The following is a 57,671-nucleotide window of genomic DNA, read 5'->3' on the forward strand; positions in this document are numbered from 1 at the left end:
GCAGTTGCCGAAAAGGCGAGCGCCTTTTCGCCTGTTCCCGGCGGTATCGGTGTTGTCAGCAATATGATGGTAATGGAGTGTCTGACACGTCATATCTGATTTTGCTGCAGATACAATAATTAAGTGGGGAGCTTTATGAAATATTTATGGGTTTTTCTCACTGCCTGTCTTGTGGGCATTATCTATTATAATTCGTCGCTGCCCTTGAAGCAGTCTTCCGAGATTAGCAGCTGGTTTGCTGCGCTGACGCAGCTTTTGGCGCAGCATCTGGATATTCATCTGGCGGGCGATGTTGAGCATCACATCCGCAAAATGGCGCATTTCTGCGAATTTGCGCTGCTGGGACTGCTGCTGTGTCGCAGCTTCAGTGCCTGGGGCGTGCCTAAGCTTACGGCAACCGGTTATATTCTCTTTTTAGCGCTTTTGGTAGCTGTAATAGATGAATATATCCAAGCCTTTTCGCCGGGACGTGCCAGCAGGGTGAAGGACGTACTGCTGGATTTCAGCGGTGGCTTCTGTGCTTGGCTGGAATATCGCATCTTGGAGTGGAGCGCACGAAAATAATTAAAAATTGCAGGCTGCAGCTTGGTGCCGACAGGCGTCCGGCTGCAGCTTTTTGCTGTTTCAGAGTATCTGCGCAGAGAAAATAATTGCTTTTATCGGCATTTTGCCGCTTCTTCTGCTTGCACTCATCGTTATCCTGTGCTATAATTTTGGTTAACAAATGGTGAACGTTAAAACGGTAAAGGTTAACATAGCACTTATTTTTTTACAGTATAAGCCTACCGATTAAATAGGTTACAAAAGGAAAAGAGAATATGAACCCGCAAGCATTAGCACAAGAAATTATTGATGGCAGAAGACTGACTCGTCAGGACGATTTAAAGGCATTTCTGACCTGCGATTTGCAGGCCTTATGTGAAGGCGCAGATAAAATCCGCAAGCATTTTGTCGGTGAGCGCGTGGATTTGTGCTCCATCATCAACGGACGCAGCGGCCGCTGTCCGGAAAACTGCAAATTCTGTGCTCAGTCCGCGCATAACCATACCGATTGCGAGGTTTACAGCTTCCTGCCGGAGAAGGATATCGTAAAGCTGGCACGTCTGAACCAGGAGGAGGGCGTGCACCGCTTTTCCATTGTAACCGCAGGCAAGGCGCTGACCGGCGAAGAATTCGACAAGGCAATTCATGCGTATGAAACTATGCATCGTGATTTGAAGATTGATTTGTGCGCTTCCATGGGGTTCCTTTCCCGTGAGCAGCTGCATCGTCTGCATGAGGCAGGTGTCACCAGCTATCACCACAACATCGAAACCTCTAAGCGCAACTTCCCCAACATCTGCACCACGCATACCTATGATATGAAAATCAACACGCTGAAAATGGTTAAGGAGGAGGGCATGTGCGCCTGCTCCGGCGGTATTATCGGTATGGGCGAAACATGGGAGGACCGTCTTGATATGGCTATCAGCCTTGCTGAGCTTGGCATTGATTCTATTCCGCTGAATGCGCTGATGCCGATTCCCGGTACGCCGTTGGAGCATCTGCCGCGTCTGAGCGAGGATGATATCCTGCGTACTGTGGCCTTCTTCCGTTACATCAATCCTTTGGCTAATATCCGCTTGGGTGCAGGTCGTGCTTTGCTGACCAATGACGGCGAAACAGCGTTTAAGGCTGGCGCCTCCGCAACTATTACCGGCAATATGCTGACTACTGTGGCCTGCGCTACGATTCGCAGCGACAGAAAGATGCTGAACCATATGGGACGTGACATTAAGCCGGAATATATGACAGATGAAGAAGCTGCTGCTATTGATGCCAGAGCGGAACAGGCATGATTATAGCTTAAAATGAATTTTGCTGCCTGCGGAGGGACGAGGTCCTTTTGCAGGCAGCTTTTTGTATACTGCTTTAACGGTGCGTTTTGCACCAGTTGCACCGGTTGAACCACTTTTTTCAGCCTTTTTGCTGAAAAATCAGTGGCTCGTAATTTTTAATATAATATAAATAAAAAGCCTTATTTTAGCTGTAAATAGCATAAAATAAAGCTTTAAAACCCTTACGAAGACTTTACTTACAGGGATATATATTAGGGGTTGTGGCGCAGTTTTTATGTTTGCACCAAAAGTAGTGGTGCAAGTGGTGCAAGTGGAGCAGCGGGAAGTAAATTTTCATTTTACGTAAAGATTCTTGTATGTTATACTAATAGCAGTTGCATGGTAGCTCTATCTTTAGGAGAGGTCATGCCTGACTGTGGGAGTCAGTGGCATCTGTCGAGCTTGGCAGGTGCCTTTTTTTGTTAAGTGATGATGAGGTGATGGATATGGCGAAATATGAATTTGATGATGGAAATCCTAAATCAATAGAAGAATATGCAAAACAGCTGTTAGGTAAAAGCTTTTATGATGTTATAGGATGGAAGATAGAACGGGATTGCAATCAGGTTACTGCGGAACAGGTTGACAGTTATGCTAACAAGCATCGTAAGGGTGGGCTAGGCAATTTATTGGAGAATGTCTACTTTAATTATAAATCTAATAGTGATCCACATGCAGACTTTGTTAAGGCTGGTGTGGAGCTGAAAGTAACTCCTTATGAAAAGAATAAGAAAGGAGAGCTTCGTGCAGGCGAAAGATTGGTTTTGACTATGATAAGTTACAATTCGCCAGTAGAAGAAGACTTTTTTAAATCACATTTATGGGAGAAATGCAGATTACTTTTATTGGTATATTATCTGAGAGATAAGACTTTAAAAAGTAATCTGATGTATTCTATTGATTATGTTACATTGTTTACTCCGCCTGCGAAAGACTTGGAGATTATTCGTCAGGACTATCGAAAAATCATTGAGAAGATTAAGGCTGGCAAGGCGGAAGAGCTTTCAGAAGGCGATACAATTTATCTTGGTGCATGCACAAAGGGTGCTACTGCAGCTAAAAGTATTGTGCCTCAGTTTTATCCGCCATATACATTAGCCAAAAAGAGGGCTTTTTGCTACAAAAACTCATATATGACGTATGTTTTGAACCAATATATAGTTAATGATGTCAATACGTATGAGGAAATTATAACTGATCCTGCAGAACTGGAAAAGAAGAGCTTTGAAGAAATCATTACGAATAAAATAAATCAGTACATTGGTACGTCTGATGAGATGTTATGTGCTATCTTCAATAGAGAATATAACAACAATAAAGCGCAATGGATTGAGTTGGCTTATCGAATGCTTGGTATAAAATCGAATAGAGCAGAAGAATTTGCGAAAGCAAATATTGTTCCTAAAGCTATTAGGTTAGATGAAAAAGGTTCATTGAGAGAAAATAGTCCTTTGCCACAATTTAGTTTTATAGATTTAGTTAATGAGGAATGGGAAGACTCTATTCTTTATGAGTATTTGAGCGAAACGAAATTTCTTTTTGTTATCTATCAAAAGCATAATAGTAATTATATCTTAAAGGGCTGCATGTTATGGAATATGCCTGCTAAGGATTTAGAAAAAGTTAAGAGCGAATGGGAAGCGATTAGAGATGTTGCGAGGACAGGTATTGAGTTTCAAATAACTTCTAGTGCAAATGGACCGATAGTAAAGAACAACTTGCCAAAGAAATCAGATGCTGAAATTATACATATACGTCCACATACACAAAAGCGATATTATCAGTTTGCCGATGGAAGTATTATAGGGAATGGTACATTGAGTGATAGTGATTTACTGCCAAATGGTGAACGTATGCCTAAACAGAGCTTTTGGCTTAACAATACATATATTGTTGATTTGATTAATCAACGAATGACGGAAAATTAAAACTTGATCAAATTACTAGGATATGGTATAATATATGTATATCATATAAGAAAGGCGTGGAATGATGGAGAAAACAGTTTGCGAGCTCTTCGCGGGGGTAGGAGGGTTCCGCCTCGGCTTGGAGCGTGCTTCCAGAGATTTTCATACAGTGTGGTTTTCCCAATGGGAACCTGGAAAAACAAAACAATGGGCTCACGACTGTTATGTCCAACATTGGGGCGATATTGACGAATTTACTGGTGTAGATATTTCTGTTGTAGATAAGCATAATATACCTGACCATAATTTGCTTGTAGGTGGTTTTCCTTGTCAGGATTACTCTGTTGCCAGACCGTTGCCTGGCTCTGCTGGTTTAGAAGGCAAAAAAGGTGTGCTTTGGTGGCAGATACGTGATACGTTGGAAGCCAAGCAAGCTCCTTTTGTATTGCTGGAGAATGTAGATAGATTATTGAAATCACCTGCATCTCAGCGAGGACGTGATTTTGGTGTAATTCTTGCTTGTTTAGCTGCTTTGGGATACGCTGTAGAATGGCGTGTGGTTAATGCAGCGGAATATGGTGCTGCGCAACGCCGGCGCAGAACATTTATTTTTGCGTATTCTGCAAATACCCGTTATGCTGAAAGAATGAATAGGCATAATCCTGCGCATATAATAAGTTCTATTGGTTTTTTTGCAAGAAGTTTTCCAGTCGAGCAGAATTTTGTTGTGAATGAGGAAATGCTTAATTTTCAAGATATCCCTACAGTATCGGAAAGTTTTAGCTTTGAGTTTAAAAATGCAGGTTATATGCTAAACGGACAGATTTATACTGCTAATGTTAAACCTATAGAGGAAGAACCGACTTTGTTGCGTGATATCCTTGCAAAGAATGTAGCTGAAGATTATTATCTAGGTGAGAAGCTGGAAAAATGGGAATATCTTAAGGGAGCTAAGAAGATAGAACGTACTTCTAAAACAGGTCATAGCTATATCTTCAGCGAAGGGGCGATTGCGTTCCCTGATTCTATTGATGCTCCGGCACGTACAATGCTTACATCAGAGTCGAGTTTGAATCGTAGTACACATGTAATCCGTGATCCGGAAACTAATAGGCTGAGATTATTGACACAGTTGGAGGCAGAGCGAATCCAGGGATTTGACGATAACTGGACTGATACAGGGATGCCACAGAAGTTTAGATATTTTTGTATGGGTAATGCCTTGGTTGTGTCTATGGTTACACGTATGGGAAGGACATTAAGCACCATAATGGAAGGCGAACCATAATATTATTACTGCGTTTTTGTTGGTGGTGTTTGCAAATGGCTGCAAAAAATGCAATAGTGTCGAAAACTATGAGCAGAATAAAAGGCAAGGATACTAAAATAGAGGTGTTGTTGCGTAAAGCTCTTTGGCATGAAGGCATTCGATACAGAAAATACTATCGTATATATGACTGTCATCCTGATATAGTGATTACTAAATACAAGATAGTGATTTTTTGTGATGGTGTGTTTTGGCATGGGAAAAATTTTCATGAGCACCAGATTAAGCATAATAGTGTGTATTGGGATAATAAAATCAGACGCAATATAGAACGAGATTTGGAGAATACTATTATGCTTAGGGATAATGGCTGGATTGTTATCAGGTTTTGGGAGGATGAGATTTTGCGAGATTTGCAAGGTTGTGTGGAGAAAGTGAAGAATACTATACAATCGATACAGATTGGAGGATATGCCAGAACGCAACAAGCATATATATAAATAAATACCTAATTAGCCGCCTGCAGAGGAAACTCCTATATTTGCAGGCGGCTTTTTGACGTGTGCACTTGTAGAGATGTGTTCGGTGTTATATAATAAAATATGTATACATGAAATATGCACTTGTTTGTTGACAGTGGCTCAATGGAGGGCTTATGGACTTTAAATTTTTTAGGAACAGAATAAAGGTATCTCTATACAGCATAGGCATCTTCGCCTTCTTCCTGCTTGTTTCTCTGGTGAGCCTGTATGTTGTGCGCGAAAAAATATTAGATAATTCGCATATTATGGGGCAGCAGATGGCGGCTCGCTTTGCCACCAGGGAAACAGGACGCATAAAAGCTCAGGAAATGCTGCTGCGCAGTGCCGCGCAGAATCTGGCGCATATGCTGGAGATGAAGCCTGATATGTCGGATGCGGAGCTGGAGGAGGCTTTGACGCATTTTACCGACTACATGGAAAAAAATGCGGATGTAGGCCGTTTTGACATGTGCGCTGTTGTTCACGGACATCTTATCGGCAAGCGTCTGGAGGGACAGCCGGCGGATGTTGCTTCGCTGAAATGGTATCAGACGGCACTGAATAGTAATGGCAGCGTGGCTTATACCAATTTATATACCTACGGTAAAAATAATGAACGCCTGTTGACTATGGCAGTGCGCTTCGGCGATGGCAATGTACTGGCGCTGAATCTTTATCCGGAGCGCTTGAACGGTTTGCTTGCCGAAAACCAGATGCCTAAGCACAGCTATTATTATCTTTGCGATCCGTCGGGTAATATTATGTTTACCATCAATGACCGCAATCTGTCGATAGAAGAACAGCAGCCTTATGTAGATAAAATTTTTAAGGAAATCCGCAATTCCGGCAGTGATGTATCTTATATCACCGATTACGAGGGCAATAAGCGCGGTGTTTACTACAAGGTTTCGGAAAAGGGCTGGATATCTATCGTAACTATTCCCTATGATTTCCTGCTGGGTGATTATGAGGATTTGATGCAGTGGTTCAGCCTGACGCTGGCCATTTTCCTGCTGCTGGCTGCCGGTTTGGCGCTGCGCGAGCATATGCTGAACAAACAGTTGCAAAGCATCAATGAGGTTATCCGCGTTATGAGCAAGTCCTTCCTGGCTGTGTTCAGGGTGAATTATGTTACCGGACGCTATTATATGCTGAAAAGCACCAGTCCGGGGCCGCAGGAGCCGGAGGGAGATTATGATGAGCTACTGCAGGAGCTGATAAAGAATGTGGAGCCGGAGGCTGCCGATGAGTTTGCAGCCAGCTTTTCACGTGAGCATATCAAAGAGCTGGTGGAGCGGCATATCAATGACTTCGGCGGTGAGTTCCGCCATCGCTTCGGCAAGGAATACAGATGGCTTAATGTACGCCTGATGCGTGATGATTTGCTGAATAAGGACGAAGCGGTTTTCTTCTTCCGTGAGGTGGATGCCGAAAAGCTGAAAGAGCTGGAGCATCTGCAGCTGACGGAGCAGGCGCTGAGGGTAGCACGCGAAAATGCCAAGTCCAGAAACATGTTCTTTTCCGCGCTGTCGCACGATATGCGTGCGCCTCTCAACGGCATTATCGGCATGGCGGAGCTGGCAGACCTGCATAAGGATGACTGCGGACAGGTGAAGGAATATATCCGCAAAATCCGCACCGCAGGCCAGCAGCTGCTGACCTTGATTAATGATATCCTGGAAATGGCGCGTCTGGACAACGGTAAGGTGGAGCATGTGCAGGAAACCTTTATGATTGCCAAGGTAGCGCAGGATACAAGCGATATTTTTGCGGCGCAGGCCGAGCTGGAGCAGAAGTTCTTTGACTCTCAGCTTATGCTGCAAGAAGATGAAATGGTGAGCGGCGATTTACAGGGCTTGCAGCAGATTTTGAATAATATTTTGTCGAATGCTATTAAATATACCAAAGCACATGGCAAAATCAGCTTTTTGGCGCGTCGTGAGCCGAGCAATGAGCGCAACCGTGTGCATTATACCTTTGTCATCAAGGATACCGGCTGCGGTATGTCGGCCAAATTCCTGGAGAAGATTTATAAGCCGTTTGAACGCGACAGCCGTTTTGGTGTGCCGCGCGTTACCGGCACCGGTCTGGGCATGACGATTGTCAAAAGCCTGGTAGAGCGTATGGATGGCAGCATTCATATCAGCAGCCGTGTTGATGAAGGCACCTGCGTAATTATTTCCCTGCCGTTCAACATTGTGAAAAAGGTGGAAAGCAAGCCACAGGATAGCATGCCGAAGCTGAAGGATTTTGCTGGCTGCAGAATTCTGGTAGCTGAGGACAACAATATCAATATGGAGATTATCAGCGAGCTGCTGACAATGAACGGTCTGGAGGTATTGCTGGCAAGCAACGGCAAGGATGCCGTGAACCTGTTTGAGTCTTCGGAGGAAGGCAGCATCAGCATGGTGCTGATGGATATGCAGATGCCGGAAATGGATGGCTGTGAGGCTGCCGAGGCTATCAGAGCATTGCCGCGTGAGGATGCGCGTAAGGTGCCTATTCTGGCGCTGACAGGCAACAGCGGCAGTGATGACGTGGAACGCGCAATGGCTGCCGGCATGAATGATTTTATGGTGAAACCGGTGCAGATGAAGCTGCTGGCGCAGATGATGAGTGCGTATCTGCAGCATTGAGAGCAGAAAGGGGTGCGAAACTGTGCATTTACAGGAACTGCCGCAGTATGTGGCGATTGATATTCAGGAGGCGCTGGAGGAGCGCTTTATGGAAAGTGAAGCTATGTATGTGCGTTTTTTGCGCAAGCTGCTGACAAGCGATGATTATCAATTGATGGAGGAGGCTGCGGAGGCAGGCAACCTGCAGGAGGTGCTGCGCTATGCGCACAACCTGAAGGGCGTGTGCGCAACGTTGGGGCTGACAGGCTTGCAGGCGCAGTTTGCCGATATTGTAAGCCTGCTGCGCAGCGGGGACTATACTTTGCCGCAGCTGCAGGCGAAGCTGGCTGCGGTGAAGAATGACTGGCAGCGCACGCTGCAATATATTGAACAGTTGGAGAGTGCATGATGGAAATAATCAGTGTAGCTGTCGGCGGTGCCTTGGGCGCAGTGTGCCGTTATCTGCTGGGTAATTTTATCAGCAGAGCGAGCGGCAGCACTCTTCCATGGGGAACCTTCGCCATAAATATCATAGGCTGCTTTTGCATGGGCCTTTTGATGACGCTGATTGTGGAGCGCGGTATGCTGCCTGCGGCTTGGCGTCTGTTCTTGTGCGTAGGCTTGTTGGGTGGCTTTACCACCTTTTCCTCGTTCGGTTATGAAAGCCTGATGCTGCTGACGGAGGGTAATATCGCCGCGGCGGCAGCGTACAGCGGCGGCAGCCTGCTTTTGGGACTGCTGGCTGCGGGAACAGGCGTGCTGGCAGGTAAAGGGGTATAGGTTGGAGAATTTCAGAAATAAATAACGCTTAACTTAAAGCATGACATAGATTGGCAAACAGAAAGGGGGAGAATAATATGGGATTATTGTTAAATACTCTCTCTCCGGCAATATTATACGAGGAGATGGCAGAAAGTAAATATTTTGTTGATAAAACTGCCTTTATAGGCCAAATGCTGCAGCGTATAGGTACCAATGGCAAGTATGTGTGCATCACACGTCCGCGCCGTTTTGGCAAAACTGTTATGGCTAATATGCTGGGAGCATTTCTGACTAAGAGCGCTGCTACGAAAAAGCTTTTTGCACAGTTAAATATAGGCCGTGATGCTGAGGCTATGCAGCATATTAATCAATACAATGTTATTTATATTGATTTCAGCAGGATCAGCAGCAATGATTACCAAAGCTATATAGATAATATTGCTGAGGCCTTGAAGAACGATCTGCATAAGGCGTATCCCGATGTTGATTATCGTGCGGCAGGCGGCGTAGCCGAGGATTTGGAAAGAATTACTGCAGCGACGGGCGAAAGGTTTATTTTCATTTTTGACGAATGGGATGCAATCTTTCATGCTGCCTTTATTTCCGAGGATGACAGAAAAAAATACCTGCTGTTCTTAAAGGATTTGCTTAAGGACAGAGTATATGTTCAACTGGCGTATATGACTGGCGTACTGCCGATATCAAAATATACCAGCGGCTCGGAATTAAATACCTTTGCGGAATATAATATGGCTACGATGTCATTATATAGTGATGTTTTTGGCTTTAATGATACGGAAGTAGATGCGCTGTTTGCAAAGTATCAAGCTTTGACGGCTCAACCGCAGGTTACACGTGAAGGCTTAAAAATATGGTATGACGGCTATCACACTGCTGCCGGCAATTTACTGTATAATCCGCGTTCTGTGGTTATGGCTTTGCAGAATAACCAGCTTTATAATTATTGGACCAGCTCTGGTCCCTATGATGAATTGTTTTACTATATCCGTAACAATGTGACGGCGGTGCGTGATGATTTGGCGCTGATGGCTGCCGGTGAACGCATACCCTTGAAAATACAGGAATATGCGGCCATGCTGCTGGAGCTTAATACAAAGCAACAGATTTTTTCGGCGATGGTTGTTTATGGCCTGCTGACATATGAAAACGGCAAAGTGTTTATCCCTAATAAAGAATTGATGGATAAATTTAATGAGCTGCTCCTGAATAAGGATTCCTTGGGCTACGTACATCAGCTGGCGGTAAAATCGGAAGCGATGCTGCAGGCTACGCTGAAAGGCGATACCGCTACAATGAGCAGGGTTTTGGAATTTGCGCACAATACGGAAACACCGCTGTTGGCGTATAACAATGAGACCGAACTGGCTGCTATTGTTAATCTCATATATCTGGCAGCACGTGACAGATATAATGTCCAAAGGGAGGATAAGGCCGGGACAGGCTATGTTGACTTTATCTTCTATCCCTATCAGGAAAACGATGATTGTCTTATATTGGAGCTGAAGGTGGATCACACACCGGAGGAAGCGATTGAGCAGATTAAACGCAGGCAGTATGCACTTAAGTTTGCCGGAACTCTGGGAGATGGCAGAAAGCGTTATCAAGGACGGATTTTGGCTGTCGGGATAGGCTATTCCAAGAAAACAAAGCAGCACCAATGTAAGGTAGAGGTGCTGCAGGAGTAGTTGGCTGTATAAAACGAAAAAGCAATTTGCAACTGTAATTTGACAGATGCAAATTGCTTTTTATATTGGTATTATTTTTACGCTTTCCTGATATTCAGCACGGCAATCGCCGCAAATATCAGTCCCATGCCGATGATTTTCACCGGCGTCAGTGCTTCCGCAAAGAAAATAACACCGACAGCGGCAGCCACAAAGGGCTCAATCGTCGCAAGAATGGAGGCCTGTCCTGCCTCAATCTGTTCTAACCCTTTGGTGTAGAGCAGATAAGGAAGCACGGCGCAGAGCAGGCCCAAACCTAAAGTGCTACCGATTGCCTGCAGGTTGATAGCTGCAAGACGCTGATAATCAAAATCCGCCAACGGCCATGAAGCTGCGAGTGCCAGATAAAAGGTGTAGGCGGTGATGGTGAGTGACGAATATTTGCGCACAGCATACTTGCCGAAAATGCTGTACAGTGCATAGCCGAAGCCGCTGCCTAAGCCATAGAGCAGGCCGCTTAGCGTGAGCGTCAGGCTGCTGCCGAAAACGCCGGTGACGCAGGCACAGCCGCTGAAGGTGAGCAGCAGAGCGAGTGCTTTTGTGCGCGTGAAGGCTTCTCCGAAGCACAGCAGCGACATGAGCATAACAAAGACAGGGGCGGTGTAGAGCAGCAGCGCTGCTACCGCCAGACTTGTCTGCTGCATAGCGTTGAAGTAGCAGTAGTTGAAGAACACCAGGCTGCAGATACCGGTGCCGACGAAAAGCCAGAGATCACGCAGTCTGATGCGCAGGGCAGCACTCCCTGACTGCAGCAGCGGCAGTGTGACGCAGATTGCCGCTGCCAGCGAACGCAGGGCAACAATTTGCATGGAGCTGAAGCCTTGTGCTGCCAGCGTTCTGACGAAGAGTCCGATTAAACCCCAGCAGACAGCAGCGGAGATGATATAAAGATAGGCCTTTGTTTTCATTGCTCAGCCTGCTTCCTGCCGCGTCCCCAGAAGGTGTGGAACTTCTGCAGCAGCTCCTTGCCGGGCTTGGGCGGCCACAGCTCCTGCCTGTCGCTGTCACGCATGGCCGCCGCCAGATGCTCATAAATTTCCGGATACTGCGCATCGAGCGCTGCGATATGCTCCTTGATGTCCTGACGCATGGTGTGACCGTCATAAGGACAGGGGTTTTTGATAGGCTTCAGGCCAAGTTTTGCCACCAACTCGCGGATTTCCTGCTCGCGGTAGTAGAGCAGCGGGCGCAGTACCGTGATGCCGGAGCGCGATAGCGGCGTTACCGGCAGAAAGGTGCGCAGCTGACCGCTGGTCACCAGATTCATGAAGAAGGTTTCTACGGCATCGTCATTGTGGTGCGCCAACGCCACCTTGTTGAAGCCGAGTTCCTGTGCGCGGCGGTTGGTAGCGGCGCGGCGGAAGTAGGCGCAGGTGAAGCAGGGACTGCCGCCTTTTTTTTCATGTGCCGCCATTACGTCAACATCGTCGCTGTAGTGTGTAAGGCCGAACTGCGCGCAGAAGGCTTCCAACTCCGCCTTGGGAAAGTTGGGTGCGAACATGCCGTTGACGGTGTAGCAGGCAAGGTCGAATGGTATCGGCGAATATTTTTTGATTTCCGCCAGCATGGCTGTCAGAAGCATGCTGTCCTTGCCGCCGCTGAGGCCGACTAGAATGCGGTCGCCCGGCTGCAGCATATCGAATTCTATAATAGCCCGCCACAGCTTGCTTAAATCCTTGGCGGGAACGAAGGTGCTTTTCTTAGTCATTTATACAATCTCCTTTTGCATTACATAGCATTATTTTAACACAATGCAGCTGCTTTTCCTAGTATATCTCTAGGCTAAAGCGGCTGCTTTTCTTCGCCTAAGCGACGCGTTTTGTGATATAATATTTAAGTCAAAAATATTTTTACCCAAGAAGAGGATGCAGGTGCATCCGTGAAATATTATGGAGGCTAACGACTGATGACCGATACAATGCAAGGACTCAATAAAGAGCAGCTTGATGCAGTACAGACTATTAACGGACCGATGCTGATTCTGGCAGGCGCAGGCAGCGGCAAGACGAAGGTGCTTACCTGCCGTATTGCGCATCTGCTGCAGCAGGGCGTGCGTCCCTATCGCATTTTGGCGATTACCTTTACCAATAAAGCCGCCGCGGAAATGCGCGAGCGTGTAGACCGTATGGCAGGCGCTGCGGCCAGAGATGTGTGGCTGTTTACCTTCCATGCCTTCTGCGCTCGTCTTTTGCGCTATGAGCTGGAAAATCTCAACGGCTATGCCAATAATTTTGCAATTTACGATACAAGCGACAGCAAAAACCTGATTAAGCAGGTGCTGAAGGAAATGAATCTGGATGAAAAGCGTTTCCCGCTGCCGGCGATTATCAGCCATATCAGCAACGCGAAAAATGCCTTGCTGCTGCCCGATGCCTACGCTCGCGAGGCCTCTGGCTACTATGAGCAGCAGGTGGCAAAAATTTATGATGCTTATCAAAAAAAGCTGCAGGCCAACAATGCCGTAGACTTTGACGATTTACTGCTGCTGGCTTTGCGTCTGCTGCAGGAAAATCCTGCTGTAAGAGAAAAATACCAGCGCAAGTTTGATTATCTGATGGTTGACGAATATCAGGATACCAACCATGCGCAGTATCTGCTGACGAAGCTGTTGGCCGCAGGCCACAGAAACATCTGCGTAGTAGGCGATGCCGACCAGAGCATTTATGGCTGGCGCGGTGCCGATATCCAGAATATCCTTGATTTTGAAAAGGATTACCCCGATGCCAAGCTGGTGAAACTGGAGCAGAACTACCGCAGCACGCAGGTTATTCTGGACGCTGCCAATGCCGTTATCGACAACAACAGCGGACGCAAGCCGAAAAATTTGTGGACTGCCAACGGCAACGGTTCGGAAATCGTTTACTATCAGGCGAACGATGAAAGAGATGAAGCACGCTATGTGATTGAAAATATGCAGAAGCTGCAGCTGAATGAAGGTGCTAAGCTGGGCGATATGGCAGTGCTGTACCGCACTAACGCGCAGTCGCGTGTATTCGAGGAAATGCTGATTAAGAGCGGTATCGCCTATACGATGGTCGGCGGTACGAAGTTCTATGAGCGCAAGGAAATCAAGGATGCGCTGGCATATCTGCGCTTGCTTTATAATCCGCATGACAGCCTGAGCCTGCTGCGTATTATCAATGTTCCGCGCCGCGGTATCGGTGATGCGACTATGGCACGTCTGCAGGAATATGCCAATGCCAGCGGCCAGTCTCTGTTCGAGGTAGTGACCAATGCAGCGGATGTTCCCGGTCTTGCCAGACGTTTTGCCAACAAGCTGGACGAGCTGAGCGGTCTGCTCTTTGAGCTGATGGGCGAGGCTGCCGATGTGCCGGTAAAACAGCTTTTGGATGATGTGCTGCTGAAAACAGGTTATCTGGAGGAGCTGCAGAACAGCAAGGACCCGCAGGACGAAAGCCGTGTGGAGAACCTGAAGGAAATGCTGAGCGTAACCGAGGAATTTGCAGTAAAATGCGAGCGCAACGGTGAAGAGCCGACGCTGGAAAACTTCCTGGCTGATGTAGCGCTGGTTGCCGATATTGATGATGCGGAGCTGGGTGAGGAAGCAGTTACTCTGATGACGCTGCATTCCGCCAAGGGCCTGGAATTCCCCAATGTCTTTTTGGTAGGTATGGAGGAAGGAATTTTCCCGCATTCCCGTACTCTGATGGACGAAAACGAGATTGAAGAGGAGCGCCGCCTGTGCTACGTAGGCATTACGCGTGCGGAAAAGCATTTGTTCCTGAGCAACGCCAGAACACGCACTATCTACGGCCGCACGCAGTATTACACACCGTCTCGCTTCCTGCAGGAGGTGCCGCGTAACCTGGTGCATGTAATCAAACGTCCGGTAGTGCAGCGTCCGGCGATGACGCAGCAGGTACACAAGCCTACTGCTAAGGAAAACGCCAACTGGTTCGAGCAGCATAAGGCCAGCTTCTTCCCGAGGGAAAGCAGTGCGGCGGCAGGCTGCAGCTTCCGTGTCGGCGATAAGGTTATGCATAAAAAGTGGGGCGCAGGCACGATTGTTACCGCTAAGGCTGCGGATGACGGCCAGGAGGTTACGGTTGCTTTTGCCGGCGGCGGTATCCGCAGCCTGCTGACGAAGTATGCTAAGCTGGAAAAGCTGTAAGCAGCGGCTTTCCGGATAAAAATTTTGGAGGATAAAGCAATGGCAGAAATGGATTTATTTGCTGATGAGCGTGCAGCGGATTTGGCTGAGGCCGATAAGCTGCGCCGCGAAATCCGTCATAACGAATATTTATATTATGTATTGGATGCGCCGGAGATTACGGACGCTGAATATGACCGCATGATGGTGCGCCTGCGTGAGCTGGAGGCGCGCTATCCTGACAGCATTCCGGCCGATTCGCCTACGCAGCGCGTCGGCGGTCGTGCTTCCTCGCAGTTTACCGAGGTGCGTCACCTGGAGCCGCTGCTGAGCCTGGGCAATGTATTTTCCGCCGAGGAGCTGCGCGCCTTTGATGAACGTGTTCGCAGCGGTCTGCCTGCAGGCAGCAAGGTGGAATACGTTATGGAGCCGAAGATTGACGGCCTTGCCTGCAGCCTGATTTACGAAAACGGTAAGCTGGTGCGCGCTGCTACCCGCGGTGACGGTGTAGTAGGCGAAAATGTTACGGCCAACGTGCGCACCATCCGCAGCATTCCGCTGACGCTGAAGGTGCCGGATGGTGAAACAGTGCCGGAGCTTCTTGATGTGCGCGGTGAGGTCTATATGCCGCGGCAGGCATTTATGCGTTTGAACGAGCAGCGCGCTGAGCGCGGCGAGAGCGAGTTTGCCAATCCGCGTAATGCGGCGGCAGGCAGCCTGCGCCAGCTGGACCCGCAGGTAACGGCAAGCCGCAGCCTGAGCTTTTTTGCCTATTATCTGGTAGGCGAGGGCGCACAGCCCAAGCACAGCGAATCACTGGCTTTGCTGGCGCACTATGGCTTTAAGGTGAGCGAGAATTATAAGGTTGTCGAAAATATCGACGAGGCGATTAAATATATCGGCGATTTCAACGAGCTGCGTCAAGGCCTGTCCTATGATACCGACGGAGCTGTTATTAAGGTCAATGATGTTTACCAGCAGCGTATTTTGGGCGCTACAGGCAAGGATCCGCGTTGGGCGACTGCCTATAAATATCCGCCGGAGCAGGCTGAAACTACGTTGGAGGATATCGACTGGCGTGTAGGACGCACAGGCGTACTGACACCGACGGCAGTGCTGACACCGGTAAAATTAAGCGGCAGCGTTATCAGCCGTGCAACACTGCATAACGAGGATTTTATCCGTGCCAAGGATATCCGCATCGGTGACAGGGTTGTTATCAACAAGGCCGGTGAAATTATTCCCGAGGTACTGCGCGTAGTAGTTGAAAAGCGTACCGGTGACGAAAAAGAGGTAGCAATCCCCAGCGTCTGCCCGGAATGCGGCTGGCGCGTAGAGCGTCAGGGTGAGGAGGCAGCTATCCGCTGTACCAATCCGCACTGTCCGGCGTTGGGACGCGAGGGCCTCATTCACTTTGTCAGCCGTGATGCGATGAATATAGACGGCTGCGGTCCTTCTGTTATCAATGCGCTGCTTGATGCAGGCCTGGTGCGCGATGCTGCGGATTTGTACAGCCTGCGCAAGGATGATTTGCTGAAGCTGGAGCGTATGGGCGAAAAGTCGGCGGATAATCTGCTGGCGGCTTTGGCCGAGAGCAAGAAGAACGAGCTGGACAAGCTGCTCTTTGCTTTGGGTATCCGTCATGTGGGTGCCAAGGTGGCGCGTATTCTGGCAACTGAATTCGGCAGCATGGAAAAGCTGCAGCAGGCACAGCCGGAAGAGCTGGCACAGATTCGTGATATTGGTGATAAGATTGCGGAAAGTGTCGTTACCTGGCTGAATGTACCGGCGAATATTGACCTGGTGGAGCGCTTGGCGGCAGCAGGATTGACGATGACGTTTACACCGCCTGCCAGTCAGGAGGATAATCCCTTCTTCGGCAAAACGCTTGTCTTTACGGGCACTATGCCTACGTTAGGACGCGCCGAGGCGAAGACGATGGCGCAGGATGTGGGCGCGAAGGTCAGCGGCAGCGTCAGCAAAAAGACGGATTACGTCATTGCGGGTGCGGAGGCCGGCAGTAAGCTGGAAAAGGCACAGCAATTAGGCGTAACGGTTATTGATGAAGCAGAGTTCTTGCGTCTACTTAAAGGTGAATAAGGCATAAAAATAGCGTGGCTGCGAGCAGCGGCCACGCTTAATTTTTTTAGTGATGATATTCGTTTTTGTGTTCCTTGGCCAAAGCGTCCCAAACAGGCAACTGCAGCCCGGCGATTTCGGAGGTGAACGGAGTACCGTCGTTCTTTTCGAAATGCTTCCAGGCACGCAATACATATTTAAAGCCGATATATTGCAGCGGTAAGTTGCAGTATACCATGAGGATGTTGGCGAAGTCGCTCAATTCCCAGAGCGCGCCTAAATCCATACCGGCGATGTTGGTGATAACGCCGAAGGAAATAACGATGAGGCACAGCACGCGGATAGCGTTGATGAAGGAAGCCTTGCTGGAAATGCGGTTAGCACACATTTCGGTGAAGGACATGAAGCCCAATAGGCAGGTGAAGGCAAACAGGCCGAAGCAAACGCTTACGAGCAGCGTAACAACGCTGTAAAGCATGTCATTGCCGCCGGTCAGAGCGCCGCAGGAGGCGAGGAATTTATCCAGCTTGCCCATCTCAAACCAGGCATTGGCATCTGCCGTGAGCCACATGCTGCCCATGATAACGACAAAGCCGGTCAGAGTGCAGATAACGATGGTATCAAGAAATACGCCCAAAGCCTGCACACAGCCCTGCTCACAGGGGTGGGAAACCTCTGCTGCCGCAGCCGGCATGGTAATAGTACCCTGGCCTGCTTCGTTGGACATCAGGCCGCGCTTAATACCCTGGCTGAGCGCCAGACCGAAGGCGCCGCCGAAAACAGCATCAGGCGCAAAGGCCTGCGTGAAAACGGAGCTGAAGAACAGTGGAATGCGGTCGATGTTGCCGACGGTCAAAGCGATGACGGTGAGTACATAAATAACTGCCATAACGGGAACGATGCGGTCGGTAACCTTCGTAACCTTTTTGATGCCGCCGAAGCTGATAACAGCGGTGATAACGATAAGCACCGCAAAGGAAATCCAGTAGAGCGAAGAGTTGGTGGGAATGTTCACGCCGGAGATTTTGCCGGCGATGGCACCAACAGCGGAAATAGTGTTGAAGCCCTGTGCTGGGAAGCACAGCAGCGCATAAACAATGTACAGCATGCTGAGCGCAACGCCGGCAGCGGCAGAATCATTCAACAATTTGCGTGCGTAAAAGGGCAGGCCGCCGACATATTCGTTATCGCGCTTTTCCTTGCAAATCTGCGAAAGCGTGGATTCTGCAAAGGACGTTGCCATGCCGAAGAAGGCGGAAACCCACATCCAGAACAGCGCGCCCGGGCCGCCGATGGAAATCGCACCGGTTACACCCAAGATATTGCCGGGACCGACACGCATAGCGGTGGAAAGCAAAAAGGCTGTGAGTGAGGAAATACCGTTGCGCGTATGGTTGCGCTGCATCAGCACCTTCACAGCGAAGATAAAGTTGTGTACCTGTACAAAGTGCAGGCGGAAGGTGAAGTAAATACCTGTACCGACTAATAAAATAATTGCCAGACTAAAATTTCCCAGAATGGGGATAGAACCGTACCAGTCGAGATTGCAGGGGAAATCCCAGAACCAGTTGGAAACAATCTGGATTTTGGCGCAGATTGCGTTAACTGCATCAAATAAAGCTTGCATAAGACCTCTCTCCTATAGCTGTAAATTTATTTTGCCCTTGCGTTAAGGCGCGGCAAAGGCAGCTTCATTATCTATATCTTAACCTTTTTTATATTGCTTGGCAATGGGTGCTGGGAAGTATACAATATATAGCGAAACCTATTTTCTCTGCAAGAAAAACTTTTTATGTTGATTTCTCATACATAATTTACAGACAAACAGCGCGATTTGTAATATAATATAAAGTTAGATAAGTAACATCTGCTGTCTTTCGCACAGATGTCTATATGTAATTTAGAAATGAGGGAATATGATGAAAGAGTATAATTCCGTATCGGAACCGTTTTTAGCGGATGTGCGCGCCGTAGTAGGTGACGCCAATGTTTTTACCGAGCCTGAAAAGCTGGAGCAATATAAAACCGACGAGGAATATGATCCGCGCCGTTTCCGTGTGCCTGAGGCTGTTGTGCGTCCTGCCAATGCCGAAGAAATTGCCGCAGTTGTGAAGCTGTGCAATAAGTACAATGTGCCGCTGACTGTCCGCAGCGGCGGTACCAGCCTTGCCGATGGCGCGATTGCTGTCTGCGGCGGTATTGTACTGCTCATGGAGCGCTTGAATAAAATTATCGAGATGAATACCGAAGCGATGTACGTTGTCGCCGAAGCCGGCGTGCGTACAGTTGATATTCAGAAGATGGCCAACGAAGCAGGCTATCTTTACGCAGGTGACCCCTGCAGTGCCGAAAGCTGCCTGATCGGCGGCAATCTGGCAACAAATGCCGGCGGCAGCAAGGCTGTACGCTATGGCGTTACCCGTAATCAGGTTTACAGCCTGGAGATGGTTACACCGACCGGCGAAATCGTGGAGGTTGGCAGCCGTTTGAAAAAATGCAGCACAGGCTATTGCATGGAGCAGCTGGTAATGGGCAGTGAAGGTACCTTGGGCATTATCACCAAGGTAACTTTGAAGCTGCAGCCGATGCCTCCGTATCGATTTGACCTGCTGGCAGTTTTTGATGACCCGTTCAAGGCTCTTGACGTAGTGCCGAAGATTATGCAGGCTGGTCTGAACCCGACGAGCATGGAATATATGGATAATTCCTATGTGCGTGCCTGCGCCGATTATATTGAATTTAAGGGCGCACCGCATTATGAGGACGGTATTTACGTTATCATTACGGTAGAAACCTTCAGCGAGGATGAGCTGGACATGAAGATGGAGCAGCTTGACGAGCTGTGCGAGGCAGCAGGTGCCGTTGAAGTTCTGGAAGCGGATGACCGTATCTGGGCAATGCGCCGCAACTGCCAGGAATCTATCAGCCTTGTAAGCAAGGTTTCCCTGACCGACGATGTTGTTGTGCCTGTAGACCGCATTGCGCCGACCATTAAAGAAATTATGCATATCGGCAGCAAGTATCCCTTCCCAATTCCGGTAAAAATCAACGCGCATATCGGTGACGGTAATCTGCATATCGTTCTCTGCAAATGCGATTTGGATGATGCAACCTGGGAAAAAATCGTGCATGACTTCCACGAAGAGGTTTATGCCTATGCTTACGCTCAGGGAGGCCGCTTAGCCGGTGAGCACGGTATCGGTGCCAAGAAGCTGGCTTATATGGAAGAGTTTACGCCTGCCGGTGAGCTGGAGCTGATGCGCAGGATTAAGCTGGCTTGGGATCCGAATTTGATTTTGAATCCTGGTAAGGTATTTAACGCATAAGCAAGAGCGCATATAAAGCACCATCTGCGTCGGGATGGCTCCTAGGAGTACGTGGAAGTACGCCGTCGTCGCCCTCCCTCGCATCTGATACTTTCTCTGCACTCTTTATGAAAATTAGAAAAAGAGATATATTATGAGCAATTACAATTCTGTAACTCCTGAATTTATTGATGAATTAAAAACGCTGTTGGGCGAAAAATATGTCAAAACCGATGCTGACACGCTCGACCGCTATAAGACGGACGAGGAGGCGGACGAACGCTGCTTCCATCTGCCGGATGTAGTGGTAATTCCGGCAAACGCCGAAGAAATTGCCGGCGTAGTGAAGCTGTGCAACAAGTATCTCATCCCGCTGACCGTGCGTGGCGGCGGTACAGGCATCGTTGACGGCGCTATTGCCGACAAGGGCGGCGTAGTGCTTTTAATGGAACGCCTAAACAAAATTATCGAGCTGAATAAGGAAGGCTTGTACATGGTAGCACAGGCCGGTGTGCGTACGCTGGATATCCAGGCAGCGGCGAAGGCGGAGAATCTGCTTTATGCAGGTGACCCGTCGAGCAGCGACAGCTGCCAGATTGGCGGTAACCTGGCGACGAATGCCGGCGGCATCAAGGCTGTGCGCTACGGTGTAACGCGCAATCAGGTCTACGCTGTGCAGATTGTTACGCCCTACGGCGACATTGTTGACCTGGGCTCGCCGCTGAAAAAGTGCAGTACAGGCTACTGCATGGAACAGCTTGTTATCGGCAGCGAGGGTACGCTGGGTATTATTACACAGGTGACGCTGAAGCTGCAGCCCTTGCCTCCGTATAAAATAGATATGCTGGCGATTTTCCATGACCAGATGGCGGCAATCGGCGTTGTACCGCAGCTTGTGAAAGCAGGTATTGACCCGACAAGCATCGAATATATGGATAACCCTAATGTGCGGACAACATCGGAATATCTTGAGTTCCCCGGTGCGCCGCATATTGAAGACGGTATTTACGTTATCATTACGATAGAAACCTTCAATGAAGATGAGCTGGACATGAAAATGGAGCAGGCCAGCGATATCTGCGAGGCAGCAGGCGCTGTGGATGTTCTGGAGGCTGATGAGCGTATCTGGTCGATGCGCCGCAACTGTCTGGAATCTGTGAGCCTTATCAGCAAGGTGTGCACAACGGATGACGTTGTTGTGCCGGTTGATGAAATGAGCGATATGATTCAGTACATCATTAAAACTGTGGCAAAATATCCCTTCCCGTTGCGTATCAACGCGCATATCGGTGACGGCAACCTGCATATCGTGCTGTGTAAGCTGGATTTGTCCGATGAGGAGTGGGAATCTGAATTAAGCCGCTTTACGGAAGAGGTTTATACATATGCTTATGCGCATGGCGGACGTCTTTCCGGTGAGCATGGCATTGGCAGCAAGAAGGCACACTTCCTGGAGCGCTTTACTCCTGGCGGTGAGCTGGAGCTGATGAGAAAAATTAAAAAAGCCTGGGATCCCAATAATATCCTGAATCCAGGCAAGGTTTTTAATTTATAAGACTATCTCAATGGTCTGCTGTAAAACTAAAATATGTAGCATTGTAGCTAAGTAGCAAAGGAGAGATTTTAGTATGACAAATTACAAACCCGTAACAGAAGAAGTTCTGGAGGAGCTGCGTAAAGCAGTCGGCGCAGAGCATGTAAAAAATGATGCCGAAACTCTGGAGCGTTACAAAACCGACGAAGAGCCGGACGCTCATTACCACCATCTGCCGGAGGTAGTTGTAGCACCGGGCAGCACCGAAGAGGTAGCTGCTGTTATGAAAATCGCCAATAAATATCTTGTACCTGTAACTCCGCGCAGTGCAGGTACAAGCGTATCCTGCGGTGCGATTCCTGTTTTCGGCGGCATTGTATTGCTGATGGAGCGCATGAATAAAATTATTAAGCTCGATACCGATGCTATGTATATGGAGGTTGAAGCAGGTGCGCTGACCTCCGATATTCAGGCTAAGGCTAACGAAGCAGGTCTGCTGTATGCCGGTGACCCCTGCAGTGCAGACAGCTGCATGATCGGCGGCAACATTGCAACCAACGCCGGCGGCAACAAGGCTGTACGCTACGGTACCACCCGTCATCAGGTTTATTCTATCGAGGTTGTTACTCCGACCGGCGAAATCGCTGAGTTGGGCAACCGCCTGAAAAAATGCAGCACCGGCTACTGCCTCGACCAATTGGTAATGGGCAGCGAGGGTACTCTGGGTATCATCACCAAAGCAACTCTGAAGCTGCTGCCGCTGGCTCCGTATCGTCTGGATATCCTTGCAGTTTTCACTGAGGTACAGAAGGCTGTCGACCTGGTGCCTGCGCTGGTTAAGGCCGGCTTGAATCCGACAAGTGTTGAATTTATGGACAACGGCTTTGTACGTGCTGCCAGCGATTATGCAGAACAGCGTCTGCCGCATTACGAGGATGGCAGCTACGTTATTGTTACCGTGGAAACCTTTAACGAGGACGAGCTGGATATGAAGATGGAGCAGCTTGACGAAATCTGTACTGCCTGCGGTGCAACCGACGTTGTTGAAGCAGACGAGCGCGTATGGAAGGTACGCCGCAGCTGTCTGGAAGGCTCCAAGGCTTTGAGCAAGGTTTCTACCTCTGATGACCTTGTTGTACCTATCGACAAAATCGCTGTTTGCCTGAACCACCTGATGGAGGTTTCCAAACAATTTGATTTCGAATGCATGTGCCTGGCTCACGCCGGTGACGGCAATCTGCATTTCAACTGCCTGAAGATGGATATGACCGACGAAGAATGGGAAAAACAGCTCGCAGAGTTCCACAAAATCTGCTACGCATATGTTTACAGTCTGGGCGGCCGTCTTTCCGGCGAGCATGGCATCGGTGCGAAAAAGATTGACGCACTGGCAGCTTATTGCGATCCGGTAGAAATGTCTATCATGAAGACTATTAAACGCGCTATGGACCCGAACAATATCCTGAATCCTGGCAAGCTTATCCGTGCCTGATTCTTTTTGAGCACTGCTGAATAATTTTAATATATCTTCCGACGTACTCTTATATGCAAGAGTGCGTCGCTTTTTTTATTTACAATATTCTTCGCCTACATTATAAATGTTGCCAACTTGATAGAGGCAGAGTTAAATAAATTGCGGAAAATTAAAAAACTATTGCTTGTAAAATACGCATATGTTATAATGCTGTCTATATAAATTTAATTAGGAATAATGAATATATATTAGGAAAAGAGGACAATGATGATGAATATGACAGAGGAATACAATCGCCTGATAGGCAAGCGTGTAAAAATGCAGCGCATTTCCGCTAAGGTATCTCAGACAGAATTGGCGAAAGAGTTGGGGGTAACTCAGACGCATTTAAGCAACATCGAAAACGGACGCGCGGGTTTGACAATCCCCAATCTGATTAAGCTGCATCAAATTTTGGAATGTCCTATCAGTTCTTTTTTTGTGGATATCGAAGGGGAAAAGGAAGCTGATAACAGCAGTGATATAACTTTGGAAAATGTTATGGAGCTGGCAAGACTCCTGAAAAAGGCGCGTGACTGAAACAAAAAGCAAAGTCATTTAAGGGCTTTGCTTTTTACTTTTGCTGCGGCAGTATTTTTAGGCAGGCTGTTTTTACTCAGGCAGGAATTTCGGGATTCATGGCGAACTATCCATATATTACATATTTTTTAAAGGAGCAATTAGATGAGTACATTCACCAAGGTCCTGTTGGCCACAGATCTGTCCCCGCAGGCTGATAAATTGACCGAGTGTCTGTTTTGCTTATGCCCCGATACGGAAACGGAAGTGGTTTTGGCTCACGTCTTTGATGATGACGATGATGCCGACCCTGACGGTAGCAGCTTTAAAAAAGCACGCAGCCGATTGGATGGGTATAAAAATGATATAGAGCAGGCAGGCTATGAAGAAATTTCCATTGTAACCCCGGCAGGCGAGCCATGTGAAACCTTAAGCAGGCTGGCGGAAGAAAACGACGCTGACCTGATGCTGGTAGCATCTCACCGCAAGGGCTTTTTGAAGCGTGCGCTGATGGGCAGCACTACCTATGAGCTGGCACGGGCTACAATGATTCCCCTGCTGATTAATAAGGATGAAGAAGATGAGGTTACAGAAAATCTGCTGGATACTGTGCTGATACCGACCGATTTTTCCCGTAAATCCTTAGAAGCGCTGAACGTTATCCGCAGCCTGCGTGAATATGTAGGTAAGGTATTGTTTGTGCATGTTGTTGAGCATAGCAGAAACAAGCATGATTACAAAGAAAAATACGGCAGTGCCAAAATGTTTTTGCAAGAGCTGGTAGACGAAATGAAAATTTTCGGTATTGAAGCCGATTATCGTATTGCACATGGCGTAGCCTCCAAAAAAATTGCCGCTATCTGTGAGCGCGACAATGTCAGTCTTATTATGATGACTAAAACCGGTGCCGATATGACTAACGGCGATGACTTGGGCAGCACCTCGGAAAACGTGGTCCTGAATTCTGATTGTGCGGTAATGCTGCTGCCGGCTGAAGACAGTGATGAGGAGAATACCTTCTCCTAAACTGCCGCAGAAGAATTTTTTTGATGATTTTATAAAAATTTTTACAAAAAACGCTTGACTTTCATTAAAAATGCCAGTATAATACTACTTGCAGTTATGTTGACTGCGGGTACGTATTGTGCTGGCAAATTGAAAATAGTTTAAAGTTTTCAACCTTGGAGAGATGACCGAGTGGTTGAAGGTGCACGCCTGGAAAGCGTGTGTACGGGAAACCGTACCGAGGGTTCGAATCCCTCTCTCTCCGCCACTTAAAAATCTGCCGCACTGAGCGGCTTTTTTAATAAAATCATATAGCTTGTTTCTCTGTAGGATCGTAGAGCCGGGTCCTGCGCAATGGGAGCCTGTGAACCAGGTCAGGTCCGGAAGGAAGCAGCCTTAAGCGGATACTTTCATGTGCCGTGGGGAAGCCCGTCTTTGCGGTCCTACAGGGAAATAAACGAAGAAAATCCGTCGCATGTGCGACGGATTTTTTTTTGTGCTGCGCTTATTTGCTGAGCAGCTCGATTTTTTTCATATAGGGAGCAATGATAGTGGCGATGGCTTGAGGATTTGCTGCCTGCCAGGCGGCAAAGTCCAGACCGCTTTGGGCGATATGCTTGCCGATTTCCAAAAGCACGAAGGGGATATCTTCGGCGAGCAGTGTGCCTGCTTCTTCTCCTAGGTGTTCGCTGCCCTGGAGTGAGCAGCCGTTGATGTACATAGTGAAGGCTGGGTGTGCTGTACCCTTGATGACCTTAACTGTACCGCGGAAGCCGAGTTCGCCTATTTGGTGGGTGCCGCAGCTGGAAGGACAGCCGGAAATATAAATCTGCGGCAGAGCATCACTGGCGGCGTACTGCGTAGCCATTTCTTCGAAGCAGCTTGTCAGCAGGCTTTGGGAATCTCCCATGCCCATCTGGCAGACGGTGGAGCCGATGCAGGCCACGCTGCTTGTGAAGGCATTATAGGCTGTGTCAGGCGTGAGCGACATTACCTTTGCTGCTTCGGGAGCAGTGAGGTTGATAATATAGATGCTTTGGTCGGGTGCAAGACGCAGCTCGGCGGCTTTAACGTTCTGCAGATAATCCGCCAGAGCGAGGAAGCTTTCAATTTTGGGCAGTCCTGCCTGTGGATGATAATTTACGGCGTAAAGACCGGGCTGCTTCTGTGAGGTAATGCGGAAGCCGGTGATGAGCTTGAAGTTGCGCTTGGTGATTTTTGTTGCCTCAGGCCGCAAATCAAGACCGCCTTCCTGCAGTGCCTGCAGGAGGCGTTCGCTGTAGGCTGCTTTGTAAGCGGCTTTGCCTCCCAAAAGCTCAGGCAGATAACGGGTGCGTGATTTGGATCTTTTCGTATAGGTGCCGCATTCGCGGAAGGTGGCGAGCATTGCTTTGATATGATACAAGATTTTTTCGGGAGCAACAGCCTCGGCCATTTTTATACCGATGCAGGGAGCAGGTCCCAGACCGCCGGCGCTGTAGACATCGAAGCGACCGTCGGGACGGGCGGCGAAGCCTAAATCGCGCATGGTAGCGTGCGTAAGATTTTGCGGGGAATTGGAAAAGCCGGTTTTAAATTTGCGTGGCAGCTTGCCGTCGGGAATGGCAGCGACAAGATATTGCGCTGCTGCTTCGGCATAAGGCAGTACGTCGAAATATTCCTCGCGCTCCACACCGCTTAAGGGTGAGCAGAGCACGTTACCGGGATAGTCACCGCCACAGCCGAAGGGAATAATGTCCGCATCCAGGCATTGCTCCAAAATTTCAGCGGCAGCCTCGGCGCTGAGATCATGCAGCTGTATAGTCTGCCCGGTTGTGAAGTGAATGCGGCTGATGTTATATTTGCGGATCATCTCGGCTATGAAGGCCAGCTTTTCCGCAGTGATGCGCCCGGCGCTGCAGCGCAGGCGCAGCATATTGCTTTTGCCGTCGCGCTGGGCGAAGCTGCCGAAGTAACCGGAAAATTCCTTGTAGGCAATTTTGCCGATTTTTTCATTATGGTAGTCAGCAGTCTGCCTGGCAAAGTCAGGTAACTGCTTGCGTAAAAAGTCCTTGTCAATTTCGGGTATGGTCATTGCTGTAGCCTCCTTTTGATTAGCTGATGATATTATATAATACTTCAGTGCATTAGTAAAATATTTATTTCAACGGGATTTTGGGACTACAAAACTTCAATTTACATTTCAGGCTATTTTGAGTATAATAGTTATGTATGTAATAAATTCCGGGGAGGTGGTAGCGATGGCTTATTTAGCTTTATATCGCCAATGGCGACCGCAGGACTTTGACGCTCTTGTGGGACAAAAGGCTGTAAAAACAACCTTGAAAAATGCTTTGGCAAGCGGCAAAATAGCCCACGCTTATTTGTTTTCCGGTCCTCGCGGCACCGGTAAAACCAGTATGGCGCGTATTCTGGCCAAGGCTTTGAACTGCGAGCAGGGGCCTACTGCTGAGCCCTGTGGTCAGTGCAGCAATTGTCAGCGCATTGTGCAGGGAACCTCTCTGGATGTAATTGAAATTGACGCTGCATCCAACACCAGTGTAGATAATATCCGTGACCTGCGCGAGCAGGTAGCCTTCACGCCGGCGGAAAGCCGCTACAAGGTTTATATTATCGACGAGGTGCATATGCTGTCTACGGGCGCTTTTAATGCCTTGCTGAAGACACTGGAGGAGCCACCGGCACATGCCGTGTTTATTCTGGCGACGACGGACCCGCAGAAGGTGCCTGCAACGATTCAGTCGCGCTGTCAGCGCTTTGAATTCCGCAGGGTAACGGTAGACGAGATTGCGGAGCATCTGGCAATGGTAGCAGCAGGCAGTGGCATTGAGGCAGATGCAGATGCACTTCGCTTAATAGCAATTCAGGCTGAAGGCGGTATGCGTGATGCTCTGAGCCTGTTGGACCAGTGCGGTGTCATGGCCAAGCGTGTTACGGTGGCAACCGTGCGCGAGGTACTGGGCATCGTAGGGCGTGAAGCGCTGCACGAGTTGACGGAAGCAATAGGCCGCAGGCAGCTGCCGCAGGCGCTGGCTACGTTGAATCTGCTGCTGGAACAAGGTAAGGATGTCAAGCAGGTGCTTACAGAGCTTATTGAGTATTTGCGGGCATTGGTGCTTTATCTGGCAGTTCCTGACTATGAGGAAATTTATCTGACGGATGCTAAAGAAGCGTTGGCTGAGCTGGCACCGTTATTCGGACGTGATCGTCTGCTGGCGGCGGAGGAAAGACTGCACAGCGCTATTCAGGAGCTGCGCGGTTCTATGCGTCCGCGCATTACGGCAGAGTTGTGCCTGCTTGATTTGTGCCGTGTAGAGGGCAGCACTTTGGCTGCTTTATCGGCAAGAATTGAACAGCTGGAGCGTCAGATGGCAGGCGGTGTGATGCCTGTTTATCAACAGACTCCGGTTAACGCTCAGTCTGCGCCTGCTGTGGCAGTGCAGCAGCCAATCGTACAGGAATATGCCGCACCGGCAGCACAGCAGCCGATTGCACAGCAAGCTCCTGCGGCAGAACAGGTGCAGGCAGCAAAAGCTGCTCCGGCTAAGAAGCCTGCAGTTAAAGCGCAACCGCAGCCTGCTGCCGATACTCTTGCTGCGGCGGTGAACGCCGCACCTAAGCCTAAAAGTGCCAGAGTGCAGCAGACAGAGGAATATGCCGGTGATTTTGCAGCCGGTGAGGATTTCTGGAAGCAGGCTTTGGAGATTATGAAGGCCGAAAAGAAGAATTCTATGGTATCCTGCGCTAAGAACGGCAGAGTCTTCAGCTTTGCCAACAACATTCTGCAGGTTGCCTTCAAGGCACCGTTCCTTGCGGACAGGATGAACAAGGATGATTATCGCAAAGCCTTCGAGGAGATCCTGCTGCGTCTGGCAAGACGTGAAATCAGGCTGGAGGCTGTGATTGAGGGCAAGGCTAAGCTGCCGCAAAAGCCTGTAAAGCAGCAGGAGGTGCAGCAATCGCCCGAAAGCGAAACGCAAAATCTGCAGGCAGCGCAGCTGCCGGAAAATCTGCGCAAGGCCTTTAATGCTTTGGGCGGCAGCGTAACAGATATATCTGACCAATGAAACTAAATTGAGACTAGCAGGTCTTGGCTTATGTTTCTGAGAATATATAATATCAATATATGTAAATATCAAGGAGGATTTTAATTATGTTTCCAGGTGGCATGGGTAATATGCAGGCAATGATGAAAAAGGTACAGAAAATGCAGGCTGATATGGCGAAAATGCAGGAGGATCTGAAAAGCCGTACTGTAGAAACGTCTGTCGGCGGCGGTGCCGTAACCGTTGTTGTCAGCGGTAAAAAAGAACTGAAATCCATCAAAATCAATCCGACCGCTGTAGATCCCGAGGATGTAGAAATGCTGGAGGATATGATTCTGACCGCTGTCAATGACGCTATGAAGCAGATTGACGAGCTTACCGAAAAAGAAATGGCTAAGGTTACCGGCGGCATGAAGCTGCCTGGCATGTTCTAAGCTGATGGCAAGAATGATCAGGCCGCTGGCTAATTTATATGAGCAGCTCAGGCGTTTGCCGGGCATCGGCTCAAAAACAGCTATGCGACTGGCCTATCATGTGATTGACATGCCTGCGGAGGATGTGAAACAGCTGGCGGCGGCCTTGAGCGGTGCTAAGGAGCAGATTCACTACTGCAGCCGCTGCTTTAATCTTACTGACAGCGATGTATGTGAGATTTGCCGTGACAGCTCGCGCGACAGCTTTACTATCTGTGTAGTGGAGCAGCCGCAGGATATTGCGGCGATGGAGCGCAGTCATGGCTATCACGGACTGTATCACGTGCTGCACGGTGTGCTTTCGCCGCTTGACGGTATCGGTCCGGAAAAGCTGCGCATCAGAGAGCTTCTCTTGCGACTGCAGCAGGAATCGGTCAGTGAAATTATTATTGCGACCAACTCGGATGTAGAGGGTGAAGCGACTGCTACCTATCTGGCACAGCTGCTGAAGCCTGTAGGAATAACCGTCAGCCGTATTGCTCATGGTCTGCCGATGGGCGGCGATTTGGAGTATGCTGACGAAATAACCTTGTCTAAAGCGCTGGAAAACAGGCGCACAATGTAGAAAGGACCGGCGTTATTTAATATGGAATTTAATGCTATTTTGTCACCGCTTGGTGCCTTCGGACCGATGATTGGCGGCGTACTGCTGCTTTTACTGGTAGTAAAGCTGCTGTCAATGCCGTTTAAGCTGGTGTGGAATGGTCTCTGCGGCGCACTGCTGCTGTGGTTCATCAATCTGGTAGGCTTGTTGGCGGGCTTTACCATGAAGATTACGGTTATCAAGGCTTTGATTGCCGGCTTCTTCGGTGTTCCCGGTGCTCTTGCCGTAGTGCTGTATGAGCTTTTAGTTAAATAAGATAATTTGCCTTTGCCCCTGCACGTTGCTGCAGGGGTATTTTTATGCGCTTCGACAGGATAGTCGTAAATAATATTGTATACAAACCAATAATACTGTATACAATCGGACTTTTCCATGATAAGTTGCTATAATTATCTTAACAGTTTTTTTATTTAAATATCTGGGGGTTGTAAAAATGAACTTATCTACAAAAATTTTAATCGGCCTTGCGCTTGGTATTATTGCAGGCCTGGAGCTGGGTGCTGAAGGTGCCGGCTTCGCCAAGACCTGGATTGGTCCTCTGGGAACAATTTTCATGAACATGATCAAAATGGTTATCGTACCGTTGGTATTCTCTAGCCTGGTAATCGGTGTTACCAGCTTGGGCGATATCAAAAAGGTAGGCCGTATCGGTGTTAAAACCGTAGCGTACTATCTGGTAACCACTGCTTTTGCTATTGTTATCGGTTTGGCAATCGGTACTATCATGCAACCGGGCGTTGGTCTGCATATGGCTGTTGATACCGCTAAGGTTGCTGCTAAGGCTGCACCGCCTATTTCCAAGGTTATCATTGACATTTTCCCGACTAACCCGTTGGAAGCTATGGTTAAAGCCAACATGCTGCAAATCATCGTTTTCTCTCTCTTCGTTGGCACCGGTATTACTGTTGTCGGTGAAAAAGCTAACGCTCTGAAACACACCATCGATGGTCTGGCTGAGGTTTCCTACAAAATCGTCGGAATGATCATGGCTGTTGCTCCGATTGGTGTTTTCGGTTTGATTACTCCGGTAGTTGCATCTAACGGTCCAGCTGTTCTGCTGCCGCTGCTGAAGGTTGTTATCGCTGTATATCTGGCTTGCCTCCTGCATGCAGTTCTCGTTTATGGCTCTATGATCAAATTCATTGCAGGCATGGGCTTCATCCAATTCATTAAGGGTATTGCTCCGGCGTCCCTGATGGCTTTCAGCTCCTGCTCCTCCGGTGGTACTCTGCCGCTGACCATGAGCTGTGCTCAAAAAATGGGCGCTTCTAAAGAAGTTTCCAGCTTCGTTCTGCCATTGGGCGCAACCATCAACATGGATGGTACTGCTGCTTATCAGGGTGTATGCGCACTGTTCATTGCTCAACTGTACGGCATTGACCTCACTGCTTCCCAATACATGACCATTATCGTTACCGGTACTTTGGCTTCTATCGGTACTGCAGGTGTTCCGGGCGCAGGCTTCATCATGTTGACCATGATTCTGACCAGCCTTGGTCTGCCGCTGGAAGGCTCTGCTCTTATCGCAGGTATCGACCGTATCCTGGATATGCCGCGTACCTCTGTTAACATCACAGGCGATGCTGCTGTAACTCTGCTGGTTGACAAGAGCGAAAAAAAGCATGCAGAAGCTGAAGCTCCTCTGTACTAATTAAATCTGTCTTTCCCTTGGCGTCAGCTGCGTTAGCGGCTGGCGCTTTCCTTTTGCCGTAAACAGTGTAAATAATGTATTTTTTAAGGATTGTTACCTGAATTTTACAGCTTAGTTACATTTGGCGGCAGGAAAACACCTGTCTCACGCAGAAATTTATAAATACTATTTTCATTTGCTGGCGAAGGTGTTAAAATAAGGTGTTATTATGAATGAGATGGAAAAATTACAGTATGTATTGTTTGAACGTCTGCATCGCCGTGCTCCTGGCATTGATAAGCTGGACCGCTTGTGGGATGCTGCTGTGCTGCTGCCCTTAGTGCGTACTCCCGAAGGCATCAGTGTGCTGTTTGAGGAAAGGGCACATACGCTGCGCAGTCAGCCGGGTGAGGTGTGTTTCCCCGGCGGCAAGTACGAATGTGAGGATAACAGCTTTCGCAATACCGCAGTGCGCGAAACCTGCGAGGAGCTTGGCCTGAAGCCGGAGAATATCACCATCTGCGGTGAACTGGATTGTCTGGTGACGCATAACGGACCGATTATCCACCCCTTTGTTGGTCTGATTGATGATATCAGCAAGATTACGTACAGCAAAAGCGAGGTAGAGCGCATCTTTACTGTACCCCTAAAGATGCTTTTGGAGCAAAAGCCAAGGCGTGGCTCCGTGCAGCTGGCAGACCATCCCGGTGATGATTTTCCGTTTGACCTGGTGCCGCAGCGCAAGCGTGGCTGGCGCATGAATAAGTCCTATTATGTGTATTTTTACCTGTATGAGGATAAGGTTATCTGGGGCCTGACCGCACGCATGCTGTATGCTTTCCTGTACCGTAGCCGCAAGGAGCTGACGGAATATCTGGCAGAAGAAATTGATTGAGAGGTTATATAAGGATGAAAAGCATTCTCCAGACAAAAATTTTAATGATTGTAACAGCTATCTGTGTAGTAGGCTATATTGCCTTCGGTTATTTCTTTCCGGAAACGGGATTGGATAATCTTGCGCCGACAGACAGGCTGAATCTGAAAAAGAATATTGTTGTTATGGGTGTTGACGAACGCTCCGATGATGTGGGCCGCAGTGATACACTTTTTGTCGTAATGTTCGACAGCAGCAACAAAAGCGCTTCCCTGCTTTCGGTACCGCGTGATACACGTGTACGCATTGACGGTCACGGCTGGGATAAGATTAACCATGCCTATGCTTACGGCGGACGTGAGCTGACACAGAAAACTGTAGAAGAGCTGCTGGGTATCAAAATCAACAATTACGTAATGGTTGATTTTAAAGGCTTTACCGGTCTTGTTGATGCTATCGGCGGTATTGATATCGATGTTGAAAAGGATATGTATTATCATGATACCTGGGACGGCTTTACCGTTGACCTGAAAAAGGGCCGTCAGCATCTGGACGGCAAAACAGCAATCCAGTATGTACGCTTCCGCGATGAAGAAGGCGATATCGGCCGTATCCGCCGCCAACAGCATTTCCTGATGGCAGTTTACGACAAGATTACCTCTGCCGATATGCTGCTGCATATCCCCGGCCTGGCTAAGCAGCTGACCTCTATGGTAAAGACTGATATGCCTCTTGGTGATATGATAGATTTGGGCAGAGCGCTGCATTCCATGGTTAAGGAAAAGGGCCTGTCTATGGCGATGGTTCCTGGTACTCCGAAGTATATCGATGGCATCAGCTACTGGCTGCCGGATATTACCGACCTGCGTGAGCTGATGGTTAAGATGCAGGGTGCAACCATGACGGAGCACTACAAATCTGCAGCTGAGCTGATGGAGAAGGAATACAACAACGCTGTGGAAAAGGTAGAAAAGGGCGATGACAGCGAAGAAAATAAGGAAGCTATCAAGGAAGAAAAGGAACTGAAGGCTAAGAAAGAAGAAAAAGCAAAGGAAGAAAAGAAGAAGCAGGCTGATAAAGACAAGGATGCAGGTAAAAATACTGCTTCCCAAGAAGCTTCCTCCGACAGCCGCGGAGTTGTACGTCTTGTTAACTGCAGCGGCAGCAAGACAGCAGGCGCGGAGGCTGCCGCACGCTTGCGCAATGCCGGCTTTGAGGTTATCAGCGGCGGCAGCGGCGAAATAATTGCCAATACTGTTGTTGTTTCTACAACTAATAACGGTGCTGTTGTCAATCGTCTTTCCAACGTTCCCTTTGCGCATCAGATGCGTATCAGCCGTGACGGTGCTGCAGACTGCGATGGTGTAATTATGCTGGGCTCAGACTTCAAATAAGCTGTAAGCGGCCGCAGATTTGATACTGCGGGCTATGATAATCAATAATGTAATTGTCCACGAATCAGAAGACTTGCCTGAGGTTCGTGGACAATTTAGTCAGCTAACGTAAAAAAATTTACAAAAAACTCTTGCATTTTGTATACAAAGATGGTATACTAAGAACATCAAAACAGCCCCTCATTTGGCCCTTCTTCGTAAGGGCTTTTTTTTTTGCCATTTTTAGAAATTTAGTATTTAATTTTGGAAATATTGTCAGTTAGCCATAGTCAATGTAGCAATAGTTTTCAGAATATGGTACAATATAATATAATATGGGAGAAGAACGGATATAACTTATATAGAGAATATTCATAATTAACAGGAGGCTTATATGCACGATGAAATACATGTTGTCGTAGATAGTCTTTCGGCAGCAGACGAAACAGCTTTGAAAGATGATCCCCGTTGTCACATTCTGCGTTTGATTATCCGTCATGGAGATTTGGAATGGCAGGACGGTGACCGTTCCCTGGCAGAATTATTTGGTATGGTAGAAGCAACCGGCAAGCTTCCTATTACTTCTCAGCCGCCTATTGGTGTTGTAATTGAGCTTTTTACCAAGCTTGCTCAGGAAGGCAAAAAAGTTATTATGCTGACAGTAGACAGCGTACTCAGCGGTACCTATCAGACCGCCTGCGTTGCTGCGCGTCAGGTAATGGATGATATAAAGGGCGCGGATATCCGTGTAATCGACAGCAAGACTGCTGCCTGCCCTATCAGTGGTATTGCGCTGGAAGTACTGAAGCATACAGCTGCAGGCATGGATATCGACGAGGCCGAAAAAATGGCGCGTGAGATGGTTGCGCGTACAGAAACATTTTTCAGTGTAAATACATTAGACTATTTGCAAAAGGGTGGACGCATTGGCGCAGTTGGCGCTTTGATAGGAAGTATTTTTGGTATTCGCCCTATTGTGCACTTAGATAAAGAGGGCAGACTGGAAGTTGCGGACAAGTGCCGTACCCGTAAAAAGGTTATGAAGCGCATGGTTGAGATGGCTGCTGAAAAGGCACCCGTTGAAGCAATTTTCGTCGCTCATGCAGAGGCTTTGGCAGATGCAGAGGATTTGAAACAGCAGTTGCAGGGATTGTTCCCGAATGTACCGACTATGCTTACAGGTATCGGCACCGTTTTGGCTGCTCATCTCGGACCCGGTGCTATCGGTGTATTTGTCCGTCGCAAAGCCTGAAAGGAAAGGTGTGGGGTTTAGATGAATAACAGCAAGGTAATTACCGGCAAGCAGCTGAAGGATATGCTGCTGGGTGCTTACCATAGCTTTGAAAAGAATTTTGAAGCTATTAATGATTTAAATGTATTTCCGGTACCGGATGGCGATACCGGTACTAATATGATGCATACTATGGCATCCGTAGCGAAGGCTATCAGTGCAATGAGTGATGAAGCTGAGGCCGGCGAAATCGGTGCCGCAGCTGCCCGCAGCGCTATTATGGGTGCACGTGGCAATTCCGGCGTAATTTTGTCGCAGCTGCTGCGTGGTATCGGCAAGGGTGTTGCCGGTAAAAAGACGCTGAACAATACAGAAATCGGCAAGGCTTTCCAGTTTGGTATTTTATATGCCTATCGCAGTGTATCCAAACCGGTAGAAGGCACTATTCTGACGGTAGCTCGTGGTATGGCCAAGGGTGCTTATAATGCTGTTCGCGGTAATGTAAGCCTGGAGAAAGTACTGTTGGAGGCTATCAGCAGCGGCAAGGAAGAGCTTGCAAGAACTCCGGAGCTGTTGCCTGCATTGAAGGCAGCCGGTGTTGTTGATGCCGGCGGTCAGGGACTGATTGTCTTTTTCGAGGGCTGTCTGGCAGGCCTGCGCGGTCAGGATTGCGAAGTGCTTCCTGTTACACCGCGTGCTAAGGTACAGATTCAGAAGGGTGAGCCGCTTGATTTGGAATACCCTTACTGCACCGAATTTATCGTCAAGGATGCTGATGTTGATAAGCAGACCGTCAGCAAGGCCTTGGAGGGCATGGGCAATTCCATGATTGTAGCAGTGGTAGAGGATATTGTAAAAGTGCATATCCATACTAAGCATCCCGGTGATGCGCTCAACATGGCGCAGACTTGGGGAACACTGCATGATATCAAAATAGAAAATATGCGCGACCAGCACGAAAACCGTCTCTTTACTGCCGAGGATATTCAACCGGTAAAGCATGGCGTTGGTGTGCTTACTGTTGCAGCCGGCGACGGCATTGCCAAAATCATGCATGAAATGGGCGCTGCAGAGATTATCAGCGGCGGACAGAGTATGAATCCTCCGGTTGAGGAGTTTGTCAATGCTATTGAAAACGGTACCTGCGAGCAGTACATTATTCTGCCGAACAATAAGAATATTGTTTTGGCGGCTGAGCAGGTGCGTAAGCTGCTGGGTAATTCCAAGGTGGCCTATGTTCCTACTACCAATATGGCACAGGGTTTGTCCGCACTGCTGCATTTTGATGCAACACGCAGCATGGATGAAAACACTGTTATTATGACCAAGGAAGCCAAGGAAACAGCCAGTGGCAGCATTACCGTAGCTGTACGCGACAGCGTAGTAAACGGTATTGCTATCCATGAGGGAGATTATCTTGGTATCTTAAATGATAAGATTGTTTGCAACGGCAGCAGCATGGAGGAAGTGCTGCAGAAGATGCTGACAGATGGGGATTATGAACTGATCAGCTTATATTATGGTACCGATGTAACCGAAGAGCAGGCTGAAAAGCTGGCAGCTGAAGTGGAAGAGCTGAATGATGAATGGGAGGTTGAAACCTTTTACGGCGGACAACCGCTGTATCCGATTCTTTTGGCAATGGAGTGATGAATATGCTTACAAGTCAGGAATTAACCAACCTGTTGCGCGAGCGTGGCTATAAGGTCACCCCTCAAAGACTTGCTGTATATGAAGCATTGGCTGATGAAACATGGCATCCGAATGCAGAGATGCTGTTTAATAAGCTGCAGCCGAAGTTTCCTGCTATGAGCTTTGCTACGGTGTATAAAACCGTAGAAATTCTGCATGATATCAACGTTATTCAGATTCTGAATACAGGAGAGGACAGCTTCCGTTATGATGCCGATATCAGTGAGCATTATCATCTGCGCTGCTTGAAATGCGGTGCGGTAGACGATGCGCTGATGGATGACGGCGTTAAGCTGCAGCTGACACAGGATGTAGAAAAGCAGAGCGGTTATACTATAAGCCGCCGTCAGTTCTATTTCTTTGGTCTGTGTCCGAAGTGCTCCACGATGCATTAAAATATAAAGAAGTGTACCGATTCTCTAGCTGATTGGTACACTTTTCTTTATATATTGGGTAATTATGTCAGATTTTTGTAGCGTTATTTTTACCAAAATGCCACAATAGCAGTTAGTGAATTTGCTATAATAAAGATGTTATATTGATAGGAGTGAAGGCGTTGTGCTAAACGACTTTCAGATTGTGATGCTGGCTAGCGGCAGCAAGGGGAATGCCGCTTTGATAAGCACAGCAAAGCAACGCTTTTTGGTTGATATAGGTATCAGCTGCAGAGCGTTGACAACGAGAATGAAGGAAATAGGCGTCAGTGTAAACGAGCTGGACGGTGTGTTCATTACACATGAGCATGTCGATCATGTCCGTGGGCTGGCAACCTTTTTAAAAAATTATCAGGTGCCTGTATATAGCAGTGTGCTTACCTGGCGTGCAATATTGGCCAAGGACAGCAGTCTGGTGCGCCAGAACTGCCGTCTTATTGACAATAACCGCCTGCTTTGCGGTGATCTGGAGGTGCAGAGCTTCAGCATACCGCATGATGCCGTTGATCCGCACGGATATACCTTTACGAGCCGCAGCAACGGCTCTAAGTGCACATATCTTACGGATGCGGGCTTTGTGACCGATACCATCCGTGAGGCGGTTGCCGGCAGCAGTGCTTTGGTGCTCGAAGCCAATCATGATGTGGAAATGCTGAAAAACGGTCCTTATCCGCGTCATCTGAAGCAGCGTATTTTAAGTACGCTGGGACATTTATCCAATGATACCGCCGGACATTTTCTGACGGAGCTCGAACGTCTGCCGGAGCATATCGTGCTGGCGCACCTGAGCGAGCACAATAACCTGCCGCAGCTGGCGCAGGATACGGTGCAGAATATTTTACAAGATAATAACCGCCTGCAGGAAACAGAGCTTTTTGTAGCTGCCCAGAACAGGGTGGTAGCAGACAGTCCGCTGCCGGCAGTCTTAGATTTAAAATAAGGAGTGGATACAGATGAACAAGAGTATCTGGAAAAAATCGGCCAATATTTTTGTCTGTGGTCTTTTAGGTGCGGCAATCCTGGTTGCCGGCTGCGGCGACAATAAAACATCTGCCGCAGTGCATGATAAGCCTGCTGTCAAGACTGAGCAGCAGCTGAGCGCAGCGCGCAATACACCGATTGTAGCTGCCGCCAAGAAGGTTGGTCCTGCTGTCGTAGGTATCACCAACAAGGCTTATGTGCGCGACTTCTTCAACCGCACGCAGCTGATGGAGCGTGGTACAGGCAGCGGCGTTATTTATGACAAGGCCGGCTATATTGCAACCAACAACCACGTGGTTGAGGGTGCATCGGAAATCATCGTCAGCCTGCCTGACGGACGTACCGTTAAAGGCAAGGTACTGGGTGCCGATGCTGTAACCGATTTGGCTGTAGTAAAAATTGATGCGGATAACCTTACCGTTGCCACCTTTGGTGACAGCGATACACTGCAGGTCGGAGAACCGGCAATTGCTATCGGGAACCCGCTGGGACTGGAATTTCGCGGCAGTGTAACCGCAGGCGTTATCAGTGCATTGAACCGTAGCATTGAAGTAGGCGAGCGTAAGTTCAACCTGATTCAGACTGATGCGGCAATCAACCCCGGTAACAGTGGCGGTGCTTTGGTAAATGCTGACGGCGAGGTAGTCGGCATTAACAGTGCTAAGGTTGCTGTAAGCGGTGTTGAAGGCATTGGCTTTGCTATTCCTATCAATACAGCTAAACCGATTCTGCAGGAGCTTGCAGAGCGCGGTCGTGTTGCAAGACCGTATCTGGGTGCTTCGCTGATGGATCAGGAAATTGCTAATCGCTATGGCTTTGAAATCAATCTGCACGGCGGTATCTTCCTCGTGAAGGTTGTTCCCGGCAGTCCGGCAGCGAAGGCTGATATCCGCCCCGGCGATATTATCCTGAGCTTTAACGGCAACAAGGTAAAGACTGCGCTTGACCTGCGCACTGCTCTGTCAAAATGCAAGGTAGGCGACAGAGCCGAAGTAACTATTATGCGTAACGGTCAGAGAGAAAGCAGAACTGTGGTATTGGAAGAGGTTCCGAAGGATTACGGCAATTGAAGATAACGATAGCCTGTGTAGGCAAAATTAAAGAAAAATATCTTACTGCGGGAATAGAGGAATTCAGCAAAAGGCTGACACCCTTCTGCAAGCTGGAAACGCTGGCAATTAATGAGGAGCGTATGCCGGATAATCCATCTCCTGCGGAAAAGCAGCAGGTGCTGGAGCGCGAAACGCAACGCCTGCTGGCAATTATCCCGGCAAATTCCTATGTGATTTTGCTGGATGTTATCGGCAAGCAACTGAGCAGCCCGGATTTGGCGGCAAAGCTGGATGAGCTGGCGCTTGCCGGCAACAGCCATATCACATTTGTGATTGGCGGTGCCTTTGGTTATACTGATGCGTTGCGTAAGCGTGCCGATTTGGTGCTGAGTTTTTCTAAAATGACCTTTACGCATCAGATGATTCGCCTGCTGTTGATTGAGCAGATTTACCGTGCTTTTAAAATCAGCAGAGGCGAAAAATACCATTGGTAAGATAAGCTTAATAAGCAGTAAAAAAGAGTCGTGCGCAGGCACGGCTCTTTTTTGCGTTGCAACAGAAGTGAAACGTAAAAAAATGCGTTTCGTTTGCGTATTGATTTTGAAACGAAAAATGAAATAAAAGTGGAACGAAAATAAAACGTAAAAAAATGGCGATAACGTATAATAAGTTGCGCAAATTCAATTCAAAAAGATAGACATAGAGACTACCTTTGCTTACAATTAAGTTACCACACAAAACATGAAAGAAGGTAGAATCTATGTCTGGTAACATTATACAATTAAACGAGCAATTTATCCACAACGAATTGAAAACTATTGTAAAAAGGCTCATTGTATAATGAAATTGCACACCTGAAAAATTGAATAAAAAATAGTCCATTGTGATACCTTTGTGTTAAGATTAAGTTGCTACACAAAAACTAACTAAGGAGTAATCACAATGGACTACACCAAAGATATCACAAATCATCAAAAAGGTAAACACTTTTCTTTAGGAGACCGCAGGGAATTACAAGGAATTCTGTCTGACAGCTCTAAACAGTATTCTCTTCGTCAGCTGGCAAAGTATTTTAACTGTGCTCCAAATACTATCAGGAATGAACTCAAGCGTGGTGCTCATCCTCATACCGGTAGATATGGAGCTGCTCGTGCTCAACGTGCCTATATTGCTAGTCGTAGCAACAGTATTTGCAAGTCTAAAAGATTTCTTACAAGTAATTTTGTTACTTGGACTGTTCGAAAAGTATTGCAAGAACACTGGTCTTTGGATGCCTGCCATGGCTATGCCCTAGACAATCATCTATTTCCTCTCAAAGAAATTGTGTGCGTAAAGACTCTCTATAACTATGTAGATTCCATGCTGCTTAGATTGCGCAACATTGACCTTCCATTAAAGGTAAGAAGACGTAGAACAACCCGCAGCATAAAGAAAAATCTGAAGCATATGGGTCGCAGCATAGACGAGAGGGATTCTAATGTGGATGAACGCAATGAATTCGGTCATTGGGAAATAGATACTGTTATAGGAAGTAAAAGCAAGAGTGACAACGTGGTGTTGACTCTTGTGGAACGTATAACACGCAAGTATATCGCACTGAAAATAACTAGTAAAACATCCTTTGCTGTTAACGAAGGCATTGCTTACCTAAAGGAATACTATGGTACTAAATTCAGTCAGGTGTTTAAGACAATTACTAGCGATAATGGAAGCGAGTTTGCAGAACTCTCGCAAATAGAGAATGACACTTCTATAAAAATATACTTCGCACATCCTTACAGTTCTTGGGAAAGAGGCAGTAATGAGCGCCATAATGGTTTGCTCAGAAGATTCATCCGAAAAGGAAAGAGGATGGACAATTATAGCTACGAAGATATTATGTTTATCGCTGATTGGTGTAATTCACTTCCAAGGAAGATTCTGGGATATAAAACTCCAGATGAACTGTTTGACTTTGAGTTGGATAAGATCTATGCATCTTAATTTTCAAAAAGTGTGCAACTTCTTATTGCAATTTAGAACCTAAAAATTCATTATAAGAAATTAGAGCCATGCATAATTTGCACGGCTCTTTCACGTTGCATTAGAAATGAAACGTAAAAATTTGCGTTTCATTTGCGTATTGGTTTTGAAACGGAAATAAAGAAAAAGTGCAACGTAAATTTTACGCTACACTTTTCTACTTTCTCTTATGAATTTGGGGAGATGTATAAGCTTAGAAGTTATCCATATGCACTTCAAAGAAACCTTGAGGATGAGCGCAGACAGGGCAAACTTCCGGAGCGCTGGGGCCGACTACAATATGACCACAGTTGCGGCATTCCCAAATGGTCAGGCCGCTGTCTTTGCTGAAAACCTTCATTTCTTCGATGTTTTGTAAGAGTTTACGATAGCGTTCTTCATGACGTTTTTCGATAGCTGCAACACCGCGCATTTTTGCTGCGATTTCAGGGAAACCTTCTTCCTCAGCTTCTTGTGCCATTTTTACATACATATCGGTCCATTCATGGTTTTCGCCTTCAGCTGCTGCTAAAAGGTTAGCTGCAGTATCGCCTAACTGGTCTAATTCCTTGAACCACATATAAGCGTGAGCTTTTTCATTATTAGCGGTTTTCTCAAATAATTCAGCGATTTGATCATAGCCTGCTTTGCGGGCTACAATACCAAACCAGGTGTATTTGTTGCGTGCCATGGATTCGCCAGCAAATGCCTCCAACAGGTTCTTTTCGGTTTTGGTGCCTTTTAATGATTTCATATTATTCCTCCTTACTTCTGGCAAACTTATTTTAGAGCGGTATAAAAATATTGTTTCTCTTTATATCTGCTTGTTTATATTTTATCATATCGAGTCAGTGTTGACAATGTATATATAAAGAAAATATTAATCATGCTTAAAAATGTTTTGCTGACAACTGGTAAAATTATTACTCATTCAGAACGAGTATAATAAAAGAGCATCAGTTGCTACAATTATTGTAGCAACTGATGCTTTTAATTTGCAGGGTATTATACGATTGTGCCGCCGCCGACAACTACGTCACCGTCATACATAACAACGGACTGGCCTTTGGTGATAGCGCGCTGAGGATCGTCGAAAACGAGCTGCAGAGTATCTGCGTCAGGCTGGGTAACAGTTGCCCATTGCTCCTGCTGATGGTAACGGATGCGTGCTTTCACACGGCGCGGTTCGGTGATAGCGTCGCAGTCGATAAGGTTGATGTTCTTGGCTGTAACGTTTTTTGTAAACAGTCCCTCGTTTGTTGTGAGGATAACAGCGTTGTTCTTGGTGTCAATCTCTTTAACGTACATAGGCTGCGGCAGTGCCAAGCCCAGGCCTTTGCGCTGGCCTACGGTGTAATGGATAATACCCTTGTGTCTGCCGAGCACGTTGCCTGCTTCGTCTACAAAGTTACCGGGATTGAATTTCCTGCCCAGGCGTGCTTCGATGAAATCAGCGTAGGTGCCGGTCTGGATAAAGCAGATATCCTGACTGTCATGCTTTTGAGCGTTGACGAAGCCATGCTTTTCGGCAATTTCGCGTACCTGTGTCTTATACAGGCCTCCGAGAGGGAACATAGCGTGTGCCAACTGCTCCTGTGTGAGCGAATAAAGCACATAGCTCTGATCCTTCAAAGGATCAACTGCCTTGCGCAGCAGATAGCGGCCTTTGGCTTCATCATAGCTGATTTGCGCATAGTGGCCGGTGACAACATAGTCACAGCCAAGCTCCTGTGCGCGCACGAAAAGTTGGTCGAATTTCAGATAACGGTTGCAGTCAATGCAGGGGTTAGGTGTTCTGCCGTTAACGTAAGCGTCAACAAAACGGTCGATAACGTCGCGTTCAAAGCGGTCGGCAAAGTTGAAAACGTAGTAAAGCATGCCAAGGCTGGTTGCTACGCTGCGGGCATCTGCTACATCATCAATGGAGCAGCAGCTGTTGGCTTTGGAAACACCGATATCCTCGTTGGCAAAAAGCTTCATGGTTACACCGGTGCATTCGTAGTCCTGCTCCAGCATCATCAATGCGGAAACGCTGGAATCAACGCCGCCGCTCATAGCGATTAGTGCTTTCTTGTTCATAATTTTTCTCCTTCTGGTTTATCTAAAGTGCGGCGTACATCGCCTCTGTCGGTTACTATGTTATAGCCTGCTATTTTTACGCGTGCCTCCAGACAGCCACGGCATTGGGCTGCCTCCTCGCCGGTGCAGATTTTGTTGGCGTATAGCTCGTATTTTTTGCGTACTCCTATCGGAGAAAGGTTAGGCATCACGACGTTGCCACCGGCCTGCAGCCCCAGCTCGCGTCCTTGGGGATGGATGGTGCCGAGCGCTGTTGTCGAAGGCAGCAGCGCGTAAGGGAAGAGCAGTCGCAGGATAGACAGCAGGCGCAACGTCTGTTTCAATGTGCCGCTGGTCATATCCTTAAATGGTGTGTGTTCATGCGTAATGTAAGGACCTATGCCAATCATATCAGGCTGCAGCTTTTGCAGAAAGCGCAGGTCGCTGACAAGGTTTTGTGGCGTCTGGTAGGGGGAGCCTACCATGAAGCCGGAACCAACCTGATAACCGATTTCCTTGAGGTCAAACAGGCAGCGCTTGCGGTTTTCCAGGCTCATGCAGTCTGGATGCAGTTTGGCGTAATGCTCCGCATCCGCTGTTTCGTGGCGCAGCAGATAACGGTTGGCGCCTGCATCGAAGTATGCCTTATAGCCGGCACGGCTTTTTTCGCCAATGGACAGTGTAATGGCGCAGTCGGGATGCTGCTTGCGGATGGCGCTGACGATGGCGCAGATTTTGTCATCCGTATAATACGCATCCTCGCCACCCTGCAGCACGAAGGTGCGGAAGCCGAGCCTATAGCCTTCGGCGCAGCAGGCCAGGATTTCCTCCTGCGTCAGACGGTAGCGTTCCGCGAGGCTGTTGCCGGCGCGGATACCGCAGTAGTAGCAGTTGTTTTTGCAGTAGTTGGTGAATTCAATCAGACCACGGATATAGACCTTGTCGCCGTAATATTGACGGCGGAGTTTATCAGCTTCGCAGGCGAGCAGCTTGTTGATGTCAGGTTCAGTGCTTGTTATCAGCGTCAACAGCTCTGCGTCGCTTAGGTCATGCTCACAGGCGAGCTTATTTATTAAATTGGCAGCTGTTGACAGCATATTTTTACCTCCGTAAGCGGTTTACCGCTTCTGTAACCTTAGTTATAATTGTTTGAACTTCGTCCATAGTATTGTATTCGCACAGCGAAAAGCGCAGGGCGCTTTTCGCTGTTTCGTGGCTCAGGCCGAGGGCGAGCAGTACATGACTGGGCTCTAGCGAGCCTGCGGAGCAGGCAGAGCCGGACGAGCAGCAGATACCTTCGTTAGAAAGCAGCGAAAGCAGTGTTTCGCCGTTTACTCCCTGAAAGCTGTAGTTGACAGTACCGGGCAGGCAATGCTCACGGCTGCCGTTAAAACCGGCGCCGTCAATTTTATCTAAACCGTTGCGCAGAGCATCGCGCAGACCTGTGATATAAGCAGTATTTTGCTGCATATGCTCCTGTGCATCTTTAAGCGCTGTGGCAAGTCCGATGATGCTGGGAAGATTTTCGGTACCGGCACGCTTGCCGCGCTCCTGACCGCCGCCGCGGATAAGGCTTGTGAGCTGGATATTGCTCTTGGCAAATAAAAGGCCGATGCCCTTCGGCCCATGGAATTTGTGTGCGGAAAGCGAAAGCATATCGATGTTATCGCGCTGTACGTTAATAGTAAGATGTCCTGCGGCCTGCACGGCGTCGGTATGGAAAAGCACGCCGCGCTTGCGGCAGAGAGCACCGATTTCGCATATAGGCTGGATGGCACCTGTTTCGTTGTTGGCGTACATGACGGAAATAAGACAGGTGGTATCTGTAATAGCTTCTGCTACCTGCGTAGCGGTGACGATGCCGTCAGCCTGCGGACGCAGCAGTGTTACGGTAAAGCCTTGTGCTTCCAACGCTTCAAGCGTATGCAAAATAGCATGATGCTCCATGGCAGTGGAAATGATATGGCATTTGCCCTGCTTTTTGCCGAGGGCCGCAGCGCTGATAAGCGCCTGGTTATCTGCTTCGCTGCCGCCGGAGGTAAAAAAAACTTCCTTCGGCGCACAGTTAAGTACCTGTGCCACCTGCTGCCGTGCGCTAAACAAAGCTGCTGCACTGCGCTGACCTAAAAGGTGCACGCTGGAAGCATTGGCATATATTTCCTGAAGATAGGGCAGCATTGCTCTAACGGCAACGTCGCTCATTTTTGTTGTAGCTGCATTATCTGCATAGATAAATTGCTTTTCCATAATAGTAAAATATTCTCCTTCAATAGCGGAAATCCTGCTTTTACTTTTATATTATACGCTTACCGGCGTGAGATTTACAGAGTCAGCGTCTTTTTGCGGCGTATTTTGAGTAAAATTCAATTCCTACTGTCTTAATATGTTTCATATGGTACATTACAGACGTTTTTTTGTCAAGCAAAGAAAATTGTAATTCTTTTTGTTGACAGTAAGAAAAAAAACAGTATAATAATACCTATAAATAAACTATGATTACTAGAGATTACAAAACAGAGAAAATGAGGGATTATACTAATGAAAAGCTTGCATTTTGATACACGATGTTGCCTCTGGTTACCTGTTAATATAAGAAAGAAAAACTATACAACGATAATATACTGATTAGATGAAGATAAAGGAGCGATTTATTATGGCAATTTATACTAGCATTACTGATTTGATTGGCGGCACTCCGCTGCTGGAGCTGAAAAACTACGAAGCTGAAAACAAGCTGGAAGCAAAGATTCTGGGCAAGCTGGAATACTTCAATCCCGCCGGCAGCGTCAAAGATAGAATTGCCAAAGCAATGATTGATGATGCAGAGGCTAAGGGTGTTCTTAAGCCGGGGGCTACTATTATTGAGCCCACCAGCGGCAACACCGGTATCGGTCTGGCATCCGTAGCTGCTGCCCGCGGTTACAAAATCATTTTGACTATGCCTGAAACCATGAGCGTTGAACGCCGCAATCTGCTGAAGGCTTATGGCGCACAGCTTGTGCTGACTGACGGTGCTAAGGGTATGAAAGGTGCGATTGCCAAAGCTCAGGAGCTGGCAGAAAGCACTCCGAACAGCTTTATCCCCAGCCAGTTCACCAATCCTGCTAACCCTGCAACTCACAGAGCATCTACCGGTCCGGAAATCTGGCAGGATACCGAAGGCAAGGTTGATATCTTTGTTGCCGGCGTAGGTACCGGCGGTACTCTTTCCGGTGCAGGCGGATATCTGAAATCCCAAAATCCCAATGTGAAGGTTGTTGCTGTAGAGCCTGCAGGTTCTCCGGTACTTTCCAAAGGTGTTGCCGGTCCGCATAAAATTCAGGGTATCGGCGCAGGCTTTGTACCTGACACTTTAGATACCAAGGTATATGATGAAATCATCGCTGTTGAAAACGAGGATGCCTTCAAAACCGGTCGTGCTATTGCCCATAAGGAGGGCGTGCTCATAGGCATTTCCTCCGGTGCTGCTGTATATGCGGCAACTGTGCTGGCAAAACGTCCGGAAAACAAGGGCAAGGTTATCGTAGCGCTGCTGCCTGATACCGGCGAGCGTTATCTCTCCACTCCGTTATTTGCTGAATAAGCAGATAAAATACATATCACATCCCATTTCCTAACCAAAAGAAAGCAGTCCGCGCGGACTGCTTTCTTTAATTTAGAGCGCAAAAAACCGCCGGCTTTATGTAACCGGCGGTTAAGCATTAAATTGAATAATTATCAATGCTGCGAGCTTTATAATTGTCGAGAATATCCTGCAGAGTGATATTGTCCAGATAGTCTGCAATAACCTTGTTCAGTCCCTGCCACAGCGGCAAGGTAATGCATTCGTTGCGGCGCTCGCAGCCTACAGGGTTAAAGTCCAGACACGCTACCGGTGTAAGGTTGCCTTCTGTAAGGCGCAGAATGCTGCCGACAGTATACTCACGCGGTGCATTAACCAAACGATAACCGCCCTGAAAGCCGCGGTTAGCCTGCAGAAAGTTGGATTTATTCAGAATAGGCACAATCTGCTCCAAGTATTTTTTGGAAATGTTTTGTCTTGCCGCAATGTCCTTGAGGGCAACAAAGCCGTCCTGCTGATGATCTGCCAAATCCAGCATCATGCGCAAGGCATAGCGTCCTTTTGTTGATATTTTCATTGATTCTCCACCTTTGAGTTAAACTCGGTAATTATCTATAAACCTACTTAAATTATATGCTATTATGGATAATAAGTCAAATCTAAGAGGAAGAGCCGGTGAAATAATAAGCAACAGACGGAAGTATTTATGGATAGCGAGATTTTTATAAAGGTAATGCACAGCTTTTATCCACCAATCCACAAAAGTTATGCACATTGTGGATAACTTTTGTGAAAAACTGGGGATAAGTGGGAAATTATCGGGATAAATCCACCGGGAGAAGTGAATAACCTAATTTTAAAAAATCATTTTTACATAGTATTTGCAAGTTATCTCGAATAGTGCTATAATCACTAGCTAATACTTGAATAGGAGGAAATACTCTTGGAACATAAAAATATTTATCAACTTGTTCTCGCAGGCGTATTGTGCGCTATAGGTTTGGTTGTACCTATGGTTATGCCGAAGGTGATTATCGGACCGATGTCCTTTACTTTGGGTGCGCATGCGGCAATTTTTTTGGCAATGTTTATTTCGCCTAAGGTGGCAGCTGCTGTCTGCCTTGGTACAACGATGGGCTTTTTTGTAACCACACCCCTGATTATCGCTGCGCGTGCAGCAACCCATATCATTTTCGCTCTGGTCGGTGCATTAATTATTAGGCGCTATCCGAATATTATGGAGAGCTTCGTGGCCGGTATCGGTCTGAATCTGGGACTTGCCGTATTGCATGCTTTGGGAGAAGTGCTTGTGGTAGCCCCCTTCTTCTTCAGCGGTTATATGTTTACGCAAGAGCAGCTGTCCAATGGTTTTGTTATGAGTGTTATCGTGCTGGTGGGTGCGGGTACTGTGTTGCATTCGGTTATGGATTGCAGTATTTCCGTGCTGCTGTGGAAATTTGTCAGAGCAGCAGTACCTTCTATTAAACTGATTCGTGGCTAAGATGAGATTTTAAAATTTAAAACTAAAAGCGTGCATGCTTACTGCTGACTGATGTCAGCTTGTGCAAGCCTGCACGCTTATTTTTTATAATGCTTTAGCTGTTATTTTCTTGCTTTGGCAACTTCAGCAAAGGCAATTTCCGCAGCATCAATAGTCTTTTGCAAATCCTCGGGATTGTGAGCAACGGAAACGAAGTTTGTTTCGAACTGGGAAGGAGGCAGATAGATACCCTGCTCCAGCATGGAATGGAAGTAGATTTTGAAGGCTTCCAGATCGCTGGCTGCAGCACTGTCAAAATCAGTTACCGGTTTATTGTTGAAGAAGACGGTGAACATGCTGCCGAGGCGATGAATCTGTACAGGTACACCGGCCTTAGCTGCTGCCTTTTCCAAGCCGCCGGTCAGAATAGCGCAAAGGCTTTCTGCGCGGTTGCAGACATCGTTCTGCTCCATATAGGTGAGTGCTGCAATACCTGCAGCCATAGCCAGCGGGTTACCGCTTAAGGTACCTGCCTGATACATCGGGCCAGCAGGAGAAACCATTTGCATGATTTCGCGCTTGCCGCCGTAAGCAGCAACAGGCAGACCGCCGCCGATTACCTTGCCGAGGCAGGTGATATCGGGATCGATGTCATAGAGGGACTGGCTGCCGCCCTGAGCGCTGCGGAAGCCGCTCATAACCTCATCGCAGATGAGGAGAGCGCCATATTTTTTAGTGATGGCACGTACACCTTCCAGGAAGCCTTCGTGCGGAAGAACCAGGCCCATGTTGCCCGGAGTAGGCTCCATGATAACGCAGGCGATTTCTTCGCCGCGTTCGGCAAAAACCTTTTCCAGAGCAGGCAGGTCGTTGAACGGTACGGTAATAGTGGTTGCTGCTACTGCCTTGGGTACGCCCGGGCTGTCGGGTACGCCGAAGGTAGCTCCGCCGCTGCCTGCTTTAACAAGCAGGCTGTCATGGTGACCATGGTAGCAGCCGATGAATTTGATGATGCAGTCACGGCCGGTGTAGGCGCGTGCTAAGCGCAGAGCGCTCATGGTTGCTTCGGTACCGCTGTTGACCATGCGGACCATATCCATGGACGGAACAAGGTAGCAGATTAATTTTGCCAGCTCGGTTTCGGCAACAGTCGGAGCGCCGTAGGAGGTGCCCTTTTCAGCCGCAGCCTTGATAGCGTCAGTTACGCAGTCGGGTACATGGCCCATGAGCAGCGGACCATAGGACATAACGTAGTCGATGTATTCGTTGCCGTCGATGTCATAGATTTTGCTGCCCTTGCCGCCGGAGATGAACGGCGGTACACCGCCGACACTGCGGAAGGAGCGTACGGGGCTGTTAACACCGCCGGGGATATATTGGCGTGCTTCCTCAAAAGCAGCCTGAGATTTTGTATGTTCCATTGTAATATCTCCTTATTTGCCTTGCAGCCATTTTGCTACATCAAGCGCATGGTAGGTAATAATCATTTTGGCACCGGCACGCTTGAAGCCAAGCATGGTTTCCATAACGATACGTTTTTCGTCAATCCAGCCTTTTTCAGCTGCAGCTTTAACCATAGCGTATTCGCCGCTGACATTATAAACACACAGCGGACGGTTGAAGGTTTCGTGTACACGTTGCACAATGTCGAGGAAGGCCAGAGCCGGTTTAACCATGACGATGTCTGCGCCTTCTTCAATATCCAGAGAAACCTCGCGCAGAGCCTCGTCGCTGTTGGCGGGGTCCATCTGGTAGCCTTTGCGGTCGCCTGCGGACGGAGCAGAGTCTGCTGCGGCGCGGAAGGGACCGTAATATGCGGAAGCAAATTTTGCGGAATAAGCCATGATAGGAATATGGTTGAAGCCTGCTGCATCCAGTGCTTCGCGGATAGCCTTAACATAACCGTCCATCATGTTGGAAGGAGCAATCATGTCAGCACCGGCCTGAGCATGGGAAACAGCAACCTTAGCCAGCAGCGGCAGAGTTTCATCGTTGTTTACGGTGCAGCCGTTTTGCAGTACGCCGCAATGACCATGCTCGGTGTATTCGCACAGGCAGACGTCGGTAATGATAACCAGCTCGGGGTATTTTTCTTTAATCAGCTTGCAGGCCTGCTGTACAGGTTCGTTCATATCCCAGCCGCTGCTGCCGACAGCATCCTTGTAGGACGGTACGCCGAAGAGCAGGACAGCGGGAATACCCAGCTCAACAACCTCGTCAACACATTCCATAACGCGGTCGATGGACCAGTGGTAGTTGCCGGGCAGAGATTCGATTTCATGTTTAACGTTTTCGCCGGGAACGACGAAAAGCGGATAGATTAAGTCTTTTACGGAAACCTCAGTTTCACGGATCATTGCACGCAGATTTTCAGTAGCGCGTGTGCGGCGCGGACGGTATACAGGAAAACCGGTAATACTCATCTTGATACACTTCCTTATTTATTATAAAAATTTGTGATAGCGGTCATGAGGCCGTCGATTGTATATTCAGCGGCATTGATAGCCGGAGTATAGCCATGCTTTTTCAGGGTATCTGCGGTTACGGGGCCGATAGCAGCCAGAGCAGCCTTGTTCAGCAGTTCCTTCTTATCGCCGAGAACCTCCAGCAGGTTGGTTACGGTACTGCTGCTGGTGAAGGTTACGATGCTTGCTTCGCCGCTTTCGAGAGCTTCGATAAGCTCATCCTTGTTTTCGCAGTCGGCAACGGTTTCGTAAGCAGTTACGACGTCAACGATGGCGCCGATTTTGCGCAGAGATTCGGGCAATACTTCGCGTGCAACCTTAGCACGTGCCAGCAGGATTTTGTCACCGGCGGTGATTTCGCCGGCAAGAGCTTCAGCCAGCTCTTCTGCTTTATAAGCGGAAGGAATGAGGTCGGCGGTGAGGCCGTGTTCTGCCAGAGCCTTGGCAGTGGCGCTGCCGATAGCGGCAAGCGTAACATTAGCCAGGGCGCGTGCGTCCTTCTTAGCAGCGCCCAGACGCTCGAAGAAGTAATCTACGCCGTTAGCGCTGGTGAAGACAAGCCATTTGTAGTCATTGATATTGGCAATAGCGTTGTCCAGCGGAGCGTAATCTGCTGCCGGAACGATTTTGATTGCCGGAGCTTCGATAACCTTGGCACCCTGTGCTTCCAGCTTTTTGGTGAGAGCGCTGGCCTGTGCACGTGCGCGGGTAACGATAACGGTTTTGCCGAAGAGGGGTTTGTTATCAAACCATTGCAGCTGCTCACGCAGGCGTACAACCTCACCGACGAGGAAGATAGCAGGCGGCTTCATGCCGGTTGCCTTAACGTCAGCGGCAGCTTTGCCGAGGGTGGTAATCAGAGTGCGCTGCTCGGGATGAGTGCCCCAACGGATAACAGCTGCCGGGCAGTCGGCGCTGCGGCCGTTAGCGATGAGCTCACGGCTGATTTTTTCGATGTTTTCTACACCCATGAGGAAAACGAGAGTGTCAACAGAGGTTGCCAGACTCTTCCAATGGATGGTGGATTCTCCTTTAGTAGGATCCTCGTGACCGGTAATAACGGCAAAGGAGGTTGCTACATGACGATGGGTAACAGGGATACCGGCATATTCGGCAACAGCAATAGCACTGGTTACGCCGGGAACGAACTCAAACGGCAGGCCTGCTTCACGCAGTTCGATGGCTTCTTCGCCACCGCGGCCGAATACAAAGGGGTCGCCGCCCTTCAAACGTGCTACAACCTTACCTTCGGCAGCCAGTTTTACCAGCAGCTTGTTGATATCGGGCTGGCGCATGGTGTGGTTGGCGCTGGCTTTGCCAACGTAAACCATTTCTGCGTCCTTGCGGGCGAAGGCCAGAATACGCGGATCTGCCAGACGGTCATAAACAACAGCGTCTGCAGTCTGCAGGCATTCCTTAGCCTTGAGTCCCAGAAGGCCCGGGTCGCCGGGGCCTGCACCGATTAAATATACTTTACCTTGTTTTGTCATGATGTCACTCTCCTTAAAGAATAGAGGCCAGAATTTCCTGACCGCCGGCAGCCAGCATTTTTTTGCCAAGCTGTTGACCGAGGCTGACAGCGTCATCAGCCTTGCCGTTTATTGTATCACGCAGAATAGTGCTGCCGTCCAAGGCAGCAATGATTGCTTCAATGCGAATGTTTTCACCTTCAACGTCGGCATGTACGCCGATAGGAACCTGACAGCCGCCTTCCAGTAAGCCCAAGAAGGCACGCTCGGCATCGGTAGCCTGTTTGGTGTTCAGGTCATTTAAGAAGCTCAGCATATCGCGTACTTCTTTATCCGCGGTACGCGCTTCGATTGCCAATGCGCCCTGGCCTACAGCCGGCAGGCAGACATCAGCAGGAATCAGGCTGGAGATACGGTCGCCGTGCCCCAGACGCTCTAAGCCTGCAGCGGCCAGAATAATAGCATCGTACAGTCCTTCATCCAGCTTACGCAGGCGGGTATCAACGTTGCCGCGCAGGTCGCGGATTTCCAAATCCGGACGCTTAGCTAACAGCTGTGCCTTGCGGCGCAGGCTGCTGGTGCCGACTACGGAACCGAGCGGCAGCTCTTCGAAGGTAGCATATTTGTTGCTGACAAAAGCATCACCTACGTTGGCACGCTCGGTAATTGCTGTCAGACACAGGCCTTCCGGTAGAACGGTAGGCATATCCTTAAGGCTATGCACGGCCAAGTCAACAGTACCGTCTAAAAGATCCTCTTCAATTTCCTTGGTAAATAAACCCTTGCCGCCGATTTGCGCCAAGGGTACGTCTAAAATACGGTCGCCTTTGGTGACAATTTTTTTCAGTACAACCTCACATTCAGGATACTCCTTACGCAGTAAGGCTGCAATATGATTACTTTGCCAAAGCGCTAAAAGACTTTGTCTAGTCCCAATCGTCAATTTTGCTTTCATCACCAAACTCCTCTCCGGTTTCGTTTAATAAAAATAAATCACACATCATCTTTTTATAGCGTTCTTCCTCTGCGGTGCCTGCTACAGCATTCATAGCCTTCATAGGCTCGCGCAGGAATTTATGCTCCAGACGTTGGGTCATCAGGTCAATAATGCGCTTTTCATGGTCGGTAAGCTCCGGCATTTTAATAAAGGCCTTCTTCAAAACCTTCTGGCGCAGGAAATTCATTTTATCATGCAGCTGTACCATAACAGGGCGCATTGTGTAATAACGCAGACGCTCCTTGAGGGCACCAATCTCTTCGCTGATAATCTGTTCGGCAACGTGAGCTTCCTTTTCGCGGAAGTTTTTATTGGTATCAACAACGCCTTCCAAATCGTCAATGTTATAAATGGTTACGCCGTCAACATCGGCCAGTCTGGGGTCGACGTCACGCGGAACGGCAATATCAATCAGAATCAGCGGTCTGCCGTTGCGCTTGGGCAGTAGCGGTCCCAAATTTTCTGCGGTGAGCACGTAATGCGGCGCACCTGTAGAGGTTATAATAATATCTGCATCAGCGGCATGCTCGAACATGGCACGGTAGGGAATAGCTGTGCCGTGAAATTTGTCTGCCAAATCCTGTGCTCTCTCGTAGTGACGGTTGCTGACACAGATGGTTTGCGCACCCTTGTCCAACAGATGCTGTGCAGTGAGCTCGCTCATATGACCGGCACCAACCACCAAAATCTGTGCTTTGCTCAAGTCACCTAAAATTTTGATGGCCAGGTCAACAGCAGCGCTGGAAACAGATACGCTGCTGTAAGCAATTTTTGTTTCGGTACGCACACGTTTGCCGACGGCAATTGCCTTATTCATGATGGTATTGAGAATCGTATCTGTCATACCATTAATACGGGCAATATGATAAGCATTTTTAATCTGGCTGAGAATCTGGCCTTCACCGACAATCAGTGAATCAAGACTGGATGCTACGCGGAACAGATGCTTGACGCAATTTGTTCCGTTCAGATTGTAAAAATATTCGCTTTGGTAATGTTCGCCTGCCAAATGCTTGAGCAATGATTTGATAAAAGGAATTGCTTCATGCGGATTTTCGATAACCATGTACAGCTCAGTGCGGTTGCAGGTGGAAAGCAGCATGGCTTCGGGAATATTATCGTAATTGCGCAGGCGGCGCAGAATACTTGCCACCCTGTCATTGGAAAAATTAAAACGTTCACGGATCTCAACGGGGGCGGTTCTGTGATTGAGTCCTAAAACTGTTAACTGCATCTAATACCTTCTCCTTTGCTTGAGCAGCCTTACCTGCTATAACTAAATTTAGTAAATCCTGTTTCAAAACACTGCGCCAGAATTGCGTCCGCTCCTGCGGCGTACTTTCGATGTTTTTGACAGCTTCCCTCTGCAGCAGCAGAAAGCTGTTGAAGTCAGCCAGCTCGGGTGTCAGAATGTGTTCCAACTGTTTTTTCAGCAGACGCGTAAAAGCAGGCATGCCGCCTGTTGCCAACGCAATAGTAATATCACCTTCACTGATGGCTGAGGGGACAGTGAAATTACTCAGCTCAGGTTCGGTAATATTATTGACGAGGCAGGGCGCAGCCTCTGAAATCTGCCTGTTTACAGCCTTATTATCTGTGGCGGCAATAACCACAAATACATTCTGCAGATATTCCGGTTTGTAGTAATCCTTGATGAGCGTGCAGCCCTGTGCTGAGGCAAGCTTTTGCACCTCGTCACAGAAAAGTGGGGCAACAACCGTTACGTTAGCTTCGGCATCCAGCAAAGTTGCCAGCTTACGGGCAGCAACAGCACCGCCGCCGATGATTACGCAGTTTTTGCCTGCTACACGCAGCATAGCAGGATAATGAAAATTAGTTTTATTAAGCATATAATTAACCACCTATAGGAACGTGATAATGAGTGTCATTAACCTTTATATAATATCATATCTGAAGCGATTTATAAAGATATTGAAGGCTTTTTAAGTGTGAAAAACATAAGAAAGTGGATAAAGTTAAGAAGATTGCCAAAATAATTCTGCATAACAAAGCAATTAGCTGTTAAAAATCTAAAAAACTCCCGCCGTAATCCTTCAGGATCACTCAGCGGGAGCTTTGTTATTTTGTTTTAAATTTTATTGGCTGATTATTTGCCGAAATATCTTTTCAGCAGGCCTGCGAAAGCTTTGCCATGGCGAGCTTCGTCACGAGCCATTTCATGAACGGTGTCATGGATAGCATCCAGGTTCAGAGCTTTAGCGCGTTTAGCCAGGTCGGTTTTGCCTGCGGTTGCACCGTTTTCAGCTTCTACACGCATTTCCAGGTTCTTTTTGGTGGAGTCGGTTACAACTTCGCCCAGCAGTTCTGCGAATTTAGCAGCATGTTCAGCTTCTTCGAAAGCAGCTTTTTCCCAGTACAGGCCGATTTCCGGATAGCCTTCGCGGAAAGCTACGCGGCTCATTGCCAGGTACATACCAACTTCGGAGCATTCGCCGTTGAAGTTAGCACGCAGGTCAGCTTTGATATCTTCAGGAACGTCGGATGCGATGCCTACAACGTGTTCAGCAGCCCAGCCCATTTCAGCAGCCATTTCCTGGAATTTGGAAGCGGGAGCGCCGCATTGCGGGCATTTTGCCGGAGCAGCTTCGCCTTCATATACATAACCACATACTTGACATACAAATTTTTTCATATTAGTTCCCTCCATGTTTTTATATTGCATTGCTTAATTTTATTTTTGACTTGCACAGCTTGTGTGCCCTTGACACTTATATAATAACACAGGCCGGCACAGTTGTCAATAATAATTATCCGTTAGTTTTTATTTTAATTTAGTTAGCCATAGCTGACAAATTAGAATTTGAGAGTTAAGCCCAGGTTAACGCCTTTAGCCTTCATGTCAAGGTCTTCGCCGCAGGCATCATCAAATGTCTGATTATAGTAAGAAGCGTTAACTTCCAGGTTGTTCAGAATAGGCTTGCTGATGCCGATTTCATAGCCGCTGTTTCTGTTGCCGTAGCCAACATTTCCCCAAACAGTGAAGAGTGCGGGAATATCATAGGCAGCCTGCAGACCGATTTGACCGGAGTTTTTGGTTTTACCGCCAAAGTCACCGGAGGTATCAGCGTTCAGATAACCTGCGTAAGCGGAAATACCAGGCAGAACTTTATACATAATATTGAATTGTTGGGCGCGGGTTTTGGCTTCGTCTGCTTTGTAATTATTCCATTTGTAGTTTAAAGCAGTTTTTTGGCCGATGCCGACAGTTGCGCCAAGATAGGTACTGTTGGATTTGCTGAATTTATAGTTGTCACCTTTAAGACTGGATGGCAGAGTAATGCCTGCATCAATAGCAACCTTGCCGGCATCATAATTCTTCAGCGGAGAAGCATAGGCGCTCAGGCTGCAGGTGGTTGCAAGGCAGATTGCTGCACCGAAAGCTAATAAAGCATGTGAGGATTTCATTTTGCATCGCTCCTTTTACAACATAATTTTGATCTTAACTTAATTTTAGCATATAAAGACAGTTATGCAAGCAAAAAGCAGTGATGTGTTTATGACAAATGTGTTAAAAGTACTTGTAAAATCACGCGGAAAAGAGGATAATTATAATGTATATCTATCTATAAACAAGGGGATTTTATGAGCGCAGATTCTAAAGCTTCGAATAGCAAATTTTTAAAGGGAACCTTAATCCTTACGGCCTCCAGTATTGTGGTCAAGGTTATCGGTTCTCTGAACTGGATTATTTTATCACGTGTATTGGGTGGCGAAGGTATCGGTCTGTATCAGATGGGCTTTCCAATCTATCTGATGGCAATAACCGTATCAAGTGCCGGTGTACCGGTGGCAATATCTATTATTACCTCCGAAAAATTGGCGAATAAGGATTATCGCGGTGCCAAGCGAGTCTTTAATGTTTCGCTGCGAGTGCTGCTGTTGACTGGCCTTTTGTTTTCGTCCTCACTGTTTTTCGGTGCGGACTGGCTGGTTAATAACCATATCATCCGCGACAGCCGTGCGTATTATTCTATTATCGCTCTGGCGCCTGCGGTTTTCTTCGTAACCTTTCTGGCCAGCTTCCGCGGTTATCTGCAGGGTTGGCAGATTATGACGCCGACGGCGGTCAGTGAGATTGTCGAGCAACTGACACGTGTTATTACCATGCTCGTTTTTGCCGACCTCTTTATGCCGTACGGTTTGGCGTTCGCTGCAGGCGGTGCCAGCATGGGTGCCGGTGTAGGCGCGTTCTGTGCACTTTTGGTGCTGATGTGGTTCTATCGCCGCCTGAAGCAGCGCCTGCAAAAGGAAATGGCAGAGCAGGATGACAGTGCGCCGGTAGAAAGCGCCGGACATATCATCAAGCGTCTGCTGAAGCTGGCTTTGCCGGTTTCTCTGACCAGTCTGATGCTGCCGATAGGTGCAAATCTGGACCTTTTGCTTGTGCCGCAGCGTCTGGAAGCAGCCGGTTTTAATATTCATCATGCGACTGAGCTGTTCGGTTATCTGACAGGTATGGCTGTACCGT

Annotated in this window: 51 protein-coding genes, 1 tRNA gene and 1 other RNA gene (2 of these 53 running past the window's edge); 36 read left to right on the plus strand and 17 right to left on the minus strand. The window is 48.1% G+C overall.

The features are described from left to right. The 10 genes from M5E81_RS00575 to M5E81_RS00620 all read left to right on the plus strand — a co-directional run. Positions 1–99: the end of a bifunctional 5,10-methylenetetrahydrofolate dehydrogenase/5,10-methenyltetrahydrofolate cyclohydrolase gene (locus M5E81_RS00575; RefSeq protein WP_249747607.1), read on the plus strand. The gene continues 732 nt to the left of window position 1, outside the view; the window shows 99 of its 831 coding nt (coding positions 733–831); its start codon lies beyond the left edge, outside the window; the stop codon is at positions 97–99. Between the two features lie 36 nt (positions 100–135). Next, the gene (locus M5E81_RS00580) at positions 136–564 is read left to right on the plus strand and encodes a VanZ family protein (RefSeq protein WP_249747608.1); all 429 of its coding nucleotides are present in this window, start codon (positions 136–138) and stop codon (positions 562–564) included. Between the two features lie 254 nt (positions 565–818). Then, a complete protein-coding gene (gene bioB, locus M5E81_RS00585; RefSeq protein WP_249747609.1) occupies positions 819–1,838 on the plus strand; it encodes a biotin synthase BioB in 1,020 nt (339 codons plus the stop codon). A gap of 485 nt (positions 1,839–2,323) precedes the next feature. Next, entirely contained in the window at positions 2,324–3,805 is a 1,482-nt protein-coding gene (locus tag M5E81_RS00590; RefSeq protein WP_249747610.1) for a Sau3AI family type II restriction endonuclease, read from the plus strand. Positions 3,806–3,869: 64 nt separating this feature from the next. Beyond that, positions 3,870–5,072, plus strand: a complete 1,203-nt coding sequence (dcm, locus tag M5E81_RS00595) for a DNA (cytosine-5-)-methyltransferase (protein ID WP_419720850.1) — start codon at positions 3,870–3,872, stop codon at positions 5,070–5,072. A gap of 35 nt (positions 5,073–5,107) precedes the next feature. Next, positions 5,108–5,551 carry a very short patch repair endonuclease gene (locus M5E81_RS00600; RefSeq protein ID WP_249747612.1) on the plus strand — a complete coding sequence of 148 codons (444 nt, stop codon included), beginning with the start codon at positions 5,108–5,110 and terminating at the stop codon, positions 5,549–5,551. Between the two features lie 155 nt (positions 5,552–5,706). Then, on the plus strand, positions 5,707–8,208 hold the full coding sequence (locus tag M5E81_RS00605) for a hybrid sensor histidine kinase/response regulator (protein WP_249747613.1): 2,502 nt from the start codon (positions 5,707–5,709) through the stop codon (positions 8,206–8,208). A 22-nt stretch (positions 8,209–8,230) separates the two neighbouring features. Beyond that, positions 8,231–8,596, plus strand: a complete 366-nt coding sequence (locus M5E81_RS00610; protein ID WP_249747614.1) for an Hpt domain-containing protein — start codon at positions 8,231–8,233, stop codon at positions 8,594–8,596. Beyond that, a complete protein-coding gene (crcB, locus tag M5E81_RS00615) occupies positions 8,593–8,967 on the plus strand; it encodes a fluoride efflux transporter CrcB (RefSeq protein ID WP_249747615.1) in 375 nt (124 codons plus the stop codon). The genes M5E81_RS00610 and crcB overlap by 4 nt, the downstream gene beginning before the upstream one ends. A gap of 77 nt (positions 8,968–9,044) precedes the next feature. After that, positions 9,045–10,655: an AAA family ATPase gene (locus M5E81_RS00620; RefSeq protein ID WP_249747616.1), complete on the plus strand. Its 1,611-nt coding sequence runs from the start codon at positions 9,045–9,047 to the stop codon at positions 10,653–10,655. Positions 10,656–10,732: 77 nt separating this feature from the next. Here M5E81_RS00620 and M5E81_RS00625 read toward each other — a convergent pair whose 3' ends face one another. Together M5E81_RS00625 and M5E81_RS00630 are read right to left on the minus strand one after the other, a co-directional pair. Then, entirely contained in the window at positions 10,733–11,602 is an 870-nt protein-coding gene (locus M5E81_RS00625) for a DMT family transporter (RefSeq protein ID WP_009144550.1), read from the minus strand. Then, positions 11,599–12,402 (minus strand): tRNA lysidine(34) synthetase, encoded by an 804-nt coding sequence (locus M5E81_RS00630; protein WP_009144549.1) that lies wholly within the window; start codon positions 12,400–12,402, stop codon positions 11,599–11,601. Before M5E81_RS00630 ends, M5E81_RS00625 begins: the two co-directional genes overlap by 4 nt. 198 nt (positions 12,403–12,600) lie before the next feature. Between M5E81_RS00630 and pcrA the strand changes: the two genes are divergently transcribed. Together pcrA and ligA are read left to right on the plus strand one after the other, a co-directional pair. After that, positions 12,601–14,826: a DNA helicase PcrA gene (pcrA, locus tag M5E81_RS00635; protein ID WP_249747617.1), complete on the plus strand. Its 2,226-nt coding sequence runs from the start codon at positions 12,601–12,603 to the stop codon at positions 14,824–14,826. A gap of 39 nt (positions 14,827–14,865) precedes the next feature. Next, on the plus strand, positions 14,866–16,905 hold the full coding sequence (ligA, locus tag M5E81_RS00640) for an NAD-dependent DNA ligase LigA (RefSeq protein WP_249747618.1): 2,040 nt from the start codon (positions 14,866–14,868) through the stop codon (positions 16,903–16,905). A 46-nt stretch (positions 16,906–16,951) separates the two neighbouring features. Here ligA and M5E81_RS00645 read toward each other — a convergent pair whose 3' ends face one another. Next, complete coding sequence (locus tag M5E81_RS00645) at positions 16,952–18,511, minus strand: alanine/glycine:cation symporter family protein (RefSeq protein ID WP_249747619.1); 1,560 nt, start codon at positions 18,509–18,511, stop codon at positions 16,952–16,954. A 292-nt stretch (positions 18,512–18,803) separates the two neighbouring features. Between M5E81_RS00645 and M5E81_RS00650 the strand changes: the two genes are divergently transcribed. From M5E81_RS00650 to ffs, 7 genes are all read left to right on the plus strand, one after another. After that, complete coding sequence (locus M5E81_RS00650) at positions 18,804–20,210, plus strand: FAD-binding oxidoreductase (protein WP_040564517.1); 1,407 nt, start codon at positions 18,804–18,806, stop codon at positions 20,208–20,210. Positions 20,211–20,343: 133 nt separating this feature from the next. Continuing rightward, complete coding sequence (locus M5E81_RS00655; RefSeq protein WP_009144544.1) at positions 20,344–21,744, plus strand: FAD-binding oxidoreductase; 1,401 nt, start codon at positions 20,344–20,346, stop codon at positions 21,742–21,744. A 73-nt stretch (positions 21,745–21,817) separates the two neighbouring features. Continuing rightward, positions 21,818–23,215: an FAD-binding oxidoreductase gene (locus tag M5E81_RS00660; RefSeq protein WP_009144543.1), complete on the plus strand. Its 1,398-nt coding sequence runs from the start codon at positions 21,818–21,820 to the stop codon at positions 23,213–23,215. A gap of 246 nt (positions 23,216–23,461) precedes the next feature. Beyond that, entirely contained in the window at positions 23,462–23,776 is a 315-nt protein-coding gene (locus M5E81_RS00665) for a helix-turn-helix domain-containing protein (protein ID WP_249747620.1), read from the plus strand. Positions 23,777–23,920: 144 nt separating this feature from the next. After that, on the plus strand, positions 23,921–24,781 hold the full coding sequence (locus M5E81_RS00670; RefSeq protein ID WP_249747621.1) for a universal stress protein: 861 nt from the start codon (positions 23,921–23,923) through the stop codon (positions 24,779–24,781). A gap of 157 nt (positions 24,782–24,938) precedes the next feature. Continuing rightward, positions 24,939–25,028 (plus strand) — tRNA-Ser (locus M5E81_RS00675). A 70-nt stretch (positions 25,029–25,098) separates the two neighbouring features. Further along, positions 25,099–25,198: signal recognition particle sRNA small type (gene ffs, locus M5E81_RS00680), an RNA gene on the plus strand. 67 nt (positions 25,199–25,265) lie between these two features. Here the strand turns inward: ffs and M5E81_RS00685 are convergent. After that, complete coding sequence (locus M5E81_RS00685) at positions 25,266–26,834, minus strand: nitrite/sulfite reductase (RefSeq protein WP_249747622.1); 1,569 nt, start codon at positions 26,832–26,834, stop codon at positions 25,266–25,268. Positions 26,835–27,000: 166 nt separating this feature from the next. On the opposite strand from M5E81_RS00685, the gene dnaX reads away from it, so the two are divergent. The 14 genes from dnaX (at position 27,001) to M5E81_RS00755 (ending at position 41,133) form a co-directional block, all read left to right on the plus strand. Beyond that, the gene (dnaX, locus tag M5E81_RS00690) at positions 27,001–28,827 is read left to right on the plus strand and encodes a DNA polymerase III subunit gamma/tau (protein ID WP_249747623.1); all 1,827 of its coding nucleotides are present in this window, start codon (positions 27,001–27,003) and stop codon (positions 28,825–28,827) included. Between the two features lie 86 nt (positions 28,828–28,913). After that, positions 28,914–29,240, plus strand: a complete 327-nt coding sequence (locus M5E81_RS00695) for a YbaB/EbfC family nucleoid-associated protein (RefSeq protein ID WP_009144537.1) — start codon at positions 28,914–28,916, stop codon at positions 29,238–29,240. A 4-nt stretch (positions 29,241–29,244) separates the two neighbouring features. Then, a complete protein-coding gene (gene recR / locus M5E81_RS00700; protein WP_009144536.1) occupies positions 29,245–29,844 on the plus strand; it encodes a recombination mediator RecR in 600 nt (199 codons plus the stop codon). A 21-nt stretch (positions 29,845–29,865) separates the two neighbouring features. Continuing rightward, the gene (locus tag M5E81_RS00705) at positions 29,866–30,138 is read left to right on the plus strand and encodes a pro-sigmaK processing inhibitor BofA family protein (protein WP_009144535.1); all 273 of its coding nucleotides are present in this window, start codon (positions 29,866–29,868) and stop codon (positions 30,136–30,138) included. Positions 30,139–30,316: 178 nt separating this feature from the next. After that, positions 30,317–31,534 carry a dicarboxylate/amino acid:cation symporter gene (locus tag M5E81_RS00710; protein WP_249747624.1) on the plus strand — a complete coding sequence of 406 codons (1,218 nt, stop codon included), beginning with the start codon at positions 30,317–30,319 and terminating at the stop codon, positions 31,532–31,534. Between the two features lie 208 nt (positions 31,535–31,742). Beyond that, positions 31,743–32,408 carry an NUDIX hydrolase gene (locus M5E81_RS00715; RefSeq protein ID WP_009144533.1) on the plus strand — a complete coding sequence of 222 codons (666 nt, stop codon included), beginning with the start codon at positions 31,743–31,745 and terminating at the stop codon, positions 32,406–32,408. 14 nt (positions 32,409–32,422) lie between these two features. Beyond that, positions 32,423–33,781 (plus strand): LCP family protein, encoded by a 1,359-nt coding sequence (locus tag M5E81_RS00720; RefSeq protein WP_249747625.1) that lies wholly within the window; start codon positions 32,423–32,425, stop codon positions 33,779–33,781. A 373-nt stretch (positions 33,782–34,154) separates the two neighbouring features. Then, positions 34,155–35,012: a DegV family protein gene (locus tag M5E81_RS00725; RefSeq protein ID WP_009144531.1), complete on the plus strand. Its 858-nt coding sequence runs from the start codon at positions 34,155–34,157 to the stop codon at positions 35,010–35,012. A gap of 21 nt (positions 35,013–35,033) precedes the next feature. Further along, the gene (locus tag M5E81_RS00730) at positions 35,034–36,641 is read left to right on the plus strand and encodes a DAK2 domain-containing protein (protein WP_249747626.1); all 1,608 of its coding nucleotides are present in this window, start codon (positions 35,034–35,036) and stop codon (positions 36,639–36,641) included. A gap of 5 nt (positions 36,642–36,646) precedes the next feature. Then, positions 36,647–37,078 carry a Fur family transcriptional regulator gene (locus M5E81_RS00735; protein WP_021720189.1) on the plus strand — a complete coding sequence of 144 codons (432 nt, stop codon included), beginning with the start codon at positions 36,647–36,649 and terminating at the stop codon, positions 37,076–37,078. Between the two features lie 163 nt (positions 37,079–37,241). Continuing rightward, the gene (locus tag M5E81_RS00740) at positions 37,242–38,057 is read left to right on the plus strand and encodes an MBL fold metallo-hydrolase (protein WP_009144528.1); all 816 of its coding nucleotides are present in this window, start codon (positions 37,242–37,244) and stop codon (positions 38,055–38,057) included. Positions 38,058–38,070: 13 nt separating this feature from the next. Next, positions 38,071–39,168 carry a S1C family serine protease gene (locus tag M5E81_RS00745; protein ID WP_009144527.1) on the plus strand — a complete coding sequence of 366 codons (1,098 nt, stop codon included), beginning with the start codon at positions 38,071–38,073 and terminating at the stop codon, positions 39,166–39,168. Continuing rightward, complete coding sequence (gene rlmH / locus M5E81_RS00750) at positions 39,165–39,644, plus strand: 23S rRNA (pseudouridine(1915)-N(3))-methyltransferase RlmH (protein ID WP_009144526.1); 480 nt, start codon at positions 39,165–39,167, stop codon at positions 39,642–39,644. The genes M5E81_RS00745 and rlmH overlap by 4 nt, the downstream gene beginning before the upstream one ends. Positions 39,645–40,092: 448 nt before the next feature. Further along, complete coding sequence (locus M5E81_RS00755; protein WP_249747627.1) at positions 40,093–41,133, plus strand: IS30 family transposase; 1,041 nt, start codon at positions 40,093–40,095, stop codon at positions 41,131–41,133. Positions 41,134–41,365: 232 nt separating this feature from the next. Here M5E81_RS00755 and rbr read toward each other — a convergent pair whose 3' ends face one another. The 4 genes from rbr to M5E81_RS00775 form a co-directional block, all read right to left on the minus strand. After that, the gene (rbr, locus tag M5E81_RS00760) at positions 41,366–41,905 is read right to left on the minus strand and encodes a rubrerythrin (RefSeq protein WP_009146377.1); all 540 of its coding nucleotides are present in this window, start codon (positions 41,903–41,905) and stop codon (positions 41,366–41,368) included. Between the two features lie 251 nt (positions 41,906–42,156). Further along, a complete protein-coding gene (gene mnmA / locus M5E81_RS00765) occupies positions 42,157–43,230 on the minus strand; it encodes a tRNA 2-thiouridine(34) synthase MnmA (protein WP_249747628.1) in 1,074 nt (357 codons plus the stop codon). Beyond that, positions 43,227–44,306: a [FeFe] hydrogenase H-cluster radical SAM maturase HydE gene (hydE, locus tag M5E81_RS00770; protein WP_050787117.1), complete on the minus strand. Its 1,080-nt coding sequence runs from the start codon at positions 44,304–44,306 to the stop codon at positions 43,227–43,229. The genes mnmA and hydE overlap by 4 nt, the downstream gene beginning before the upstream one ends. A 4-nt stretch (positions 44,307–44,310) precedes the next feature. After that, positions 44,311–45,456, minus strand: coding sequence for a cysteine desulfurase family protein (locus M5E81_RS00775; RefSeq protein WP_249747629.1), 1,146 nt, complete (start codon positions 45,454–45,456; stop codon positions 44,311–44,313). Between the two features lie 406 nt (positions 45,457–45,862). On the opposite strand from M5E81_RS00775, the gene cysK reads away from it, so the two are divergent. Next, positions 45,863–46,792, plus strand: a complete 930-nt coding sequence (gene cysK, locus M5E81_RS00780) for a cysteine synthase A (protein WP_249747630.1) — start codon at positions 45,863–45,865, stop codon at positions 46,790–46,792. Positions 46,793–46,910: 118 nt separating this feature from the next. On the opposite strand, the gene M5E81_RS00785 is transcribed toward cysK, so the two are convergent. Next, positions 46,911–47,348: an RrF2 family transcriptional regulator gene (locus tag M5E81_RS00785; protein ID WP_249747631.1), complete on the minus strand. Its 438-nt coding sequence runs from the start codon at positions 47,346–47,348 to the stop codon at positions 46,911–46,913. A gap of 366 nt (positions 47,349–47,714) precedes the next feature. On the opposite strand from M5E81_RS00785, the gene M5E81_RS00790 reads away from it, so the two are divergent. Then, positions 47,715–48,272: a hypothetical protein gene (locus M5E81_RS00790; protein WP_040565216.1), complete on the plus strand. Its 558-nt coding sequence runs from the start codon at positions 47,715–47,717 to the stop codon at positions 48,270–48,272. A gap of 101 nt (positions 48,273–48,373) precedes the next feature. Here the strand turns inward: M5E81_RS00790 and hemL are convergent, their stop codons facing one another. From hemL to M5E81_RS00830, 8 genes are all read right to left on the minus strand, one after another. Further along, positions 48,374–49,672, minus strand: a complete 1,299-nt coding sequence (gene hemL / locus M5E81_RS00795; RefSeq protein ID WP_009145804.1) for a glutamate-1-semialdehyde 2,1-aminomutase — start codon at positions 49,670–49,672, stop codon at positions 48,374–48,376. A 12-nt stretch (positions 49,673–49,684) separates the two neighbouring features. Then, positions 49,685–50,674 (minus strand): porphobilinogen synthase, encoded by a 990-nt coding sequence (gene hemB, locus M5E81_RS00800; protein ID WP_040565215.1) that lies wholly within the window; start codon positions 50,672–50,674, stop codon positions 49,685–49,687. A 14-nt stretch (positions 50,675–50,688) separates the two neighbouring features. Beyond that, positions 50,689–52,206 carry a uroporphyrinogen-III C-methyltransferase gene (gene cobA, locus M5E81_RS00805; protein WP_249747632.1) on the minus strand — a complete coding sequence of 506 codons (1,518 nt, stop codon included), beginning with the start codon at positions 52,204–52,206 and terminating at the stop codon, positions 50,689–50,691. A 13-nt stretch (positions 52,207–52,219) separates the two neighbouring features. Continuing rightward, positions 52,220–53,140 carry a hydroxymethylbilane synthase gene (hemC, locus tag M5E81_RS00810; RefSeq protein WP_009145801.1) on the minus strand — a complete coding sequence of 307 codons (921 nt, stop codon included), beginning with the start codon at positions 53,138–53,140 and terminating at the stop codon, positions 52,220–52,222. After that, entirely contained in the window at positions 53,112–54,416 is a 1,305-nt protein-coding gene (gene hemA / locus M5E81_RS00815; RefSeq protein ID WP_249747633.1) for a glutamyl-tRNA reductase, read from the minus strand. The genes hemC and hemA overlap by 29 nt, the downstream gene beginning before the upstream one ends. Then, a complete protein-coding gene (locus M5E81_RS00820; RefSeq protein ID WP_249747634.1) occupies positions 54,370–55,032 on the minus strand; it encodes a precorrin-2 dehydrogenase/sirohydrochlorin ferrochelatase family protein in 663 nt (220 codons plus the stop codon). The genes hemA and M5E81_RS00820 overlap by 47 nt, the downstream gene beginning before the upstream one ends. 257 nt (positions 55,033–55,289) lie before the next feature. Continuing rightward, positions 55,290–55,835, minus strand: coding sequence for an NADH peroxidase (locus M5E81_RS00825; RefSeq protein WP_021720205.1), 546 nt, complete (start codon positions 55,833–55,835; stop codon positions 55,290–55,292). Between the two features lie 161 nt (positions 55,836–55,996). Continuing rightward, complete coding sequence (locus M5E81_RS00830) at positions 55,997–56,608, minus strand: hypothetical protein (protein WP_249747635.1); 612 nt, start codon at positions 56,606–56,608, stop codon at positions 55,997–55,999. Between the two features lie 177 nt (positions 56,609–56,785). On the opposite strand from M5E81_RS00830, the gene M5E81_RS00835 reads away from it, so the two are divergent. After that, positions 56,786–57,671: the 5' portion of a putative polysaccharide biosynthesis protein gene (locus M5E81_RS00835; RefSeq protein WP_249747636.1), read on the plus strand. Its footprint extends 725 nt past the window's final position; 886 of the gene's 1,611 nt are visible here — the first part of the coding sequence; it begins with the start codon at positions 56,786–56,788; its stop codon lies off the right edge, out of view.

This window comes from Phascolarctobacterium succinatutens, from assembly GCF_023497905.1.
Classification (GTDB): Bacteria; Bacillota; Negativicutes; order Acidaminococcales; family Acidaminococcaceae; genus Phascolarctobacterium_A; species Phascolarctobacterium_A succinatutens.

Bases quoted from the DNA above. Each gene is read 5' to 3' on its own strand.
- M5E81_RS00580 (WP_249747608.1), top strand. From the start codon at position 136: ATGAAATATTTATGGGTTTTTCTCACTGCCTGTCTTGTGGGCATTATC.
- bioB (WP_249747609.1), top strand. From the start codon at position 819: ATGAACCCGCAAGCATTAGCACAAGAAATTATTGATGGCAGAAGACTG.
- M5E81_RS00590 (WP_249747610.1), top strand. From the start codon at position 2,324: ATGGCGAAATATGAATTTGATGATGGAAATCCTAAATCAATAGAAGAA.
- dcm (WP_419720850.1), top strand. From the start codon at position 3,870: ATGGAGAAAACAGTTTGCGAGCTCTTCGCGGGGGTAGGAGGGTTCCGC.
- M5E81_RS00600 (WP_249747612.1), top strand. From the start codon at position 5,108: ATGGCTGCAAAAAATGCAATAGTGTCGAAAACTATGAGCAGAATAAAA.
- M5E81_RS00605 (WP_249747613.1), top strand. From the start codon at position 5,707: ATGGACTTTAAATTTTTTAGGAACAGAATAAAGGTATCTCTATACAGC.
- crcB (WP_249747615.1), top strand. From the start codon at position 8,593: ATGATGGAAATAATCAGTGTAGCTGTCGGCGGTGCCTTGGGCGCAGTG.
- M5E81_RS00620 (WP_249747616.1), top strand. From the start codon at position 9,045: ATGGGATTATTGTTAAATACTCTCTCTCCGGCAATATTATACGAGGAG.
- M5E81_RS00625 (WP_009144550.1), bottom strand. From the start codon at position 11,602: ATGAAAACAAAGGCCTATCTTTATATCATCTCCGCTGCTGTCTGCTGG.
- M5E81_RS00630 (WP_009144549.1), bottom strand. From the start codon at position 12,402: ATGACTAAGAAAAGCACCTTCGTTCCCGCCAAGGATTTAAGCAAGCTG.
- pcrA (WP_249747617.1), top strand. From the start codon at position 12,601: ATGACCGATACAATGCAAGGACTCAATAAAGAGCAGCTTGATGCAGTA.
- ligA (WP_249747618.1), top strand. From the start codon at position 14,866: ATGGCAGAAATGGATTTATTTGCTGATGAGCGTGCAGCGGATTTGGCT.
- M5E81_RS00645 (WP_249747619.1), bottom strand. From the start codon at position 18,511: ATGCAAGCTTTATTTGATGCAGTTAACGCAATCTGCGCCAAAATCCAG.
- M5E81_RS00650 (WP_040564517.1), top strand. From the start codon at position 18,804: ATGAAAGAGTATAATTCCGTATCGGAACCGTTTTTAGCGGATGTGCGC.
- M5E81_RS00655 (WP_009144544.1), top strand. From the start codon at position 20,344: ATGAGCAATTACAATTCTGTAACTCCTGAATTTATTGATGAATTAAAA.
- M5E81_RS00660 (WP_009144543.1), top strand. From the start codon at position 21,818: ATGACAAATTACAAACCCGTAACAGAAGAAGTTCTGGAGGAGCTGCGT.
- M5E81_RS00665 (WP_249747620.1), top strand. From the start codon at position 23,462: ATGATGATGAATATGACAGAGGAATACAATCGCCTGATAGGCAAGCGT.
- M5E81_RS00670 (WP_249747621.1), top strand. From the start codon at position 23,921: ATGAGTACATTCACCAAGGTCCTGTTGGCCACAGATCTGTCCCCGCAG.
- M5E81_RS00685 (WP_249747622.1), bottom strand. From the start codon at position 26,834: ATGACCATACCCGAAATTGACAAGGACTTTTTACGCAAGCAGTTACCT.
- dnaX (WP_249747623.1), top strand. From the start codon at position 27,001: ATGGCTTATTTAGCTTTATATCGCCAATGGCGACCGCAGGACTTTGAC.
- M5E81_RS00695 (WP_009144537.1), top strand. From the start codon at position 28,914: ATGTTTCCAGGTGGCATGGGTAATATGCAGGCAATGATGAAAAAGGTA.
- recR (WP_009144536.1), top strand. From the start codon at position 29,245: ATGGCAAGAATGATCAGGCCGCTGGCTAATTTATATGAGCAGCTCAGG.
- M5E81_RS00705 (WP_009144535.1), top strand. From the start codon at position 29,866: ATGGAATTTAATGCTATTTTGTCACCGCTTGGTGCCTTCGGACCGATG.
- M5E81_RS00710 (WP_249747624.1), top strand. From the start codon at position 30,317: ATGAACTTATCTACAAAAATTTTAATCGGCCTTGCGCTTGGTATTATT.
- M5E81_RS00715 (WP_009144533.1), top strand. From the start codon at position 31,743: ATGAATGAGATGGAAAAATTACAGTATGTATTGTTTGAACGTCTGCAT.
- M5E81_RS00720 (WP_249747625.1), top strand. From the start codon at position 32,423: ATGAAAAGCATTCTCCAGACAAAAATTTTAATGATTGTAACAGCTATC.
- M5E81_RS00725 (WP_009144531.1), top strand. From the start codon at position 34,155: ATGCACGATGAAATACATGTTGTCGTAGATAGTCTTTCGGCAGCAGAC.
- M5E81_RS00730 (WP_249747626.1), top strand. From the start codon at position 35,034: ATGAATAACAGCAAGGTAATTACCGGCAAGCAGCTGAAGGATATGCTG.
- M5E81_RS00735 (WP_021720189.1), top strand. From the start codon at position 36,647: ATGCTTACAAGTCAGGAATTAACCAACCTGTTGCGCGAGCGTGGCTAT.
- M5E81_RS00745 (WP_009144527.1), top strand. From the start codon at position 38,071: ATGAACAAGAGTATCTGGAAAAAATCGGCCAATATTTTTGTCTGTGGT.
- M5E81_RS00755 (WP_249747627.1), top strand. From the start codon at position 40,093: ATGGACTACACCAAAGATATCACAAATCATCAAAAAGGTAAACACTTT.
- rbr (WP_009146377.1), bottom strand. From the start codon at position 41,905: ATGAAATCATTAAAAGGCACCAAAACCGAAAAGAACCTGTTGGAGGCA.
- mnmA (WP_249747628.1), bottom strand. From the start codon at position 43,230: ATGAACAAGAAAGCACTAATCGCTATGAGCGGCGGCGTTGATTCCAGC.
- hydE (WP_050787117.1), bottom strand. From the start codon at position 44,306: ATGCTGTCAACAGCTGCCAATTTAATAAATAAGCTCGCCTGTGAGCAT.
- M5E81_RS00775 (WP_249747629.1), bottom strand. From the start codon at position 45,456: ATGGAAAAGCAATTTATCTATGCAGATAATGCAGCTACAACAAAAATG.
- cysK (WP_249747630.1), top strand. From the start codon at position 45,863: ATGGCAATTTATACTAGCATTACTGATTTGATTGGCGGCACTCCGCTG.
- M5E81_RS00785 (WP_249747631.1), bottom strand. From the start codon at position 47,348: ATGAAAATATCAACAAAAGGACGCTATGCCTTGCGCATGATGCTGGAT.
- hemL (WP_009145804.1), bottom strand. From the start codon at position 49,672: ATGGAACATACAAAATCTCAGGCTGCTTTTGAGGAAGCACGCCAATAT.
- hemB (WP_040565215.1), bottom strand. From the start codon at position 50,674: ATGAGTATTACCGGTTTTCCTGTATACCGTCCGCGCCGCACACGCGCT.
- cobA (WP_249747632.1), bottom strand. From the start codon at position 52,206: ATGACAAAACAAGGTAAAGTATATTTAATCGGTGCAGGCCCCGGCGAC.
- hemC (WP_009145801.1), bottom strand. From the start codon at position 53,140: ATGAAAGCAAAATTGACGATTGGGACTAGACAAAGTCTTTTAGCGCTT.
- hemA (WP_249747633.1), bottom strand. From the start codon at position 54,416: ATGCAGTTAACAGTTTTAGGACTCAATCACAGAACCGCCCCCGTTGAG.
- M5E81_RS00820 (WP_249747634.1), bottom strand. From the start codon at position 55,032: ATGCTTAATAAAACTAATTTTCATTATCCTGCTATGCTGCGTGTAGCA.
- M5E81_RS00825 (WP_021720205.1), bottom strand. From the start codon at position 55,835: ATGAAAAAATTTGTATGTCAAGTATGTGGTTATGTATATGAAGGCGAA.
- M5E81_RS00830 (WP_249747635.1), bottom strand. From the start codon at position 56,608: ATGAAATCCTCACATGCTTTATTAGCTTTCGGTGCAGCAATCTGCCTT.